Source organism: Mycobacterium sp. (genome assembly GCF_035633495.1).
Taxonomy (GTDB): domain Bacteria; phylum Actinomycetota; class Actinomycetes; order Mycobacteriales; family Mycobacteriaceae; genus Mycobacterium.
The window spans coordinates 56,364-97,765 of sequence record NZ_DASQEU010000122.1 but is presented as its reverse complement, the minus strand read 5'-3'; the positions used below and the strand labels follow the sequence as shown (position 1 = coordinate 97,765).

The 41,402-nt window shown below is 67.1% G+C and carries 41 protein-coding genes, 3 pseudogenes and 1 riboswitch (1 of these 45 only partly in view); of the genes and pseudogenes, 20 read left to right on the top strand and 24 right to left on the bottom strand.

Translation table 11 applies throughout. From position 1 onward, the window contains the following. The first annotated feature begins 147 nt into the window (after window positions 1–147). Both VET27_RS19085 and VET27_RS19080 read left to right on the top strand, forming a co-directional pair. A complete protein-coding gene (locus VET27_RS19085; protein WP_526520934.1) occupies window positions 148–753 on the top strand; it encodes a TetR/AcrR family transcriptional regulator in 606 nt (201 codons plus the stop codon). A 51-nt stretch (window positions 754–804) separates the two neighbouring features. Beyond that, window positions 805–2,367 (top strand): annotated as a pseudogene (locus VET27_RS19080) (phytoene desaturase family protein). Here VET27_RS19080 and VET27_RS19075 read toward each other — a convergent pair. Genes VET27_RS19075 through zwf form a run of 4 tightly spaced genes read right to left on the bottom strand, consistent with a single transcriptional unit; the run spans window position 2,364 to window position 5,333 of the window. After that, window positions 2,364–2,501, bottom strand: a complete 138-nt coding sequence (locus tag VET27_RS19075; protein ID WP_526520932.1) for a hypothetical protein — start codon at window positions 2,499–2,501, stop codon at window positions 2,364–2,366. The pseudogene VET27_RS19080 and the gene VET27_RS19075 sit on opposite strands and share 4 nt — an antisense overlap. Continuing rightward, window positions 2,498–3,442 (bottom strand): cation diffusion facilitator family transporter, encoded by a 945-nt coding sequence (locus VET27_RS19070; protein ID WP_526520930.1) that lies wholly within the window; start codon window positions 3,440–3,442, stop codon window positions 2,498–2,500. The genes VET27_RS19075 and VET27_RS19070 overlap by 4 nt, the downstream gene beginning before the upstream one ends. Window positions 3,443–3,448: 6 nt before the next feature. Further along, complete coding sequence (locus tag VET27_RS19065) at window positions 3,449–3,802, bottom strand: UBP-type zinc finger domain-containing protein (RefSeq protein WP_526520928.1); 354 nt, start codon at window positions 3,800–3,802, stop codon at window positions 3,449–3,451. A gap of 34 nt (window positions 3,803–3,836) precedes the next feature. Then, complete coding sequence (gene zwf, locus VET27_RS19060) at window positions 3,837–5,333, bottom strand: glucose-6-phosphate dehydrogenase (protein WP_526520926.1); 1,497 nt, start codon at window positions 5,331–5,333, stop codon at window positions 3,837–3,839. A 93-nt stretch (window positions 5,334–5,426) separates the two neighbouring features. On the opposite strand from zwf, the gene VET27_RS19055 reads away from it, so the two are divergent. The 4 genes from VET27_RS19055 (at window position 5,427) to VET27_RS19040 (ending at window position 11,516) form a co-directional block, all read left to right on the top strand. Next, window positions 5,427–5,873, top strand: a complete 447-nt coding sequence (locus VET27_RS19055) for an SRPBCC family protein (protein WP_526520924.1) — start codon at window positions 5,427–5,429, stop codon at window positions 5,871–5,873. A gap of 127 nt (window positions 5,874–6,000) precedes the next feature. Further along, entirely contained in the window at window positions 6,001–8,574 is a 2,574-nt protein-coding gene (locus VET27_RS19050; protein WP_526520948.1) for a LuxR C-terminal-related transcriptional regulator, read from the top strand. A 1,366-nt stretch (window positions 8,575–9,940) separates the two neighbouring features. Then, window positions 9,941–11,020 (top strand): CaiB/BaiF CoA transferase family protein, encoded by a 1,080-nt coding sequence (locus VET27_RS19045; RefSeq protein WP_526520922.1) that lies wholly within the window; start codon window positions 9,941–9,943, stop codon window positions 11,018–11,020. A 58-nt stretch (window positions 11,021–11,078) separates the two neighbouring features. Further along, a complete protein-coding gene (locus VET27_RS19040; RefSeq protein WP_526520920.1) occupies window positions 11,079–11,516 on the top strand; it encodes an SRPBCC family protein in 438 nt (145 codons plus the stop codon). A 285-nt stretch (window positions 11,517–11,801) separates the two neighbouring features. Here VET27_RS19040 and VET27_RS19035 read toward each other — a convergent pair whose 3' ends face one another. Genes VET27_RS19035 through VET27_RS19020 form a run of 4 tightly spaced genes read right to left on the bottom strand, consistent with a single transcriptional unit; the run spans window position 11,802 to window position 14,942 of the window. After that, the gene (locus tag VET27_RS19035) at window positions 11,802–13,007 is read right to left on the bottom strand and encodes an IS4 family transposase (protein ID WP_526520918.1); all 1,206 of its coding nucleotides are present in this window, start codon (window positions 13,005–13,007) and stop codon (window positions 11,802–11,804) included. A 45-nt stretch (window positions 13,008–13,052) separates the two neighbouring features. Next, window positions 13,053–14,252: a pyridoxal phosphate-dependent aminotransferase gene (locus VET27_RS19030; RefSeq protein ID WP_526520916.1), complete on the bottom strand. Its 1,200-nt coding sequence runs from the start codon at window positions 14,250–14,252 to the stop codon at window positions 13,053–13,055. Between the two features lie 31 nt (window positions 14,253–14,283). After that, complete coding sequence (locus VET27_RS19025) at window positions 14,284–14,586, bottom strand: DUF202 domain-containing protein (RefSeq protein WP_526520914.1); 303 nt, start codon at window positions 14,584–14,586, stop codon at window positions 14,284–14,286. 2 nt (window positions 14,587–14,588) lie between these two features. Beyond that, window positions 14,589–14,942 (bottom strand): DUF202 domain-containing protein, encoded by a 354-nt coding sequence (locus VET27_RS19020; protein WP_526520912.1) that lies wholly within the window; start codon window positions 14,940–14,942, stop codon window positions 14,589–14,591. Window positions 14,943–15,324: 382 nt separating this feature from the next. On the opposite strand from VET27_RS19020, the pseudogene VET27_RS19015 reads away from it, so the two are divergent. The 3 genes and pseudogenes from VET27_RS19015 to VET27_RS19005 form a co-directional block, all read left to right on the top strand. Next, window positions 15,325–16,365: pseudogene (locus VET27_RS19015) on the top strand (alkene reductase); the annotation flags it as partial. Between the two features lie 198 nt (window positions 16,366–16,563). Continuing rightward, window positions 16,564–17,775 (top strand): acetyl-CoA C-acetyltransferase, encoded by a 1,212-nt coding sequence (locus tag VET27_RS19010; protein WP_526520910.1) that lies wholly within the window; start codon window positions 16,564–16,566, stop codon window positions 17,773–17,775. A gap of 4 nt (window positions 17,776–17,779) precedes the next feature. Then, window positions 17,780–19,927 carry a 3-hydroxyacyl-CoA dehydrogenase NAD-binding domain-containing protein gene (locus tag VET27_RS19005; protein WP_526520908.1) on the top strand — a complete coding sequence of 716 codons (2,148 nt, stop codon included), beginning with the start codon at window positions 17,780–17,782 and terminating at the stop codon, window positions 19,925–19,927. A gap of 86 nt (window positions 19,928–20,013) precedes the next feature. Here the strand turns inward: VET27_RS19005 and VET27_RS19000 are convergent, their stop codons facing one another. The 4 genes from VET27_RS19000 to VET27_RS18985 form a co-directional block, all read right to left on the bottom strand. Continuing rightward, window positions 20,014–20,439, bottom strand: coding sequence for a pyridoxamine 5'-phosphate oxidase family protein (locus VET27_RS19000; RefSeq protein ID WP_526520906.1), 426 nt, complete (start codon window positions 20,437–20,439; stop codon window positions 20,014–20,016). A gap of 39 nt (window positions 20,440–20,478) precedes the next feature. After that, window positions 20,479–20,820 carry a histidine kinase gene (locus VET27_RS18995; RefSeq protein ID WP_526520904.1) on the bottom strand — a complete coding sequence of 114 codons (342 nt, stop codon included), beginning with the start codon at window positions 20,818–20,820 and terminating at the stop codon, window positions 20,479–20,481. Window positions 20,821–21,142: 322 nt separating this feature from the next. Further along, the gene (locus tag VET27_RS18990) at window positions 21,143–21,871 is read right to left on the bottom strand and encodes a GAF and ANTAR domain-containing protein (protein WP_526520902.1); all 729 of its coding nucleotides are present in this window, start codon (window positions 21,869–21,871) and stop codon (window positions 21,143–21,145) included. A 67-nt stretch (window positions 21,872–21,938) separates the two neighbouring features. Continuing rightward, window positions 21,939–22,685: a GAF and ANTAR domain-containing protein gene (locus tag VET27_RS18985; protein ID WP_526520900.1), complete on the bottom strand. Its 747-nt coding sequence runs from the start codon at window positions 22,683–22,685 to the stop codon at window positions 21,939–21,941. A 124-nt stretch (window positions 22,686–22,809) separates the two neighbouring features. On the opposite strand from VET27_RS18985, the gene VET27_RS18980 reads away from it, so the two are divergent. Beyond that, window positions 22,810–23,799: an LLM class F420-dependent oxidoreductase gene (locus tag VET27_RS18980; protein WP_526520898.1), complete on the top strand. Its 990-nt coding sequence runs from the start codon at window positions 22,810–22,812 to the stop codon at window positions 23,797–23,799. On the opposite strand, the gene VET27_RS18975 is transcribed toward VET27_RS18980, so the two are convergent. From VET27_RS18975 to VET27_RS18960, 4 genes and pseudogenes are all read right to left on the bottom strand, one after another. Beyond that, the gene (locus tag VET27_RS18975; protein WP_526520896.1) at window positions 23,792–24,622 is read right to left on the bottom strand and encodes an NAD(P)H-binding protein; all 831 of its coding nucleotides are present in this window, start codon (window positions 24,620–24,622) and stop codon (window positions 23,792–23,794) included. The genes VET27_RS18980 and VET27_RS18975 overlap by 8 nt on opposite strands. Before the next feature lie 74 nt (window positions 24,623–24,696). Further along, window positions 24,697–25,021 (bottom strand): annotated as a pseudogene (locus VET27_RS18970) (VOC family protein). Next, the gene (locus tag VET27_RS18965; protein WP_526520894.1) at window positions 25,018–26,667 is read right to left on the bottom strand and encodes a DNA repair helicase XPB; all 1,650 of its coding nucleotides are present in this window, start codon (window positions 26,665–26,667) and stop codon (window positions 25,018–25,020) included. Before VET27_RS18965 ends, VET27_RS18970 begins: the two are co-directional and overlap by 4 nt. A gap of 33 nt (window positions 26,668–26,700) precedes the next feature. Next, window positions 26,701–28,968: a helicase-associated domain-containing protein gene (locus VET27_RS18960; protein ID WP_526520892.1), complete on the bottom strand. Its 2,268-nt coding sequence runs from the start codon at window positions 28,966–28,968 to the stop codon at window positions 26,701–26,703. Between the two features lie 88 nt (window positions 28,969–29,056). Between VET27_RS18960 and VET27_RS18955 the strand changes: the two genes are divergently transcribed. Genes VET27_RS18955 through VET27_RS18940 form a run of 4 tightly spaced genes read left to right on the top strand, consistent with a single transcriptional unit; the run spans window position 29,057 to window position 30,634 of the window. After that, a complete protein-coding gene (locus VET27_RS18955) occupies window positions 29,057–29,248 on the top strand; it encodes a hypothetical protein (RefSeq protein ID WP_526520890.1) in 192 nt (63 codons plus the stop codon). Between the two features lie 2 nt (window positions 29,249–29,250). Then, window positions 29,251–29,733, top strand: coding sequence for a cyclic pyranopterin monophosphate synthase MoaC (gene moaC, locus VET27_RS18950; protein ID WP_526520888.1), 483 nt, complete (start codon window positions 29,251–29,253; stop codon window positions 29,731–29,733). Then, on the top strand, window positions 29,730–30,209 hold the full coding sequence (locus VET27_RS18945; protein ID WP_526520886.1) for a MogA/MoaB family molybdenum cofactor biosynthesis protein: 480 nt from the start codon (window positions 29,730–29,732) through the stop codon (window positions 30,207–30,209). The genes moaC and VET27_RS18945 overlap by 4 nt, the downstream gene beginning before the upstream one ends. Beyond that, window positions 30,206–30,634: a molybdenum cofactor biosynthesis protein MoaE gene (locus VET27_RS18940; RefSeq protein WP_526520884.1), complete on the top strand. Its 429-nt coding sequence runs from the start codon at window positions 30,206–30,208 to the stop codon at window positions 30,632–30,634. Before VET27_RS18945 ends, VET27_RS18940 begins: the two co-directional genes overlap by 4 nt. Here VET27_RS18940 and VET27_RS18935 read toward each other — a convergent pair. The 4 genes from VET27_RS18935 to VET27_RS18920 all read right to left on the bottom strand — a co-directional run bounded on the left by VET27_RS18935 (window position 30,631) and on the right by VET27_RS18920 (window position 34,145). After that, window positions 30,631–31,998, bottom strand: a complete 1,368-nt coding sequence (locus VET27_RS18935; RefSeq protein ID WP_526520882.1) for a transglycosylase family protein — start codon at window positions 31,996–31,998, stop codon at window positions 30,631–30,633. The genes VET27_RS18940 and VET27_RS18935 overlap by 4 nt on opposite strands. A gap of 9 nt (window positions 31,999–32,007) precedes the next feature. Beyond that, window positions 32,008–32,184: riboswitch (cyclic di-AMP (ydaO/yuaA leader) on the bottom strand. Between the two features lie 246 nt (window positions 32,185–32,430). Further along, the gene (locus tag VET27_RS18930; RefSeq protein ID WP_526520880.1) at window positions 32,431–32,694 is read right to left on the bottom strand and encodes a MoaD/ThiS family protein; all 264 of its coding nucleotides are present in this window, start codon (window positions 32,692–32,694) and stop codon (window positions 32,431–32,433) included. Between the two features lie 3 nt (window positions 32,695–32,697). Beyond that, complete coding sequence (gene moaA / locus VET27_RS18925) at window positions 32,698–33,759, bottom strand: GTP 3',8-cyclase MoaA (protein WP_526520878.1); 1,062 nt, start codon at window positions 33,757–33,759, stop codon at window positions 32,698–32,700. Further along, on the bottom strand, window positions 33,756–34,145 hold the full coding sequence (locus VET27_RS18920; protein WP_526520876.1) for a YccF domain-containing protein: 390 nt from the start codon (window positions 34,143–34,145) through the stop codon (window positions 33,756–33,758). Before VET27_RS18920 ends, moaA begins: the two co-directional genes overlap by 4 nt. Before the next feature lie 150 nt (window positions 34,146–34,295). On the opposite strand from VET27_RS18920, the gene VET27_RS18915 reads away from it, so the two are divergent. Together VET27_RS18915 and VET27_RS18910 are read left to right on the top strand one after the other, a co-directional pair. After that, window positions 34,296–34,706, top strand: a complete 411-nt coding sequence (locus tag VET27_RS18915; protein WP_526520874.1) for a cold-shock protein — start codon at window positions 34,296–34,298, stop codon at window positions 34,704–34,706. 350 nt (window positions 34,707–35,056) lie between these two features. Further along, window positions 35,057–36,064: a glutathione S-transferase family protein gene (locus VET27_RS18910; protein ID WP_526520872.1), complete on the top strand. Its 1,008-nt coding sequence runs from the start codon at window positions 35,057–35,059 to the stop codon at window positions 36,062–36,064. Here VET27_RS18910 and VET27_RS18905 read toward each other — a convergent pair. Together VET27_RS18905 and VET27_RS18900 are read right to left on the bottom strand one after the other, a co-directional pair. Further along, the gene (locus tag VET27_RS18905) at window positions 36,061–36,546 is read right to left on the bottom strand and encodes a DUF2771 family protein (protein WP_526520870.1); all 486 of its coding nucleotides are present in this window, start codon (window positions 36,544–36,546) and stop codon (window positions 36,061–36,063) included. The genes VET27_RS18910 and VET27_RS18905 overlap by 4 nt on opposite strands. Continuing rightward, window positions 36,543–38,087 carry an MFS transporter gene (locus VET27_RS18900; protein ID WP_526520868.1) on the bottom strand — a complete coding sequence of 515 codons (1,545 nt, stop codon included), beginning with the start codon at window positions 38,085–38,087 and terminating at the stop codon, window positions 36,543–36,545. Before VET27_RS18900 ends, VET27_RS18905 begins: the two co-directional genes overlap by 4 nt. 194 nt (window positions 38,088–38,281) lie before the next feature. Between VET27_RS18900 and VET27_RS18895 the strand changes: the two genes are divergently transcribed. Next, on the top strand, window positions 38,282–39,091 hold the full coding sequence (locus VET27_RS18895) for a DUF3027 domain-containing protein (RefSeq protein WP_526520866.1): 810 nt from the start codon (window positions 38,282–38,284) through the stop codon (window positions 39,089–39,091). Here VET27_RS18895 and VET27_RS18890 read toward each other — a convergent pair. Then, on the bottom strand, window positions 39,088–39,540 hold the full coding sequence (locus VET27_RS18890) for an SRPBCC family protein (RefSeq protein WP_526520864.1): 453 nt from the start codon (window positions 39,538–39,540) through the stop codon (window positions 39,088–39,090). The genes VET27_RS18895 and VET27_RS18890 overlap by 4 nt on opposite strands. Window positions 39,541–39,555: 15 nt before the next feature. Beyond that, complete coding sequence (locus VET27_RS18885) at window positions 39,556–39,825, bottom strand: DUF2530 domain-containing protein (protein WP_526520862.1); 270 nt, start codon at window positions 39,823–39,825, stop codon at window positions 39,556–39,558. 50 nt (window positions 39,826–39,875) lie between these two features. Here VET27_RS18885 and VET27_RS18880 point away from each other — a divergent pair, with 50 nt between their 5' ends. The 3 genes in view from VET27_RS18880 to VET27_RS18870 are tightly spaced (at most 16 nt apart) and all read left to right on the top strand, a layout consistent with a single transcriptional unit that may run on beyond the window. Beyond that, a complete protein-coding gene (locus VET27_RS18880; RefSeq protein ID WP_526520861.1) occupies window positions 39,876–40,307 on the top strand; it encodes an Rv0880 family HTH-type transcriptional regulator in 432 nt (143 codons plus the stop codon). Between the two features lie 16 nt (window positions 40,308–40,323). Beyond that, on the top strand, window positions 40,324–41,139 hold the full coding sequence (locus tag VET27_RS18875) for a TrmH family RNA methyltransferase (RefSeq protein ID WP_526520859.1): 816 nt from the start codon (window positions 40,324–40,326) through the stop codon (window positions 41,137–41,139). Continuing rightward, window positions 41,136–41,402: the 5' portion of a DUF2537 domain-containing protein gene (locus VET27_RS18870; RefSeq protein WP_526520857.1), read on the top strand. The gene runs 15 nt beyond the window's last position; 267 of the gene's 282 nt are visible here — the first part of the coding sequence; its start codon is at window positions 41,136–41,138; the stop codon falls past the right edge of the window. Before VET27_RS18875 ends, VET27_RS18870 begins: the two co-directional genes overlap by 4 nt.

Genomic DNA, 41,402 nt, shown 5'->3' with positions numbered 1-41,402 from the left:
CAAACGTCACCCGAAGTGCTCGACAAGGTTCCGGTGCGTCTGGTTCTCGTCACCTGTCTGCTCGGACCCGACAACACGGCGACCGACCAGAACTTCGTCGTGCAAGCGCAACTCGTCGCCGCGGCGCAGGCGGGGTAGCTTGTCGGCATGGTCCGGCCTGCGCAGACGGCGCGTAGCGAACGCACTCGCGACGCGCTGCGCCAAGCCGCCCTGGTGAGGTTTCTCGCTCAGGGGGTCGAGGACACCTCCGCCGAACAGATCGCCTCGGACGCCGGAGTCTCGCTGCGGACCTTCTACCGACACTTCACGTCGAAACACGACCTCTTGTTCGCGGATTACGACGCGGGTCTCGAGTGGTTTTGCACGGCACTCGCCGTCAGATCGCCCAACGAATCGCTCATCGACTCGGTGCACTCGGCGATCCTCGCGGCGCCGTACGACGCCGAGGCAGTGCCGAAGATCGCCGAACTGCGGTCCAAGGAACTCGACGCAGGACGGATCGTGCGCCACATCCGCCAGGTCGAGGCTGACTTCGCGGAGGCGGTCGAGGAGTACCTGACCCGCGACGTTCCGCCCGCTTCCGGCGCCGAGGGTCGGTTGCGCGTGACGGTGACGGCCCGCTGCATCGCGGCAGCGGTCTTCGGCGCGATGGAGGTCTGGATGTTGAGCGACGAGCGGTCGCTCCCCGAATTGGCGGGGCTGTGCCGCACGGCGCTGGAGACGGTGGCGGCAGGCATCACCGACCAGGGGTGACCAAGTTTCGTCATTATTGACAAAACTTCGACGTCGTGCCAGCCTCGGACGATGGCGGACTTCGACGCGGTTGTGATCGGTGCGGGCCACAACGGGCTTGCCGCGGCAGCCCTTCTGCAGAAGGCGGGCGTCCGCACGCTGTGTCTCGACTCCAAGCTGTACGCCGGCGGAATGGCTTCCACCGTAGAGTTTTTCGACGGGTACAGGTTCGAGATTGCGGGGTCGCTACAGTTCCCGACGTCCGCGAACGTCAGCGACGAGCTCGGCCTCGACGACCTGCCGACCGTCGACCTCGACGTCATGTCGGTGTCGCTGCGGGGCATCGGTGACGAGCCCGTCGTCTACTACACGGATCCGATGAAGCTGCTCACCCACCTCAACGACGTGCATGGCGCCGAGGCCGTCAACGGCATGGCGGGCCTGATGGCCTGGAGTCAAGGCCCGACGCGGGCGCTGGGCCGGTTCGACGCGGGCACGCCGCCCAAGACCCTCGACGAGATGTATGCCTGCGCGCAGAACGCATTCGAACGGTCTGCGATCACCGACATGCTGTTCGGGTCCGTCACCGACGTCCTCGACCGGTATCTCCCCGACGCCGAGAAGCACGGAGCGCTTCGGGGGATGTTGTCCTTCCTCGCCATCAACACGACCTACCGCGGGCCGGCTACGCCGGGCAGTGCGGCCGCGCTGGCGTTTGGCCTGGCGATGCCCGACGAGAACGCCAAGCTGATGAATTAGCTGCGCGGCGGGATTGGTTCTCTGACGGCACATCTCGTCGAAATGCTAGCGGCCAACGGCGGTGAGCTCCGGCTGCGCACCAAGGTCGAGGAGATCATGGTGGCCGACGGTCGGGTGACCGGTGTCCGACTGGAGGACGGCTCGACGATCGACGCGGCCATCGTGGTCTCGGGGTTGGCGCCCGACCTCACCGTCACCAAGATGATCGACCCCGTCGTGGTGCCATCCGAGGTCCGCGAACGGTTCTCCCGCGTCGATCACCGCGGAAGCTACCTTCAGATGCACTTCGCGCTCGGCGGGATGCCGACCTTCGCCGAACCCTACGAGATGCTCAACGGCCCCGAGATGCAGTCGGCCATCGGTCTTTTCAGCACGCCCGAGGAGCTGCAACGGCAGTGGGAGGACAGCCGCCGTGGGATCATGCCCGCCGATCCCGCGATCGCGATGCAGTTTCCGTCGGTCCACGACCGGGAGTTGGCGCCCGAAGGCAAGCACGCGATGTCGGCGTTCTCGATGTGGTTTCCCCTCGACTACGAAGATGCGTCATACGGCGACCTCAAGGTCCAGATGGGCCGCCGGGTCATCCAGAAGATCACTCGCGTCGCACCCGACTTCGAGTCGAAGATCATCCGGCACACCACGTTCACGCCACGCCACATGGGCACCATGTTCGGCGCCGCCGGCGGTGACTACTGCCACGGCCTGATTCATCCCGAACAGATGGGACCGAACCGGCCGGGACCCCGAGGATTAACCGATCAGCCCATCCCGATCGACGGGCTGTACCTCGGCAGCGCAGGATGTCACGGTGGTCCGGACATTACGTTCATCCACGGCTACAACGCGGCCGTGCAGGCGCTCGCCGACGCGCGTTAGTGGTCGTCGGGCGTCGCGCCGCCCTCGTCGGACCAGTCCGACCTGTCACCGGCGCCCTTTGCCGGGTCGCTCTGGACGTCTTCGCCGCCCGCGGGGCCGGCGTCCGACTCGGTGGTCTTGGGTTCTGTGCTCACGAAGGGCCATTACCCGGTTCGTCGGGCTCGGAAACGGTGAGTACGGCCTCTACGATGTAGGGCACCTCGTCTTCGAACCTGTGCTCGAGATCGCGGAGTGTCCGCGCGATCGACGACTCAACGGCGTCACCCACCAGATCGACGCTTGCGATCACGAAAATCTGCTTGGGACCGATGAATTCGGGACGAAGGAAGCGCACGGTAGCCACTTCGGGGAAGCTGGCGAGCGATTCGATGAGCGCGTCGTGGATTCGCGGCGGCCCCGGCTCGCCGGTGAGGAACACCCGGTTCCGGTTGATCAACAGGACGGCTACCAAGGCGAGCAGGACCCCGACGAGAATGGAGCCCGCGGCGTCCCACGCCACTTCACCGGTGAGCTGATGCAGCAGGATGCCGAGGAACGCGATGGCGATGCCGATCAGCGCTGCGGCGTCCTCCGCGAAGACGGCACGCACCGTCGGGTCCGACGTCTCGAAGGCGTATTCGAGAACGTCACTGTCGAATCTGCTTGCGTCACGACGGAGTTGACGAAATGCCTGGGTGAACGACGTACCCTCCAGGACGAAGGCGATCGCGAGGACGACGTAGGCCAGTCGGTAGTCCTCTGCACCGTCCGCGCCATGGAGTAGTTCGGTGACTCCTCGCCAGATCGAGACGGCCGCACCGACGACGAACAGACCGACCGCGGCAAGCAGCGACCAGACGTAGGCCTCGCGCCCGTAGCCGAGGGGTCGCCGCTCATCGCCTCCGCGGCCACTGCGTCGGTTGGCGATCAGCAGGAACACCTCGTTGCCGGTGTCAGCCCAGGAATGCGCCGCTTCTGCGGTCATGGACGCCGAGCCGGACACTATCGCGGCGAAGGTCTTCGCAAGCGCGACCACCAGGTTGGCAGCGAACGCGACGACCACGGTGACGGTGCTGTCGCCGCCGGCTTTCACCACTTCGGGTCAGTCGCCCCGACGCTGCAGCTGAGCCATCCAGTCCTTCGGCACGCGCTCGCGCGGACCCGGCGCACTCTGGTCGACCGGATGGCATTCCGGTGGAGCGAGTTCCGGGCCGTCGTAGTACTGGTTGGTGTCGTAGTTCCAGAACCAGTCCTCGCCCGGCTCGAACGAGCGGATGATCGGGTGCCCCATCTCGCGCCAATGCGCCGACGCGTGCCGGGCCAGCGAGTCGTCGCAGCAGCCGATGTGCCCGCACGCGGCGCAGCGGCGCAGATGGACCCACCACCCGTCGACTGCGGTGCATTCGACGCAACCGGTTCCGCTGGGAGGAATGGTGGGATTCACCGCATCGGTCATGAGCTGAGCCTACTGGCGTGAACGGTGTCGACTCCTACTTCCTGTCACGCCAAGCTCGCTCGAAGGGCAGTCGCCATGCGTTCGGCGCCACCAGTTGATGGATGGCGTTCGGTCCCCAGGTCCCTGGCTGGTAGGACTTCACCGGCGGCGGGTCCTCCAACAGTTGAGCCGAACGCTCCCAAAGCGATTCGATGCCCTCGGCCGTGGTGAACAACGTGTGGTCGCCCCGCATCGCGTCGAGGATCAGCCGTTCATAGGCCTCCAGCACGTGGCCCAGGGATTCGGTCTCCTGGGTGGAGAACTGCATGGACATCTTGTCCAGCTTCATGCCCGGGCCCGGTCTCTTGCCGTAGAACGACAGCGACACCTTGGACGCGTCGGCGAGGTCGAACGTCAGGTGATCGGGCCCCTGCGAGCCCACACCGGAGCCGGCCGGGAACATGGTGCGCGGCGCCTCCTTGAAGGCGATCGAGATGATCCGCATGCCCTCGGCCATCTTCTTTCCCGTGCGCAGGTAGATCGGTACTCCGGCCCAGCGCCAGTTGTCGATGCCGACCTTCAGCGCGATGAACGTCTCGGTATCGGAATCTCGCGCCACGCCCTGTTCGGCGCGGTAGCCGGCGTACTGGCCTCGGACCACGTGATCGATGTCGACGTCCATCATGGAGCGGAAGACCTTCTTCTTCTCCTCGCTGATGGCCCGCGGCTCCAGCGCCGTCGGCGGCTCCATCACCACGAAGGCCATCACCTGCAGGAGATGTGTGACGACCATGTCCTTGTAGGCGCCGGTGCTCTCGTAGAAGTTGGCCCGCTGGTCGAGGCCGAGCGTCTCGGGGATGTCGATCTGAATGTGGTCGATGAAGTTGCGGTTCCAGATCGGCTCGAACAGACCGTTGGCGAAGCGGAACGCCAGGATGTTCTGGGCCGCTTCCTTGCCGAGGAAGTGGTCGATGCGGAAGATCTGCCGCTCGCGGAACGTCTCGTGCACGAAGTCGTTGAGTTCGATGGCGCTGGCCAGGTCGGTGCCGAACGGCTTCTCCATCACCACCCGCGACCGGTCGACGAGGTTCGCGTCCTTGAGCATCGTGATGACGGCGCGCGCAGCCTTCGGCGGCACCGAAAGATAGTGCAGCCGATGGGCTTCCGGTCCGAGATCGCTCTCCGCGGCCGCCACCGCCGCGGCCAACGCCGCAGGGCCGGCGCCCTGCGGGACGTAGGAGATGCGGCTCGCGAAGTGCGCCCACTGCTCGTCGGTGAGCTTGTGCGTGCCGAACGCATCGACGGCCTGTCTCGTCAACGCCCGGAACTCGTCGTCGGTGAGGTCCTCCAACGACGTCCCGACGACCCGGATCTTGGGCGCCAACGATGACTGGACGAGGTACGCCATGCCCGGCAGCAATTTGCGCTTGGCGAGGTCGCCCGTCGCGCCGAACAGGATGATGACGTGTGGTGCGAGCGCTTCCTCGTCGTGGCGGCTCGGGCGAGCGCCCGCAGCGGGATAGGCGATGGTCTGCGTTTCGTTGGTGGCCACGGAGGAGATGTTTCCACCCGGAGGTAAATGGCGCAGGACACTGCGATGGGTGAAAGCGCTCGACGTCCGCCGCCCGATGGCTAAGGTCGCGACATGGCAACCAGTGATTCTCGCGAAGTGGTCATCGACGCAACCCCCGAGGAGATCCTCGACGTCATCGCCGACGTCAAGACCGCACCCGAGTGGTCGTCACAGCATCAAGGTGCCGAGATCCTCGAGACCGACGAGAACGGCAGGCCCAGCCGGGTCAAGCTGAAGCTCAAGACGATGGGAATCTCCGACGAGCAGGTCGTGCGATACAGCTGGACCGACACCAGTGCCAGCTGGAAGCTGATCAGTTCGGGCCAGCTGAAGACACAGGATGCCAGTTACACCCTGACCCCCGACGGCACCAAGACCAGGGTCAGGTTCGAGATCACCGTCGACCCCTCGGTGCCCATCCCCGGGTTCGTGCTGAAGCGGGCCATGAAGGGCGGGCTCGAGGCTGCCACCGATGGGCTGCGCAACCAAGTCCTCAAGGTCAAGAAGGGCTCCGCGTAGGTTCGGCGGCGCCCGCAAGCGCACCGGGCGCGAAGTCGCCGTATTGGCCGCATGGCGCCATCGGGGCTTCTAGGCTCTCCGGGTGCGGTTGTCGTCGTCGTGGCCGTTGATCGGCCGCGCAGAGGAGATGCGGAACATCGAGGCCGACCTGTCGGCGTCGGACGTTTCCGGCGTCCTCATCTGCGGCGCCGCGGGTGTGGGAAAGAGCCGGATCGCCCGCGAGGCCTTGGCCGTTGCCGCGTCACGGGGATGGGAAACCCGCTGGACGGTCGGCACCTCCTCGGCTCAGGCCATTCCGCTGGGGCCCTTCACTGCCTGGTCGCCTTCAGGTGTGGCCGACACCGGTCAGTTGCTGCGCGGGGTCATCGAATCGCTGACTGCCTCGTCCTGCGGTGCCAAGGTGGTCCTCTGTGTCGATGACGTAAATCTGCTCGATGACCTATCGACTTTCGTCGTGCATCAGATCGTGCAGCGCGATGCGGCGAAGGTGATAGTCACCGCAAGAGACGTCGAACCGCTTCCCGCAGCGATACGGGAGATATGGAAGGTCGGCCAATTCGACCGCATCGATCTACGACAACTTTCGCTCGACGAAACCACCACGCTGCTGTCCGCGTTCTTGCAGGGCCCAATGGATCCGGATGCCGCCGTGCGGTTGTGGCGGCTGTCGGGCGGCAATGCGCTGTACTTGCAGAACATCGTGGAGCAAGAGGTTGCCGACGCGCGAATCGTGGAACGACAAGGGTTCTGGCGGTGGATCGGTGATCCGGTCATGCCGCCGGGCCTGATCGAGATGATCGAATCCCGGATCGGGGCCCTCCCCCCACCGGTCAGCGACGTGATCGACGTACTGGCCGTCGGGGAGCCGATCGACCTTGCCGCTCTCACGCGGATCACCGGCGCTGCCGCCGTCGAGGAGGCCGATGTCCGCGGTCTCATCACACTCGAGCCCGCGGGCAATGGCATCGAGGTGCGAGTTGCCCACCCGCTGTACGGACACATACGTCTGAGGCGCACGGCCAAGACCCGGCTACGACGACTGCGCGGGCTGGTCGCAGGAGAACTCGCCGCATCCAGTGATCGCGACGAGATCCGCGTCGTCGTCCGCCGTGCAACGTTGAGTCTCGACTCGGACCTCACACCCGACGCCGATCTGCTCGTCGTGGCGGCATACGGAGCCGTCTGGCTTGCCGACCTGCCACTCGCGGATCGACTCGCGCAAGCGGCAATTCGCGCCGGAGCGGGACCGGAACCCAGCTTCGTCCGCGCGCACGCATTGTCGTGGCTCGGTCGCGGCGAGGAGGCCGAGGCGGTGCTCGCCGACGTCCCCACCGACCAGTTGACCGATCAGGACCAAGCCAGATTCGCGTATCTGCGATCCAGCAACATGCTGTGGGCGCTTGCCGACCCCCTGTGCGCCAAGGAACTCATCGACGAGGCAGCCCAGGTCGCACCCGCTGGTGCTCGCGCCTACATCGACGCCTTCCTCACGGTGTACTGGTTTGCGATGGACCAGCCGATTGCGGCATTGGAGGCTTCCGAACGCCTCCACATCGAGGACCTTCCAGTGGTGGGCGCAGAAATAGCGTGGGCTCTCACACAGATTCGCGCGGATGCGGGCCGCTTGACGGAAGCCTTGGCCATCGCGGATTCGGGGTACGCCGGCGCAACGCGCTCTCTGGACGCGCCGCACATGAGGTTCAACATCGCCGACGCAGAAGTCAGCGCACTGCTGCTATCCGGCCAGGTGGCAGAGGCGCTTGACGTGGCTGAACGGATGCGGCGACAGGCAGCCGATCTGCCGGGGGCGGCTCAACTGCTTGGTGACGCGGTGGCAGGTCGGGCGGCGCTCGCCGCCGGCGATCTGCGCAGTGCGTGCCCGCTCCTCGATCGGGCCGCAAAGGGGTTGTCCGCATCCCATGCCACCGGCTGGGGTTACCGCTACCAGATACCACGTCTGGCTGCACTCGCCATGCAGGGTTCATCCGACGAAGCGTCGACCGTGATCGCCACTCTCGAAGGGGTGCGACGGGTATTCCGCTTGCTGGATCACGAGCTCAGCCTCGCCCGAGCGTGGGTCGCCGCGGGCCAGGGCGCAGTGAGCGAGGCGATCGCCGATCTGCTTTCGGCGGCGGAAAGGGCTAGGGAGACAGGGCGGTTTGCGGCCGAGGTTCTCTGTCTGCAGACCGCCACCCAGTTCGGTGATCGCACCACCGCGCCCCGCTTGCGCGAACTCGAATCGATCGTCGAAGGTCCACGGGTCGCGTTGGCAGCGCGGTTCGCCGCTGCCCTTCAAGAGGGCGACGCGGCCGAGTTATTAGCTGTATCAGAGGGTTTCGAGCAGATGAAAGACTTGATTGCTGCCATCGATTCGGCTGCACACGCCGCCCTCGCGCATCGACGTAAAGACAGAAGGGGATCGGCGCTGAGATGCTCGACCCGTGCGGACGAATTGGCGGAGCAGTGCGGCGCATCTACGCCCGCCCTTCGCCAGGCCACCGAAAGCTTGCCTCTGACCGACCGGGAGGCAGAAATCGTGATGCTGATCGGTGAGAGATTTTCCAACCGCGTAATTGCGGAGCGCCTGACGCTTTCGGTACGAACCATCGAAAGCCATGTCTACCGGGCCATGATGAAGACCGGCACGACCACACGTGATGAACTCGCCGCGCTGCTACCGCATAGGACGCACACGAAGTGACCGTCGCACCACTGGCCTTGCCGCACCGCATCCGAGCGACGATCCCAGTGGGGAGCGTGACGCCGGAATCCGGTGGTGTCGTTCGCCAGAACAAGGGGATGAACGAATGATGGGTGACGAAGGGACATTGGGCGCGTTGGGGCATTGCACGAGGGGTTTCTCCAAGCACCCGTCTGTTTCACCGTCACCTCACCACTGGCGGCGGATTCCAATGGCGTGAGAAGGTCGTGCGGTCCAGCTCGCAGCCTTCGCACTTTTCCCGCCGCCACCTCTGGGTGCGCTGGACGAACTCATCGGCAATCAAGCCCAGACCTGCGTACGCGTCACCAAGGTGGCCGCCAGGCGGCGCCACGGACACTCCTGCCGCGGGCGTGACGACTCAGCTCGAATTCGACTGGGTGAACGACCCGGCGATGAACAATCAAAAGGTGGAGGCCGCCGCCGTGGCGACGCCCACCGCGGCCGCTGGGATTCTGGATCCGGTGTTAGCGATCGTGAGCCCAATATTGGGGTTGCTGAGCAGTCCTGGTGCTCTTCTCTTGTTCGGACCCTTGATCGTGCTCGTCGTGCTCGCATGTCCCACGTGCGCGCTCTTCAGTTTCGTCGCGGGTCTGATTCAGAGTGTCTTCATCGACCTCGCGCCGCTGTCGGCCGTCGCTGGGACAGTCACCGCGACTGCCGACGCGAACGTGGCCACCGCCTCCGCCCTCGCGAGTGACCTTCCGTTGAGCAGTTCCACGCCTCTGCCCGCAGCAAAGGCGGCACCAGCTGAACCGGCACCGGTTGGCGAACCAAGGAAGGCAGTTGTCTCTGCGCCGGAAACGTTGGTGGACATGGGAACCCGCCCCGAGCAGGAGGCGTTGACAGATGTCCGGCTGCACTCGAGCAGCTGCCGAAGGACACCGCGACGTCGACGACCGAGGAGGCTGAGAGCACCAACGCGGTGGAATCCTCGACTCAAGGGACGGCGGGCCAAGCTCCTGCACCTTCGGCGAGTGCGTCCTACCCGGTGAAGTCAACCGAGCCGCAAGCAAAGCCCCGACCCTCCTCGGTTGCCTCATCTCACGCTGCGCTCCCGACGGGCAACGACTCCTCAGGCGGAGGCCGACGGTGCCTAGATGCTTCGACGCCAGGGCAGGTCGGCCAAGAGTTCGCTTGACTATTTCGCGCCCTCGATCATCGCTACGGCCCGCCGGCACTACCGACTCCTCCGCCGATCCACCGGCCCCTACTGGATGTGCAATTCGCTGAGCCTATTGCTTCCTGCCGCCGCCGATGACGAGATCTCACAATATTGACATCCGCGACATTAAGGGCTGCTCAGAGGCGTTTCGGGAGGTCAGCCGCCGCCAGTAGGCTTCGTCGGATGACGAACACGGGGCCCCTGTCCGGGGTGAGGGTGATCGAGTTGGGCGGCATCGGTCCAGGCCCGCACGCGGCGATGATGCTGGCCGACCTGGGTGCGGACGTGGTCCGCGTCCGTCGGCCCGGCGGGCTACAGATGCCCGCCGAGGACGTCGACCTTCTGCACCGCGGCAAGCGCGTCGTCGACCTCGACGCGAAGAAGGAACCCGGGACGCTGCTGGAGTTGGCCGCCAAGGCCGACGTTCTGCTCGACTGCTTCCGCCCCGGAACGTGTGAGCGGCTGGGCATCGGCCCCGACGACTGTGCCGCGATCAACCCACGGCTGATCTTCGCGCGCATCACCGGATGGGGTCAGGACGGTCCGCTGGCGACGACGGCGGGCCACGACATCAACTACCTGTCGCAAACCGGTGCGCTGAGCGCCATCGGCTACCGCGACCGGCCGCCCGTGGCGCCGCTTAACCTGGTCGCCGATTTCGGCGGCGGGTCCATGTTCGCGTTGGTCGGCATCATCGCCGCGCTCTACGAACGGGAGCGGTCCGGCGAGGGGCAGGTGATCGACGCCGCGATGGTCGACGGCGTCAGCGTGCTCGCCCAGATGATGTGGACGATGAAGGCGACGGGGTCGCTGAAGGATCAACGGGAGTCGTTCCTCCTCGACGGCGGGGCGCCCTTCTACCGGGTCTACGAATGCTCAGACGGCAAGCACGTGGCGGTTGGCTCAATCGAGCCGCAGTTCTTCGCGCAACTGCTCGCCGGGCTCGGCCTCGGGCCCGACGAGGTGCCCAACCAGTTCGACCTCGGCCGTTACGACGAGATGCGGGCGATCTTCACCGAGCGTTTCGCCAGGAGGACCCGTGACGAGTGGTCCGCGGTGTTCGCAGGCAGCGACGCGTGCGTGACACCGGTCCTGACGTGGACGGAGGCGTCCGACAACGAGCATCTCGCGGTCCGGTCCACCATCGTCACGAAGGACGGCGTCGACCAGGCTGCGCCCGCCCCGCGGTTCTCCCGGACCCCGTCCGGCCCGGTGGGAAGCCCGCCGAAGGGCACCACGGCGATGGGCGACGTCGGATGGTGATGGGGAGTTAGCCAACCGAACCACTGCGCTGGGCGGGGCCATTGATTACCATTTGCTCATGGCCGTGCGTGCCACACGGGAAATCGTGTTCGACGCCTCGCCCGAGGCGATCCTCGATGCCCTCGCCGACATCGAGGAGGTTTCGTCGTGGTCGACTCTGCACCGGCATACCGAAGTGCTCGACCGGCACCCCGACGGTCGCCCGCACCACGTCAAGGCCACGCTGAAGATCATGGGCGTCACCGACGAGGAGATCCTCGAATATCACTGGGGCCCCGACTGGGTGGTCTGGGACGCCACGGACACGTTCCCGCAGCGGGGGCAGCACGGCGAGTACAACCTCACCAGAATCGGGGATCAGACGATGGTGAGGTTCGACATCATCGTCGACATTGCGGCACCCATCCCGGAGTTCCTGGTCAAGCGCGCCAAGAAGATGGTGCTCGACGTGGCGATCGAACGGCTCCGCTGCCGGGTGACCCGCAACCACGGCTGACGGGCACCGCGAGTGGCCACTTGTCGCACGCTCGTGGCCTCGACCCGCGCGATAGGTGGCCACTCGCGCCTAGTCCCAATACCGTTCAGTTAGGGTGGGTGGATGGTGTAGTCAGCGCGGTGTTCGGGTTGGGACCAGTGCGCGTGGTGTGAGCGTTTGACATGCCACTTCGACATTTTGCGTTTGATGACCCGCGGTGCCGATCGTTGGCGTCGGACCGGATTGAGTCGGTCGAGGAGTCGTCGCAGGAATTCCCGCCAGTGCCGGTCGGCGGTGTCGGGGTGCTCAGGGGGGAAAAGCGCCCTGCTGGGCGATCGATTGGCGCGTGATGCGCAGTGCGGCAACGAAACTCACGCGGTCGGGATCGTGACCGCGGTGGGCGGCGGCGTCGGTCATCAACGATCGGATGGCGTAGTGGCAGCACAGGTGGCCCCAGATCTCTTGGAGCACCAGGTCCGGGGACTTGGATCGCAGCACGACGCGTGGTCCGCGTTGGTGGGTCTTGAGTTCGTCGAAGGCGGTTTCGATCTCCCAGCGTTGGGCGTAGGCCGCGGCCAAGTTGGTGGCGGGCGCCTCGATCGGGTCGAGCAGGGTGGTGAGCAGCCGGTAGGTCGTGGGGTTGGGGCGGCCGTCGTCGACGGTGTAGTCGATGACGCGGGCCAGCATCGGCTCGCCGTGGGGTTTCTGACTGGAGCGCAGGTGGGCAAGCCAGGAGCCGTCGGGAAGGTCCTCGACGTGAGCCGGCGCGGGCCCGTTGGCGTCGGTGCGCACCCGCCACAACAGATCGGCTCCGGTGCCCGAGGCCTTGCGCCACAACGTATGGGAGAAGAATCCGCGATCGGCCAGCAGCAACGTGTCGGCGCCCAGGTGCGCAAGCAATCGCTCGGCCAGCGTGGTCTCCCCATTGCGATAGGCGCCGACGTCGGCGGCGAAGATCGCGTGCGTGGCGCATTCGGCCAGCGCCACCAGTCGCGCCTGGGGGAACGCGGCCTTCTCGCCCTTGTTGACCCCGGGCCGGCCGAAGAACTCCTCGTTGGCCGCGGTGTCGGCCACGTCCAGGCAGGTCCCATCGATGGCCACCAGTCGCCGACCGGCAAGCCATGCCCCCGGGGTATCCGGCCCCGCCAGCGGCCGGGCCACCCGCGCGAACAAACCGGCCAGCGGTGCCGACCCCAACCGTTCCCTGGCCTGAAAGATCGCCGACTTACTCGGCAACGGGTAGGACTCTCGCCACCCCGAAGCCCAGGCCAGGCCATCGGTCAACTGAGTCAGCACGTCCTCGTAGGAGCCCTCCGAGTACAGGCCCATCCCGATCGCGAAGTAGGCCATCACCCGCGCCGGAAGTGATCGGTGCCGCTGCTGAGTCCGGCCCGCCTCGGCGATCACCTCATCGACCAACGCCTCGGGAAACACCCGCGTCAGCACCCCCACCGACACCAAATCCGACAACCGACGATCCGACTCAGGCTTGCGCCAACCCGCACGAGGCATGCCTACAAACTACACCCATGTAGTCTTAACTGAACGGTATTGCGCCTAGTCCCGCAATACCTGCAGGCGCCTGATGGCTTCCTCCATGGTGTCGTCGCGCTTGCAGAAGGCGAAGCGCACCAAGTGATTCCAGTCGCCGATGTGTGCGGAGTCGGGGTCGCAGAACGCCGACATCGGGATCGCCGCGACTCCGGCCCGCTCGGGTAGCTCGGCGCAGAACGTGGTGCTGTCGATGTAGCCGAGCGGCCGCGGGTCGGCGCACAGGAAGTAGGTGCCGAAGCTGTCGAGCACGTCGAACCCGATGTCGGAGAGGGCGCCCGCGAGTCGATTTCGTCTGGTCTGGAACGATTCTCGTAGCGCCGCCGTCCAGGCGTCCTCCTTGTCGAGAGCTTCGGCGACGGCGGGCTGGAACGGCGCCCCGCCGACGTACGTGAGGAACTGCTTGGCCGCCCGCACCCCGGCGATCAGGTCGGCAGGTCCGCAGGCCCACCCGATCTTCCAGCCGGTCACGTTGAACATCTTTGCCGCGCTCGAGATCGTGATCGTTCGCTCGGCCATGCCCGGGTAGCCGGCGAGGGGGAGGTGTTGCCGCCCATCGAACACCAATTGCTCGTACACCTCGTCGGTGATCACCAACAGGTCGTGTTCCACCGCGAGCCGGGCGATCGCCGACAGTTCCGCGTCCGTCGCGACCATGCCCGTCGGGTTGTGGGGCGAGTTGACGATCAGTGCGCGGGTGCGGGGCGTGATCGCGTTTCGTAGCGCATCGACGTCGATGGCGAACCCGCGTCCATCGGTGACGAGTGGCACGGCCACCCGGTGACAGCCTGCCATCGCGATGACGGGGGAGTAGGAGTCGTAGAACGGCTCGATCAGCAGCACCTCGGAGCCGGGCTCCACCAGGCCGATGACGGACGCCGCGATCGCCTCGGTGGCGCCCACGGTGACCAAGACCTCGGTGTCGGGGTCGTAGGTGATGCCGAAGTGGCGCTGTCGCTGCGCCGCGATCGCTTGGCGCAACGGCGCGATGCCCGGCCCGGGTGGGTACTGGTTGACGCCCCCGGCGATCGCATTCTCCGCGGTCTTCAACATCGCCGCCGGGCCGTCCTCGTCGGGGAAGCCCTGCCCGAGGTTCACCGCGCCGATGCGTGCCGCCAGCGCCGACATCTCGGCGAAGATCGTCACGGCGTAGGGCTGGAGCCTGGAGACCGGGCCCGGCCGCCCGGCAGCATTGAACTTCGTCACGACGGTCCAGCTTATGCGCCAGGAGCGAGGGTCAACCGAACCACAACAGCATCCCCACGATGATGATCGCCAGCGTCACCGTGCCGAGGCCGACCAGCAGCACCGCCTTCTGCGGGTCGACCATCATCCGGCGACCACGCGACCGGGCGATGCCGAACACCGCGATTGCGATCAGCAGTGAGGCCGCCGCGACGATGAGCCGGCCTTCGGCGAGCGGCCCGTTGTGGCGGAACAACACGATGGCCCCGACGGCCATGAAGCCGACAGCCGTGCGTTCCCAAGACAACTGGGTTCGCTCGGCCTGCAGGCCCGGAACGCCCTGCGGTCCCGACATCGTCACCTACCTGCTGAGGGTGCGACGAAGAGCACCACCAGCAGGACGACCGTCACCGCCAGGAGTGCGGCGCCGAGAACGGCGGGCAATCGGCTGGGCGGAAGGGCGGCGTTGCGTCGCATCGCCGTTTGGACTCGTTGCCAGCGTCGCACCGCGAGTCCTGCGATCAGGCCACCGGCGGTGACGAGAAGGACGCTGAGCCCGTGCCGCACTCCGGTGATTCCGAAACTCGGCACCAGTTGGACGAGTGCGACGCCGCCCGCGATGAGGGCGAGAGCGGTGCGGATCCAGGCGAGGAACGTGCGCTCGTTGGCGAGGGTGAAGCGGTAGTCGGGTTCCACTTCGGCGGGTTCCATCAAGCCCCTTCGTCCGAGACGCGTACGGGGTGCACCAGCACTGATGCGTGCAGGTATCCCAGTTCACTCCACGGCGTGGACACAGACTGCACGTCGCTCCGATCATCGGTGGCGCGCACCCGCAGCACGTGTTCGCCCGCTTCAGCGTTGCACGAGAACCGCCAACGGGCCCATACGTCAGGCGATGACGCGGACGAACCGTCCCTGCATTTCTGCCTCACTTCTGTCGGCTCTACTGGAGCATGCTGCCATGGGACCGGGGCCGCATCAGTCAACCGACTGAGCCGCGCCGGATCACTCGGGCCAGGCAACCCGTCCGGGGCCGGCTGCGCTACGGACGCAGCCGACAATGAATACCGTGGCCGCAGTGCTTAGAGCGGACATGCCCTACACGCTCGTTGCCGACGCTGCTCTGCTTCACCCCGCTCGGATCGGCGACATGGCGCCCTTGACGCGCTCCAGAGCGCAAGCGGACGGCATACCGTCTGACCTCGCCGCGCAGTACTACTCACAGCGTGCGGCGGCCGGTCTGATCGTCACCGAGGCCACCGCCGTGTCGAAGGCCGCCAACGGTGCCTACGTCAACACCCCGGGCAACTACACGGACCGGCACAAGGAGAAGTGGGCGGAGGTCGGGCGAGCGGTCCACGCGGCGGGCGGGCGCATTCACGCAGTTGTGGCACGTCGGGCGGATGGCTCACCCGGAGATCAGCGGCGTCGAATCCGTTGCGCCGTCGGCCATCGCAGCGGACATGGCGGCCCACACCCCGTCGGGCAAGAAGCCGCTCCCGGTGCCACGCGCCTTGGCCACCGACGAGATCTCCCCGATCGTCGAACAGTTCCGCGCAGCGGCTCGCCGCGCCATCGACGCGGGCCTCGACGGTGTCGAGATCCACGGGGCCAACGGCTATCTGCTGCATCAGTTTCAGTCCGACGTGACCAACCAACGGACGGATGCCTATGGCGGCTCGCCGGAGAACCGGGCACGGTTGACCGCCGAGACCGTCGAGGCCGTCGCTGCCGAGATCGGACCAGGCCGCGTGGGTCTGCGCATCTCGCCCGGGAACACCGCCGGTGACATACGGGGGCCGATCAGGTCAGCGTGTACGAGGCGCTGCTGACCCGGATCGCCCCGCTGGACATCGTTTACCTGCACGTGCTGATCAATCCGGACGCTCCCGCCTTCGGTGCCGTTCGCGGGCTGTGGTTCGGGCCGCTGATGCTGAACACCGGCAGGGATACCGAGACCAGCTTCTGCCACCTGGAACAACTCGCCGAGTGGGGCGTGATCAGCGCGGCTGCAGTCGGCAGATCCTTCCTGGCCAAACCCGATCTCATCGATCGACTCCGCCTCGGTGCGGAACTGAACGAACCGGATGTCGCCACGTTCTATGCGCCCGGACCGGTTGGCTACGTGGACTACCGACACTCGAGGAACACGTTCGTCTCGAATCGGCCTGACGAGGCACGGGCCCAGGGGCACGGTGCTGGGCGGCCGCCCAACCAACGGGTTGGGCGAGGCTGATAGGCTCGCCAGCGCGAGGACTATCGTCCACGTTGGCACGCTCCTGCGTGGCCGAGTTTCTACCCCCAACCTCACACAGGACCTGGAGAGTCAGACATGTCCGAAGAAGCCCTCATCTATGAGGCGATCCGCACTCCGCGCGGCAAGCAGCGCAACGGATCGCTCAACGAGGTCAAGCCCGTCAACCTGGTGGTCGGCCTGATCGACGAGTTGCGTACCCGCAACCCCGACCTGGACGAGAACCTGATCAGCGACGTCATCCTCGGCGTCGTCTCGCCGGTCGGTGACCAGGGCGGCGACATCGCCCGCACCGCCGCGCTGGTGGCCAAGCTGCCCGAGACCACCGCTGGATTTCAGCTCAACCGCTTCTGCGCCTCCGGCCTCGAGGCCGTCAACACCGCCGCCCAGAAGATCCGCTCCGGCTGGGATGACCTGGTCATCGCCGGCGGTGTCGAGTCGATGAGCCGCGTCCCGATGGGCTCCGACGGCGGCGCATGGGCGCTGGATCCGGAGACCAACTACCGCATCGGCTTCGTCCCGCAGGGCATCGGCGCCGACCTTATCGCCACCATCGAGGGATTCTCCCGCGAGGACGTCGACGCCTACGCCGCCCGCTCGCAGGAGAAGGCCGCCGCCGCATGGTCGGGCGGTTACTTCGCCAAGTCCGTCGTCCCAGTCAAGGACCAGAACGGTCTGGTCATCCTCGACCACGACGAGCACATGCGCCCCGGCTCGACGGTCGAGAGCCTCGGCAAGCTGAAGACCGCGTTCGACGGCATCGGCGCGATGGGCGGCTTCGACGACGTGGCGCTGCAGAAGTATCACTCGATCGAGAAGATCAACCACGTCCACACCGGCGGCAACAGTTCCGGGATCGTCGACGGCGCCGCGCTGGTGCTCGTCGGCTCGGAGGCCGCGGGCAAGTCTCAGGGTCTGACCCCGCGCGCCCGCATCGTGGCCACCGCCACAAGTGGCGCCGACCCCGTCATCATGCTGACCGGCCCCACGCCTGCCACGCGCAAGGTGCTGGACCGGGCCGGCCTTACGGTCGACGACATCGACCTGTTCGAGCTGAACGAGGCGTTCGCCTCGGTGGTGTTGAAGTTCCAGAAGGACCTGAACATCCCCGACGAGAAGCTCAACGTCAACGGTGGCGCCATCGCGATGGGCCACCCGCTGGGCGCCACCGGCGCCATGATCACCGGAACCATGGTCGACGAGCTCGAGCGCCGCGGCGCCAAGCGTGCGCTCGTCACGCTGTGCATCGGCGGCGGCATGGGCGTCGCGACCATCATCGAGAGGGTTTAAGACCATGGCAGAGAACACCATTCAGTGGGACAAGGATGCCGACGGCATCGTCACCCTGACCTTGGACGACCCGACCGGTTCGGCCAATGTGATGAACGAGCACTACCAGCAGTCCATGGAGAAGGCGGTCGAACGCCTTGTCGCAGAGGTGGATTCAGTCACAGGCGTCGTCATCACCAGCGCGAAGAAGACCTTCTTCGCCGGTGGTGACCTCAAGGGCATGATCAACCTCGGACCCGAGAACGCCGGCGAGGCCTTCGACATGGTCGAGGCCGTCAAGCGTGACCTGCGCAAGCTCGAGACCCTCGGCAAGCCGGTCGTCGCCGCCATCAACGGAGCCGCACTCGGCGGTGGGCTGGAGATCGCGCTTGCGTGTCACCACCGGATCATCGTGGACGTACCAGGCGCAGTGGTCGGCTTCCCCGAGGTCACTCTTGGCCTGTTGCCCGGCGGCGGTGGCGTCACCCGCACCGTCCGGATGTTCGGCATCCAGAAGGCCTTCATGGAGATCCTGAGCCAGGGCACCCGCTTCAAGCCGGCCAAGGCCAAGGAGACCGGCCTGGTCGACGAGCTTGTCGGCGCCGTCGACGAGCTGGTGCCCGCCGCCAAGGCGTGGATCAAGGCCAACCCCGACAGCCACACTCAGCCGTGGGATGCCAAGGGCTACAAGATGCCTGGCGGCACCCCGAGCAGCCCCGGCCTGGCGGGCATCCTGCCGTCGTTCCCGGCGCTGCTGCGCAAGCAGCTCAAGGGTGCGCCGATGCCCGCGCCGCGCGCCATCCTGGACGCGGCCGTCGAAGGCGCGCAGGTGGACTTCGACACCGCCAGCCGCATCGAGAGCCGCTACTTCACCCAGCTCGTCACCGGCCAGGTCGCCAAGAACATGATCCAGGCGTTCTTCCTGGATCTGCAGTTCATCAACTCCGGCGGCTCACGGCCCGAGGGCATCGGCAAGGTCCCGATCACCAAGATCGGCGTGCTCGGCGCAGGCATGATGGGCGCGGGCATCGCTTACGTCTCGGCCAAGGCCGGTTTCGACGTCGTGCTCAAGGACGTCGAGCTCGAGGCGGCGCAACGGGGCAAGGGTTACTCCGAGAAGCTGGAGGCCAAGGCGCTCGAGCGTGGCAAGACGACCGAAGAGAAGTCGAAGGCGCTGCTGGATCGCATCACTCCGACGGCCGACGCCGCGGACTTCAAGGGTGTCGACTTCGTCGTCGAGGCCGTGTTCGAGTCGGTCGAGCTCAAGCACAAGGTATTTCAGGAGATCGAGGACGTCGTCGAGCCCAACGCGCTGCTCGGATCGAACACCTCGACGCTGCCCATCACCGGTCTCGCGGCCGGCGTGAAGCGGCAAGAGGACTTCATCGGAATCCACTTCTTCTCGCCGGTCGACAAGATGCCGCTGGTGGAGATCATCAAGGGCGAGAAGACTTCTGACGAGGCGCTGGCCCGGGTATTCGACTACACGTTGGCGATCGGCAAGACGCCGATCGTGGTCAACGACAGTCGCGGCTTCTTCACCAGCCGCGTGATCGGCACGTTCGTCAACGAGGCGTTGGCGATGTTGGGCGAGGGCGTCGTGCCCGCCAGCATCGAGCAGGCGGGCAGCCAGGCCGGCTACCCGGCGCCGCCGTTGCAGCTGTCCGACGAGCTCAACCTCGAGCTGATGCACAAGATCGCCGTCGCATCGCGCAAGGGCATCGAGGACGCCGGCGGCACCTACGAACCGCATCCCGCCGAGGCGGTCGTCGAGAAGATGATCGAGATCGGTCGCCCGTCGCGTCTCAAGGGCGCCGGCTTCTACGAGTACGCCGACGGCAAGCGCGTCGGACTGTGGTCGGGTCTGAAGGAGACCTTCAACTCCGGCTCCACCGATATTCCGTTGCAGGACATGATCGACCGCATGCTGTTCGCCGAGGCGCTCGAGACCCAGAAGTGCATCGACGAGGGGGTGCTGATGACCACCGCCGACGCCAACATCGGCTCGATCATGGGCATCGGCTTCCCGCCGTGGACCGGTGGCTCGGCGCAGTACATCGTCGGCTACCAGGGGCCGGCGGGGACGGGCAAGGAGGCCTTCGTGGCCCGGGCCAAGGAGCTGGCCGCCAAGTACGGCGAACGCTTCGAACCGCCCGCTTCGCTCACGTCGTAGTCGTTCAGACTGCACTCAGGGCTGTGATTCCACGAGTTTCACAGCCCTGAGTGCATTCTCGACGGCAAGGAGTCCAAGGCGATTGCTCAGAAGGAGCCCATGTCGGCGGACAGCCAGTGCTCCGGCTTCATGGAGATGACCACGTGCTCGCCGAGTTCATTGCGGGCGAACTCCAAGTACTTGTCGGCCGCGTCACCACTGAGGTAACGGCGGGTCATCTCCTCGAGATGCGCGTCGGTGCCGGGCTCGATGCTGCTGACTGCCCCGTCGACCGCGACGTAGCGGGTCGTCGGGTACACCCGTTCCACCATGAGCGAGAAGAAGCCGTTCGCCTCGATGAGGCGCGCCTTGCGCGAGGCGGGCGCGGAGAGGATCCACGGTTCGCCGCCCGGGACGTACTGATACCAGATCGGCACCGTGAGCGGTCCGCGCGCATCGCCTGCGTACGCCGACAATGCCGCGATGTGGGGCTCGGCCAGAAACTGTTCGCGTTCGTCGCGTGTAAGCGCCATGACCGCAGGCTAGCCGCGGCTGACGACGGGTAAACCTGGCTACCCGTCGTGGGTCCAGAGTGCTTCTGTCATGTCGTCGAAGGTCGCTAGCGCCACCTCGTCGTCGCCAAGCATCAGCGCCTCATCGACCCTGGCCCGCACGGTCGACCCGTCGAGATGAATCAGATCGATGACGAGGTCGGCGTGCGCCTGTATGACGGCCATGGGGGAGTCACCTCCCGGGGCGCCTTCGAAGATCTGCGGGCAACGGAGCACCCGCACCATGTCCGGGGTGTAGCCGATCATGTAGGCGAACGCCCAGTTCGAGAACACGACCGATCCGTCCCTCGCCATGGCGAGCATCGGAACGTCGATCCACTCGAGGACCGTCAGTCCGTTCAATGCCTTCAGCAGCGTCAGCGCGGACTGACCGGGTCGATCCCCTCTCCGCTGGTCGACGCGCGCTGATGATGCGGCAACGGAAATGGCGAGCTAGGCATGTCGATGTGGGACTTTCCCGAATTCGGTTGTGTTGCAAAAGTTTGCAACACAAGGATGCTGCGAGGAGTCTCGTCCGAGAGTGTTGCCCCCTCTCGGTCGCCATCGGACTGGCGAGTCGATCGACCAAGCGTCGATTTGACTTCAGCCAACGGGGGCTGGGGAAGCGTCGGCGTCAAGTATGGATGGGTCTGGGTGACCCATTGGGCATTCGGATCGGTAGCCGCTAGTCGGACTGCGTGCCGATGATGTCCGTCGTGTCGGCACCGTCGACCACGTCGCGGGCAAGCTCGGCGAGGCGACGGTTGGTCCTGCGGGCGTGCCCACGGAGCAGGTTGAAGGCACGGTCCATGTCGATGGCGCCTCGTTCGGCGAGCACGCCCTTGGCCTGCTCAATGATCAAGCGCGTGTTCAACGCTGTCTGCAGCTGCTGGTTGACCAGCTCCGACCGGGTCAGAAGCCGTTGGTGCAGAATCCCGATCGTCGTCACGTCGGCCAGGGCCCGCCCGACCGCTACGTCGGCGGCGGTCATCGGACCCGTTCCCTCTGAGAAGAGGTTCAGCGCGCCCACGCGCTCGGTGCGCAACCGAAGGGGCAGTGCCACCACCGATCGGAAGTCGTACTCCGCGGCGCGTTTGGCAAACGCCGGCCACCGCGCTGCGTCGGCGGCGAGGTCCTCGACGAGGACCGGCTGCCCGGTGCGGTAGGCCTCGAGGCACGGGCCGACGTCGGCCTCCACCTGCAGGAGTTCCAACAATCTGCTCTGCTCGCTGCTGGACGCGAATACGTGCAGTTCACCGCTGGGGTCACCGAGCAGAAAGCCTGCCGCGGCGATCGGCAAGAGCGCCATGGTGCTGTCTATTAGCTGCTGCGCCAGTTCGATGACGTCGTAGTCCGCGACCAGCGTGTCCGCCAATCCCACGAACGCGTTCGCTAGACGCTCGTAGCGATCCATCGCATTTCCTTCCTTCCGGCCAAGTTCTTCCACGGCATGCCACTGGGATCGATGTTCTTCTGCACTCTCACAATCGATCTGCCACCTCTTCCGGGTCCGCGTCGGAATCGGGGCCGAACCGCAGTCGGCGGTGAACGACCGCGTGCGCGACTTCACTGAGCATTCGCCCGCGCGCGTACGCGAACGCCTGCATCCGCACGTAGGCGTCGGGGGCGGTGACGCCGAGTTGAGCCAAGATCATGCCGGTCGCCTGATGCACTTCCCTGGTACTCAGCGGTTGGTCCCACCACGGCCCCAACGATTCGGTGATCCGTCCGGTCCGTCCCGCGGTCAAGAGGATCGCGGTCACCAGATCGGCCACGGCCATGGCGTCGGCGAAGTCCTTCGCTTCCAACGTTCCCGGGGTGTCGCGGTAGAGGTCCAGTACGCCCACCCGGATCGCGCCGACCTGCAACGGCAGCGCATACAGCGCGGCGACTCCACAGTTGACGGCCTCGGCGGCGAAGGTCGGCCACGGCCCGCCCGGGTCGGCGAGATCGGCCACCATCATTGGTCCGCCGGCAGCGACCGCGTCCACCCCCGGGCCTTCGCCGAGGGTGATCTGCGCCCATTCGACCTGTTCGGCGACGCGGTCGCTGGCACAGAGCACCTCGAGGCCCGCGCCGTCGACGTGCACCGCTACCGCGGCTCGCTGCACGGGGAGGGCTTCCACGCACGCTTGACACAGGTGTGCGGGTGCGTCCTGTTCGGACTCGAGCCTGCTGACCGCGGCGAGGAACCGGGCCCGTGCGCCTTGCGGATCGGTGGCGTCCATGCCGAACACCACCACCTCACCTGGTCGGGTGAGGTGTCTCGCCCGACCGCGCACACGCGCCCCGCTGTCGACACTACGGCGAAGTCGGACTCGAAGACAGCACGAGGTCGCCTAAAGTCGGATCATGCGCTTCGGACTCTTCATCCCGCAGGGTTGGCGACTCGATCTGGTGGACATTCCCGTCGCACGTCACTGGGAGGTGATGCGCGACCTCGCCACGTATGCCGATGGCGGGGAGTGGGATTCACTCTGGGTGTACGACCACTTCCACACGGTGCCGGTGCCGACCGATGAGGCGACGCACGAAGCGTGGTCGTTGATGTCGGCGTATGCGGCGACGACGACGCGGATCAAACTCGGCCAGATGTGCACGGCGATGAGCTACCGCAACCCGGTGTATCTCGCGAAGGTCGCTGCCACCGCGGACATCATCTCCGGTGGCCGAGTGCAGATGGGTATCGGCGGCGGTTGGTATGAACACGAATGGCGCGCTTACGGCTACGGGTTTCCCTCGGCCGGAGTGCGGTTGGCCCGCCTCGACGAGGGCGTGCAGATCATGCGCGATGCCTGGCGTGACGGCAGGGTGAGCTTCGACGGCAGGCACTACCAAGTGGACGGGGCGATCGTTGCGCCGAAGCCGTTGCAGGAGAACGGTATTCCACTCTGGATCGCAGGCGGCGGCGAGAAGGTGACGCTGAAGATCGCCGCAAAGTACGCGCAGTACACCAACTTCACCGCCGAACCCGAGGGTTTCGTGCACAAGTCGAAGGTGTTGGAGGAGCACTGCGTCGACGTCGGTACCGATTACGGAGCCATCGTGCGATCGGCGAACTTCAACGCGGTCGTCGGGTCATCGGACGCGGAAGTATCGGAGCGCGTCGAGCGGATCCGGGCGCGGCAGATCGGGAAGGCCAACCCAGAGGCGGTGGAGGCCATGCTGGCGAACGCCACGTCGCCGGATTCGGCCACGGGCACGCCCGAGCAGATCATCGAGCGGTTGAGCCGGATGCGCGACCTTGGTTGTGAGTACGCCATCATGTACTTCCCCGAGGCCGCCTATGACCGTTCGGGCGTCGAGTTGTTCGAGCGCGAGGTCATTCCGGCGCTCAGCTGATCGCCCAGACGCCGCTCGTCGCCGCATTGCGCGCGAACACCGCGAAGTCCTTGGGCTCGCGGCCGAGTGCCCGCTGCACGCCGTCACCCAGTGACGCGTTGCGGCCGTCGAGCACCGTGGTGAACAAGTAGCGCAGCAAGCCGATCACCTCGGGAGGCACCCGATGGTCGGACAGGGCGGCCGCGTAGGCGTCGATCGGCACTGAGGTGAACTGCACGACTCTGCCAGTGGCCGAGGCGATTTCGGCGACCGCATCGGCGAAGGTGAGCAGCCGCGGTCCGGTCAGTTCGTAGGTCTGGCCGACGTGGCGATCGTCGGTCAGGGCGGCGACGGCAACGTCGGCGATGTCGTCGGCGTCGACGAAGGGTTCCAGGATGTCGCCGACGGGCAGGGCGACCAGGCCTGCGTTCACGTCGTCGGCGAAGTTGCCTTCGCTGAAGTTCTGCGCGAACCAGGTGGCGCGGATGACGGTCCACTGCAGATCCGCGCCGCGCACGACGGCTTCGGCGCGTTCGGCTTCCTCTTCGCCGCGACCGGACAACAGGACCAACCGCTTGAGTCCGGCGGCGCGGGCGAGTCGGACGAGTTCGGTGATCGCCTCGACCGACCCCGGCGCAGCCAGATCGGGGCTGTAGGTAACGTACGCCGCCGTGACTCCAAGCACGGCAGGCGCCCAGGTGGCCGGCTGCTCCCAATCGAAGGGCGTTGCAGAGGAACGAGATCCGTGTCGGACATCGCTGCCGAGTTCAGTGAGGCGGGTGGCGACGCGCTTGCCGGTCTTGCCGGTGCTACCGATGACGAGAGTCGTGTGAGTGTTGTTCATGCGCCTATTCAACGGCAAACGATCGAGACGATCCATTGTCAATTAGCTCAATGGCATACGCGATCATCTTGGGCTCAGTCCCAATGACTCAGCACGTTGACGACATTGCCCGACGGGTCCTCGAAGAAGAACCGCCGCACCCACCACTTCTCATCGGTCAACGGGTGCACGATGCGCAGACCTGCAGACGTCGTCGACCTCCACCGACACGTCAGGATTGACTGGCGCGGTGAGATCCCTTGTCATCAAACTGATCTGGTGACCGCGGTCGGCGTCGGCGAGCGTCAGGATCCAGCCGTGGTTCATCACCTAGGCCAAGCCCAACGTGGCGGCGTAGGCGTCGCGGGCACTGTTCAGCTCGGCGACGGTGAGGTTCGGCACCACCCGTCGCACCGTCATATCGCCGGGCCCAGCAGGTCGTCGGCGTCCTTGATCACGTACCCATAGCCCTGCTCGGCGAGGAACCGCTGCCGGTGTGCGGCGTATTCGGCGTCCAGGCTGTCGCGTGACACCACCGAGTAGAAGATCGCACCACCACCGTCGGCCTTGGGACGAAGAAGCCTGCCCAGGCGCTGCGCCTCTTCTTGGCGTGAGCCGAAAGTTCCCGAAACCTGCACCGCCACACTGGCTTCCGGTAGGTCGATGGAGAAGTTGGCGACCTTGGACACTACCAACCTCTGGATTTCACCCGTCCGGAACGCCTCGTACAGCGTCTCGCGTTCCGCGGTCTTCGTCGATCCCTGAATCACCGGGGCGTCGAGTTCGCGTCCCAGTTCGTCCAACTGGTCGAGGTAGGCGCCGATCACCAGCGTCGGCTCGCCGGGGTGGCGGGCCAGAATCGACTTCACCACTGCGACCTTGGTGTGCGCCGTCGAACACAGCTTGTAGCGCTCCTCGGGCTCCGCCGTCGCGTAGATCATCCGTTCGTTCTCGGTCATCGTGACGCGCACCTCGATGCACTCGGCGGGGGCGATCCAGCCCTGCGCCTCGATGTCCTTCCACGGCGCGTCGTAGCGCTTGGGCCCGATCAGGCTGAACACGTCACCCTCACGGCCGTCTTCGCGGATCAGGGTCGCCGTCAGCCCGAGCCGCCGTCGGGATTGCAGGTCGGCCGTCATGCGGAAGACGGGGGCGGGCAGCAGATGCACCTCGTCGTAGATGATCAGCCCCCAGTCGCGGCTGTCGAACAACTCCAGGTGCTTGTACTCACCCTTGGTACGACGCGTGATCACCTGGTAGGTCGCGATCGTGACCGGTCGGACCTCCTTGCGTTCGCCGGAGTACTCGCCGATCTCGTCTTCGGTGAGCGAGGTGCGGGCGATCAGCTCGCGCTTCCACTGCCTGCCGGCCACGGTGTTGGTGACCAGAATCAGCGTCGTCGCACCCGCCTTGGCCATCGCCGCCGCGCCCACGATGGTCTTGCCCGCCCCGCAGGGCAGCACGACCACGCCCGAGCCGCCCGCCCAGAACGAGTCGGCAGCCATCTCCTGGTAATCGCGCAGCTCCCAACCGTCCTGCGTCAAGGCGATGGGATGCGCCTCGCCGTCGACGTACCCGGCCAGGTCCTCCGCGGGCCAGCCGATCTTGAGCAGCATCTGCTTGATGTGCCCGCGCTCGCTGGCATGCACGATGATCGTGTCGTCGTCGATGCGGGCGCCCAGCATCGGCGCGATCTTCTTGTTCCGCAGCACCTCTTCGAGTACCGCGCGGTCCAGGCTCACCAACACCAGACCGTGCACCGGGCTCTTCACCAGTTGCAGGCGGCCGTAGCGGGCCATCGTGTCGACGATGTCGACCAGCAGCGGCTGAGGCACCGAGTAGCGCGAGAACGACACCAGCGCGTCCACCACCTGCTCGGCGTCATGGCCCGCCGCGCGCGCGTTCCACAGCGCCAAGGGCGTGATGCGGTAGGTGTGAATGTGTTCGGGTGCGCGCTCCAGCTCGGCGAACGGGGCGATCGCCGCCCGCGCCGCACCGGCCAGCTCGTGGTCGACCTCGAGCAGCACCGTCTTGTCGGACTGCACGATCAGGGGGCCGTCAGTCATGCGCGATCCCGCTCCGCTTCCCGCTGCTAGAACTCATTCCGTCCATTCTCCCGGATCGGCGGACACGACCGACGTCACGCGGTGGATCGCGAAGTCCCGCACCCTGCCGGCGGCCGGATCGTAGGCGGTGAGCTGGCCGCCGCGGACGTTGATGGGTGCGACGACGCGCTGGGTGGCGACGCCCGCGGGGTCGACGTAGCCGATCACCACCGACTCCTGGCGGTGGGCCGCGCCGTGCAGCTGAGCCATCGCCTCGGCGGGATCGAGTCGGGTCCCGTCGTTCGGGGTGGCGGCCACCTTGCGCAGCACGGCGACGATGGCGCCAAGCGTCTGCAACGTCGGTCCCTGTGGCGGCCGGTAGCCCCGCCGACGACCAGGAGTGGGCACCCGTGCACCGCGCGACCGGATGTCGACGATCGCTCCCGACGAGTCCTCGGCGGCCGGCGCGAAGCCCGCGGTCCGCAATGCGGCGAGCACCTCGTTGATCGGCGACATCGATACGGCGACGGTCGGCGCGAGCGCCCGCACGTCCAGTCGTTCTAGCGCCGGCGCCGCGATCGCCTGCGTCAGCAGGGCGGGATCCTCGCAACGGACGAACGACGCGGCCATGCCCACTCGCAGCTGGCCGTGGCGGCGTGCGACGTCGTCGATCATGTAGCTCAAGCCTTGCGGCACCGGCGTTTTCGAGTGTCGAGTGAACAGTGTGTGCAGTTCGCTTGCGGTGAGGCCGGTGTCGAGGGCGCGGCGGATCGACTGCTCACTGATGCGGTATACCATCGCCGCGCCGGCCGACTCGACCGTAGCGACCGCCGACAGCTGTTCGGCCAGTCCACGATCCAGCGGCCCAGGGACCACGACCGTCAGGTCGGCCTGCAGCAGGAAGTGGTCGATCGGCGCGGGCAGCACCTTGTTCATCGCCGCGACGACGGTGTCCTCGGGTTCGTCCGCCAGTAACCGCCGGCTCGCGGTGGCGATCGCACCTCGGCCGATCACGCCCACTGCGTGCGCCTCGGCAAGAAGGTCGGCGACGGGTTTGAGCTGAAGCCGTGCCACCCAGCGCGGCCGCCGCCACGTCATCGCACTCGAGGCACCCGGGGCATCGACGCCCGAACCGGGAGAAAGGTCGGCAAGCATCGTCAGCAGCAGTCGGCGGTCCAGCGGCGCCGCCGTCGAGTACAGCGAATCCGACAGTGCCGCATAGGGTTTGCCGTCGGGCCCCCGCTCCCCGATGAGGCCGGGCCTGGCGGGCAGGTCCAGCCACGCCGACGCGATCAGATACCAACGCGCCGCAGTGGGGGATTCGATGAACCGATCGGCGGCCAGCGTCGGCGCCCAGTAGGCCCCGGCGCCATCCAGCGGATCGGGTTCGGGCACGCCCGCCGCGATCAACCCCGCCGTGGAGGCCAGTTCCAGGATGAGGCCCAGCCGGTTCTCGTCCACCCCGGTGCTCTTGGTCAGACGCTTCAGTTCGCGGACCCCGAGGCCACCGCTGCGGAGTTCGGGAATCGGCGAGTTGGAGAGGGTTTCCAGTACCAGGTCGACTTCGCGGAGCAGGTCCATGGCCGACCCGGCCGCGGCCGCGTCGACATCGGAGACGGAGGTCGAGGTCACCCCCGGGTCGGGCGGCGCCAGCCCGACGGGGCCCGGCGACTCATCACGCAACACCTGCCCGACGAGGCGCGGCAGGATCACGGTGTCCTCGTCGACCTGACGCAACAGCCCCGTCGCCAGCAGGCGCTGCACCGGCCTGTCGGGGGGCGTGCCCGTCGCCGCGTCGCGGGTGCGTCCGATGGGTGACCCGTCGACCAGTCGCTCGAGCAGTTCGCGCTGGGGTTCGTCGACCCCGTCCAATAATTCGACGATGCGGTCGGCGTCCAGGCCGTCGGCCTCGAGGGTGACCTGGCCGGGGTGCCAGGGCAGGCCCGCCGCGGCTTCCGGTGCCAACCGCACCGCCGTATCCCCCCAGGCGAGGGCGCGGGCCCTCAGGTCCTCGAGGGCGGCGTTCAGGTCGTCCTGAGTCGCCCGATCGCCGATCAGCGCGAACAGTTTGGCCACGGGCACGCCGCCGCCGTCGGCCCGCAGCACCAGCAATGCGTCCAGCACCACCAGGTCCAGGAAGTCGAGTCCGTCCGTCGCAGCCTTGACCGACTGCCGAGACTGCGCCCTGGCGGCCAGCGCCGAAATCGACCCCGGCGGCGGTTGGGCCAGATCGGGTCGCAGTTCCAGCAGGCGTACGAGCTGATCGTCGGTCAGCTCCGCCAACCAGGCGCCCAACGGCGCTATGGAAGCTGATTCGGACATTGGGTACCAGCCTAAGCCAGGTCACCGAATCCAACCCGCGCCAGCGCCGCTCTCGCCAGCACACGCCGCGCCTGCCACAATGTGAGGCGTGGCTGACAAGAAACCGCAGAAGAATCACTACGTCGACAACGGCTGGCCCGCCAGTGGCGATGACGATCACGCAGTCAGCGAGCTCGCCGCCGACCGCACCGGCGCCCTGTCCCCGTTCGGTGACCTGACATTTCCGTTGCCTGCCGAGGATCTGCCCTACACGCACCCGGTCACCGTCATCAACAAGTAGCCGTGACGGCACGCCCCGATCGGCTGTCGCACCTGGACGAATCGGGCGCGGCGCACATGGTCGACGTGACGGCCAAGGACGCCACCCGGCGTACGGCCGTCGCGACTGGACTTCTGCGGACCCGAGCCGACGTCGTCGAGCTGATCGCGACGGGCGGACTGCCCAAGGGCGACGCACTGGCGACGGCCAGAGTCGCAGGCATCCTCGCCGCCAAGCGCACCAGTGATCTGATCCCGCTGTGCCACCAGCTGGCACTGACGGGCGTCGACGTCGAATTCGTTATTGGCACAACGGATGTGACAATTACGGCGACGGTCCGGACGACGGATCGCACGGGCGTCGAGATGGAGGCGCTGACCGCCGTCAGCGTCGCCGCCCTGACGCTCTACGACATGCTGAAGGCCGTCGACCCGGCTGCGACCATCGACGGCATCGCGGTGCTGCGCAAGGACGGCGGCAAGACGGGGACGTGGCAACGGTCATGACCAGAACGGCCCGGGTGATCATCGCGTCCACGCGCGCGGCCAACGGCGTGTACGAGGACCGCACGGGTCCGGTGATCGTCGACTGGTTGACCCAGCGCGGCTACGACGTGACCCCTCCGATTGTGGTGGCCGACGGCCTCGCGGTCAGCCGCGCGCTGTTTGCGGCACTCGATGAGACGGTCGACCTGATCATGACTTCGGGGGGCACCGGCATCTCGGCAACGGACGGGACCGCCGACGCGACGGCCGACATCGTCGACTACCAGATCCCCGGCCTGGCCGACGCGATCCGGCGTTCGGGACTGCCGCACGTGCCCACTTCGGTGCTGTCACGCGGGGTGTGCGGTGTCCGCGACGGCACCCTGATCATCAATCTGCCCGGATCGCCCGGCGGCGTGAAGGACGGTCTCGGGGTGGTGGCCGACGTGCTCGAGCACGCCCTGGACCAACTCGGCGGAGGAGACCACAACCGATGAGCGCGACCGTTCTGCGTGCCGAGCTCAGCGAGCGGGTGATCGAACTCGCCGAGCACGAGGCTCTGGTCCTGCACCGCGCGGCGGGCGCAGTAGTCGGCTTCGTGGGGATGGTCCGCGACCACGACGGAGGCCGGTCCGTGACGCGACTCGAGTACTCCGCTCACCCCACGGCGCAGCAGACGCTGGCCGAGGTGGCAGCGGAGATCGCCCGGGATTGTCAGGGCGTGCGCGCGATAGCCGTCAGCCACCGCATCGGCACCTTGAACATCGGTGACGCCGCCTTGGTCGCAGCCGTCGCCGCAGATCACCGCAAGGCGGCCTTCGACACGTGCGCACTGCTCGTGGACACGGTGAAGGCGCGCCTACCCGTATGGAAGCACCAACTCTTCGTCGATGGATCCGACGAATGGGTGGGCTCGGCCTAGTTCGTCGGGGCCGGCGGCACGAGGAGTGCCGGATCGGCGGGAGCCGGCGGCATCGGTGCCGCGTCACCCGGACTGACCGGCACGTTCGGGCCCGGCGCCTGCTCCGGCATCGGCGTGTTCATGCCGCGCTGGGACAGTCCCATCACGAGGGCTTCCTTGCCGCTGATGTCGTGGCTCTGAACCGCTTGCCAGAGGTCCTTGAGATAACTGGTGTTGGGGCCGTCGTCGCCTGCCGCGGTGGGGTCCATCGTCGATCCGGGGGGCGGAGCATCCGGGCTGGCGAGGTGCGGGATGCCGTTCGGCGGGACCGCGAGTCCGTCGGTCACCACCTGGTTGGCCGCGTCGAAGGCGGGCGCTGGGATGTTCACGGCGTTCAGGGGTGCCAGCGGGTCGGGTGCGGGCGCAGCGATCGGGGCGGGCGCTGCGGGGTCCGGCGTCGGGACCGGGAGCACCGGGTCCAGCGGGAGCTCGCCGGCGCGCAGGGCCCAGGCCTGCGGCTGATCGACGGGCGCCGGGCCGCTGGGGACGACGTCCCAGTCCGCGATGGAAACCGCGGGCATCGGGGCATCGGGTGCAGATTGCAACTTCAGGGGTCCGAGTCCCGGTGGCAGCTCGGGTGCCGGCGGAGGGGGCAGCGCGGCGTCCATCGGTGCTGCTGCCTGCTCTGGCGGCGGGAGCATCGGGTCCTCCGCCGGTGGCGGGGGCAGCAGGGCGTCGAGGGGCATGACCTCGTCGGCCGGCGGCGGCGGAAGGACCTCTGCCGGTGGCGGAGGCATCGGCGCGTCCAAGGCGACCGTCACGACGTCGCCCGGAGGCGGAAGCATCGGGTCGACGGGTGGCGGCGGGGGAAGTGGCGCGTCGAGAGCGACTTCGGGTGCCGGGTCGGCGGGCGGGGGAGGAAGCGGTGCGTCAAGCGGGACGGCGTCGACCGGCGGCGGAACGTCTCCGCCCAGGTCGGGATTGTCGAGCGGAGCGGCGTCGGCGAGGACGTTGCGAGGTGTCGCGCTGCCGAGGCCGCGACCACACGTGGGCCACGCTCCGCGGCCCTGAGTGGCCAGCACGCGCTCCGCGACCGCGATCTGCTCGTCCTTGGAGGCGAGGTGGGCGGCGGGTGCATACTCGCCACCGCCGTGTCCGGACCAGGTGCCGGGGGAGAACTGCAGCCCTCCCTGGTATCCGTTGCCGGTGTTGATGGCCCAGTTGCCGCCGGATTCACACCCGGCGACCCGATCCCATTCGCCGTCGGTCGCTGCGCCCGCCTGTGCCGCGAAGGCGAGGCTGCCACTACCGATCACGGCGCCTGTGAAGGCGATCTTGGCGACGCTGACTGCCGATGTAGTGGTCTTGCGATGCCGTCCACTCATGAGTACAGAAGGTCCTCTCGTCCACGCCTGCGAGGTCAGCTGTCGGGTTCGGGCTTGAGAGGTCGCCCGGCCTCCACCTTTCGGCTTCGGCTTCACCCCAAGGAATCACGTTCGATTCCTGGTCCTTCGATGTCGGTGGACCGGTGGGTCCCCCGCCTCCATCCCTGAGGTAGGTCTTGACCATGTCCAACGGATGGAGCTAGGCGTTACTGGGCATGGCGGGCCACTGATTAGGGTCGAGCGGCTTGGGATTGGACGGTAACGGGTAGATGCCCTCACGTCACCTTCAGCAGGTGTCGGCGTTTCCGCGCTCAGCAAATCTTGAGAGAACGTTAAAAGGGCAGCACGGCACGACGTTTACGCAGGGAATCTCAACGGTGAACAGCGCGTGTGACACTTTGTGACCGTTTCGTTATGTGACGCATCTCACTCTTATCCGCCCGCGAAGGGCGGTAACACATCCACGGTTTGGTTCGTCTCGAGCGGCTTGCGCACGTCCCGCACCGCGATGCCGTCGCACAGGAATGAGCACCGGTCGAGCATGATGGCCAGTTTCTCGCCGCGCGTTCTCAGGGTCGCGAGAAGGTCGGTGACCGTCCCTCCCGGCGCCACGGAGACGGTCTCGCTCTCGACCCCCGCGGCCGCCCGTGCCGCGGCGAAATAGCGCACGTGGACGTCGATCGTCGCCGCCGTCAAGGGTCAACCACCGATGGCGCTCATCGGACGCACCGGTTGTTCGAATCCGGGGTCGTTGATCCCGTGCCCGGCCGGTTTGGCCCACATCGCCCCCCGCCAGGCCGCTTCGATGGCGTCGTCGTCGGCACCGCGGCGCAATAGGAGTCGCAAGTCGGTCTCCTCCCGGGAGAAGAGGCAACTGCGGACCTGTCCGTCGGCGGTGAGCCGCGTCCGGTCGCACGCGCCGCAGAAGGCCTGGGAGACCGAGGCGATCACGCCGACCGTGTCCGGTCCACCGTCGACCCGCCACAGCTGGGCGGGCGCCGACCCCCTTGGCGCGGTGTCAGGCGTCAGGTCGAAGTGACGGCGTAGCGCGGTCAGGATCCGTTCCGCGTCGATCGCCTGATCGCGTCGCCACCGATGCCCGGCGTCCAGTGGCATCTGCTCGATGATGCGCAGCTGATAGCCGTGGTCGAGACAGAACCGGAGAAGCGCCACCGCGTCGTCGAGGCCCGTCTCGGGGTCGAGAACGGCGTTGACCTTGACCGGCTTGAGTCCGGCAGCCGTCGCGGCGGCCAGGCCCTCGAGGACGTCGCCGAGGCGGTCGCGACGGGTGATGCGCGCGAAGTGTTCGGCGTCCACGGTGTCCAGTGAGACGTTCACCCTGTCCAGGCCAGCGGCCTTGAGCCCGGCGGCGCGACGTGCGAGTCCGATCCCGTTGGTGGTGACCGCCGTCTGCGGTCGCGGCCGCAGCGCCGTCGCCGACGCGATGGCGCCCTCGAGATTTCGCGAGACCAGAGGCTCGCCACCGGTGAAGCGGACGTTCGTGACGCCGAGGCGGGTCACGGCGATCGCGAGGAGTCGTGCGAGCTCGTCGGGGCGCAACAACTCGTCGCCGGGTAACCAGTCGAGACCCTCGGCGGGCATGCAGTAGCTGCAGCGCAGGTTGCATCGATCGGTCAGCGACACCCGCAGATCGGTGGCGACGCGGCCGTACGTGTCGAGCAGCGGACCGTCGGCGGGCGCGCCGACGGGCGACGATGTCACCGCTCGCACCGACGGCACGCCCAGGGCGGTCACGGTCACGGGAAGGAGCCCTGGGTCGTCGGCACGATCTCCTTGCCCAAGGGGAACAGCGACACCGGGATCATCTTGAGGTTGGCCACTGCGAGGGGGATGCCGATGATCGTGATCGCCATGGCGATCGCGCTGACGACGTGGCCGATCGCCAGCCAGATGCCGAACAGAATCACCCAGATCACGTTGCCGATCATCGCGCCGGCGCGCGGACCTGGCTTCTCGACGACCGTGTAGCCGAACGGCCACAGCGCGTACATCCCGATCCGGAAGGCAGCGAAGCCGAACGGGATCGTCACGATGAGGACGAAGCAGATGATGCCGGCGAGAAAGTACCCGAGCGCCAGCCACAGGCCGCCGAAGATCAACCAGACGACGTTCAGTATTAGGCGCATGTCTCCTCCAGCGGTGGTTCCCAGACTACCGACCGTCGGTCGGCCGGGCGTTGATCAGGTACTGGCTGCGGGCAGCGTCCTTGTAGGATCATCGCATTCGCGTCCTGCATCGGCGGGACGCGTTCATTGCGAGACGAGCGGGTGAGACCAGTGCCGACCGGCAAGGTGAAGTGGTATAGCGCCGAGAAGGGCTTCGGCTTCGTGTCCCAGGAGGAAGGCGAGGACGTCTACGTGGGCTCCTCGGCTCTCCCGGCGGGAGTTCACGAGCTCAAGGCCGGTCAGAAGGTGGAGTTCGGCATCGCCGCGGGACGTCGCGGACCGCAGGCGTTGAGCCTCAAGGTGATCGAACCGCCGCCGAGCGTTGTGCGGACGCGCCGCGAAGCCGCTGCGCCCGAGCACAAGCACACGCCCGACGAACTGCATGGCATGGTCGAGGACATGATCACCCTGCTCGAGGGGTCGGTGCAGCCCGAACTGCGCAAGGGCCGCTACCCCGACCGCAAGACCGCTCGCCGGATCTCCGATGTGGTCAAGGCGGTCGCGCAGGAACTCGACGCCTGACCGGGCAGCCGCCGCGCCGAGTGTGAACTCGTGCTCGAAGATTCACTGAAATCTCGCGCAAGAACTTCACGTTCGGCGGTCCGCGTCCGTCAGCCCCGGGCGCCTGCCCATGTCGAAAGCCGTCCGCGCCGGGGTCGTCGCTGTCATACCGCCGACGCTGCAGGTTTCACCGTCGGCCAACCGATCGCTGTCGGCACTATGCCGCTGGTGGCGTGACGACTGCTGTGGATCAGCTCCGTGCCGATCGGTACGTACACACGTTGCGGTGGACCGCGGCATAACGCGTCGACCCCGATTGACGCTGCCGGGGTGCTCGTCGGTTCCTTCCGGTCAGGGGGAACAATCGTGACGTGGCTTCCTACGTCGCCGAGAAGGGCGAATTCAACCGCGACACCAAGTACATCGAGACGCGCATCACGGCTGACGGCCGCGATGGGTACCCGGTCGAACCCGGCCGGTACCGGTTGTTGGTCGCGCGTGCCTGCCCATGGGCCAATCGGGCCATCATCGTGCGCCGGCTCCTAGGCCTGGAAGACGTTCTGTCCATTGGCTTCTGCGGGCCTACGCACGACGAGCGCAGCTGGACCTTCGACCTCGACCCCGGCGGCGTCGACCCCGTTCTGCAGATCCCCCGGCTGCAGGACGCCTACTTCAAGCGCTTCCCCGACTATCGGAAGGGCATCACGGTGCCCGCGATCGTCGACGTGCCGACGGGCGCGGTCGTCACCAACGACTTTCCGCAGATGACTCTCGATCTGTCCACCGAGTGGTCCGACTACCACCGCCCCGGCGCGCCGCAGCTCTACCCGGAGCCGCTGCGTGCCGAGATCGACGAGGTGGCCCAGCGCATCTACACCGAGGTGAACAACGGGGTGTACCGGTGTGGCTTCTCGGGCTCGCAGTCCGCCTACGACGCGGCCTACGACCGGTTGTTCACGGCGTTGGACTGGTTGTCGGAAAGGCTTGCAGCCCAGAGGTTCTTGGTGGGTGACACGATCACCGAGGCGGACGTCCGGCTGTTCACCACCTTGGCCCGCTTCGATCCCGTCTATCACGGGCACTTCAAGTGCAACCGGCAGAAGCTCGACGAGATGCCGGTGCTGTGGGCCTATGCACGCGACCTGTTCCAGACGCCCGGCTTCGGCGACACCATCGACTTCGTCCAGATCAAGAAGCACTACTACGTCGTGCACGCCGACATCAACCCGACCCAGGTGGTGCCGAAGGGGCCGGACCTGGCCAACTGGCTGACACCACACGGCCGGGAAGCGATGGGCGGCAAGCCGTTCGGCGACGGCACCCCGCCCAGGCCGACGCGCGACGGCGAGCAGGTGCCCGCAGGCCAATCAGCCGACTAGGGCCACACCGTCGCCACCGACCACTCGGCGTGCGGCCAGGGAAACTCGTTGTTCTGCTCATCGCGCACGAGCGTGGGCAGCTGCACCGCGATGCCCGTCAACCGGCCCCGACGGGCGTCGACCGTCGGGATGGTGACGGCGAGCTTGGATCCGGGCCTGAACTCGTCGATGACGGACCCGCCGCCTTCATAGGCGCGGATGAGAACCCACGGCGCCTTGGCGATGGCCGCCGGCACGGAGAGCTGCACCGGGTCCCGTGAGGTGACGGCTACTTCACCGATCGTTTCGGGGATGTCGCACTTCGTGATCTCGAAGACGTCGCAGTAGCGGTAGGGGCCGACCCTCACCAGTTGGCCGTGTGTGTACGCGCTGATCTCGGGGTGCGCCGGGGCGGGGGTGCGGGTGAGCCGCCAGATGAGGGCGCCGGTGCCGCCGGACGCGATGACCGCTACCACCAGGAGGGCCACGATGACGCGCTTCAATTGCGTACCGCCGACGCCGTGCCGCGGCTCTCCTGCTGGGCGAACACCGGCCGGTTGCCGCCGAGCCCGGGAATCAGCGAATCGCCGGCGTTGCTCACCAGGGTCTGTGCCAATCCGAGGATCAACACGGCGGTGATCGCCGTGAAGCCCACCCACAGGTCGGTGTAGATGAGCACGCCCATCGCGCCACCCGCGACCCACGCGAGTTGCAGCAGCGACTCCGACCGCCCGAAGGCCGATGCGCGGGACTGCTCGGGCAGGTCGTCCTGCAACGAGGCGTCGAGCGAGGCCTTCGCCACGGCACTGGCCCCCGAGGTGACCAGCGTGGCCAACGCGGCGACGTACAGGTTCCCGAAGACGGCGGTCGCCAGCGCCATCACCGTGACCGCGGTGGCGGCTCGCACCACCAGACGCGACGGGTTGCCGAGCTGGAGGCGGGCGGCGGTGAAGTTGCCGACGAAGTTGCCGATGCCCGCGGCGGCGCCGATCAGGCCGAGGATGCGAAGCTGTTCCCAGCCGCTCGCGTCGTGCGACTTGGCGACGAAGGCCGGATAGAGGAACAGGAAGCCGACCATCACCTTGATGGTGCAGTTGCCCCACAGCGAGGTGATGATGTAGCGGCCCAACGGTTGTCGGGTCTTGTCGGACGTCCCGGGGCCGAGTAGCCGGCTGAACTGCTCGGTGGCGCCGTGATAGCTCAGCGTGGTCGGCACCTCGCCCTCGGTGATTTCCACCCACTTGGGGATGCGCATCGACAGCACCGCGCCCACCACCGTGATCGCGACGGTGACGTACAACGCGCCGGGCAGTTGGAAGAGGCCGAACAGGTACTCGACGCCTGCGGCGATGGCGCCACCGAGGATGGTTCCGCCGAGCAGTCCGAACATGGTCAGGCGCGAGTTCACGCGGACGAGGTCGATGGTGGGTGGCAGCACGCGGGGCGTCATGGCGCTGCGTAGAACGCTGAACGACTTGGAGAGGACCATCATGCCGAGCGCGCACGGGTACAGCACCCACGGCGGAAAGCTGCCGGTAGCGGGGTCGTAGTTCGCAATGAGGACGACGGCCAGTCCGGTGCGCACGGCGAACGACATGGCCAGGGCCACGCGGCGGCCGTGTTGTAGTCGGTCGAGCGCAGGGCCGATCAGCGGGGCGATGACGGCGAACGGCGCGATCGTGATGAACAAGTACAGCGCGACCTTGCCCTTGCTCTCGCCGGAGGCGGCCGCGAAGAACAATGTGTTGGCCAGTGCGACGGCCATCGCGGAGTCGGCCGCGAAATTCGCCATCACCGGATACGTCAGCGCCGTCAGTCCCGACTTGTCGGCGCCGTCGGCGGTGGCGGCCTTCTGGAAGAGCCCGTACATCTTCGAGCCCATTTCGCGGCCGCGCCCCGCGGCGCCCCTCGGCCTGCCCGCGGATTGCCCGACACCACCGCGGTAGGGGTCGCCCGGGTCGGTGCGATCGCCCGGGCCATGGGTCTTGTCGATCGGCGGCAGCCATCGGTTGGCGCTGGACGGGCTGCTCGGGTAGTTCGCCATGCCGGGATGCTCGCCGCGATGACCGCCCGGTGGACGCGGCGGATGGTAGCGGGGGTCTCGCGAGTCATCGGGCCCCGCAGAGGGGTCACGCCGCGAACCGGTCATGTCGTCGATTGTTCCCCATGCGACGAACCGTCGCCCGCAGGGCGGCCGGTGTGGCTTTGCTCTTAGGTCGTCAGGCAGTATTGACGGCGATGGACAGCATGATCGAACCGGCCGAGCAAGCCGCCGAGGACCCCGTGACCGAACAACCGGAGCCGTCGGCAGATCTGACCGCGGTGCTGACGGGCGCGGTCGACGTGGCGCGCACGGCGATCATGGAGTTCAGTGGCGACGAGGTCGTCGGCGAGTACCTGGGCGTCAGTCTGGACGACCCGACCGCCGCGACCCACCGATTCTTGGCAGCCATGCCCGGATATCAGGGCTGGCAGTGGGCGGTGGTCGTCGCCGCGTATCCCGGTGCAGACCACGCCACGATCAGCGAGGTGGTCCTGGTACCCGGCCCCACGGCGCTGCTGGCCCCGCAATGGGTGCCGTGGCAGGACCGGGTCCAGCCGGGCGACCTGAGCCCGGGCGATCTGCTCGCCACTCCCGTCGACGACCCGCGGTTGGTGCCCGGTTACATGTCGTCCGGCGACGAGGAACTCGACGACCTGGCCTCCGAGGTGGGATTCGGCAAGAGTCAGGTGCTCAGCCAGTGGGGCCGGATCGAAACGGCGGAGCGCTGGTACGACGGCGATTACGGCCCGGGTTCGGCGATGGCGCGCGCCACCAAGAAGGTGTGCCGCGACTGCGCTTACTACCTGTCGCTCGCCGGCTCGCTCGGCAGACTCTTCGGGGTGTGCGCCAACGAGATGTCCGCCGACGGGCACGTCGTCGCCGGGGAGTACGGCTGCGGCGCCCATTCGGACACCCCGCAGCCCGCCACCATCGGGTCGCCGATGTTCGATCCCTTCGACGACGGCGTGGTTGACATGACCCAGCCCGACGTCAACCGGACCTAGCCTTCGGCGGCAGCCTTGATGCGGCTCAGGGATGCGTTCATCCCGTCGATCAGTTCGCGTTCGAAGCTGGGCACTCCGCCCAACACGGCGTTGACCAGAAGGTTGGACACCGCCTTCACGCCGTTCTCGGCATGGCGGCTCTCGATCAGGCGGGTGCCGGTCGCGGTCGGCTCCAGTTCGTAGGTCCAGATGGTGTTGTTCTCGTTCACGCGGAAGGCCAGTTTGCGCTCTGGAACGACCTCGGTGACCCGGCTGGTCGTCGGCCAGAACAAGAATTTGCGTCGATTGACGTTGACTGTCCGGGTGCCCGGACGCAGTGGACCGAACGCCTTCATGAGTCGGCACTGCGGACTCCACTGCGGCATCAGCCGGAAGTCGGACACCAGCGCCCAGACCTTCTCGGGCGGTGCGTCGATGTCGATCTGCGCCTGCAACAGGGCTTCCGCCATTACTCCTCCATCGGGTCAGTGAATACCGCGCTGCGCGCCACGGGAGCCGCGACGGACGGCGCTACGTTGCCACAGGAAGATCGACGTGCCCAACACGCCCACGCCGAGACCGGCCACCGTCGCCGGGCGCCAGTCGTGCAACCCGGGCACCGTGAAGGCCAGCACCACCGCGATCAGCCAGCCGGCCGCGATCACACAGATCACGGGCCACGGCGCAAGCAGGATGTCGGGTAGCGCCGGGGGTTCCGGCGGAGTGTCCCGTGGCGGCGGCGTCGTCGCGTCCATTGCGGACCAACCTAATGGATTCGCGTTCTGGTGTCGGTACTGTTTGCGTCGTGAACGACCCCGACGCCCGGCTGGCCAGCGATCTGTCGTTGGCCGTGGTGCGGCTGGCGCGACAGTTGCGCTTCCGTCGTCCGGATTCCCCGGTGTCGTTGTCTCAGCTGTCGGCGCTCGCGACGCTCGCCAAGGAGGGCCCGATCACGCCGGGTGCGCTGGCCATTCGCGAGCGGGTCCGGCCGCCGTCGATGACGCGGGTCATCGCGTCGTTGGCCGAGCTGGGATTCGTGGATCGCTGCGCGCACCCGGACGACGGCCGTCAGGTGCTGGTGTCGGTGTCCAAGTCCGGCCACGAGTTGATCGACGTCGAGCGCCGCGCCAGTCAGGAGTGGCTGCAGCAGCGTCTGGCGGAACTTCAACCGGAACAACGCAAGACGCTCCTGGCGGCTGCCGACCTGATGTTCGCGATCGTGGACGAAGGAACGTGAGCCGCGGAATCGGGACATGGCCGAAGTAGTCGAGGTCGACGACCCCACGGATACCCGGCTGGACGACTTCCGTGATCTGAACAGCATCGACCGCAGGCCGGACCTGCCCAGCGGCAAGGGGCTGGTCATCGCGGAGGGTGTGCTGGTGGTGCAGCGGATGCTGGCGTCGCGCTTCGCGCCGAGAGCGCTCCTCGGCACCGATCGCAGGCTGGGCGAGCTGATCGGCGACCTCGAGCGCACCGATGCGCCGTTCTACCGGGCGAGCGCCGAGGTGATGGCCGACGTCATCGGCTTTCACCTCAACCGCGGGGTGCTGGCCGCGGCGCCGCGCCCGCCTGAGTTGTCGATTCCGCAGGCGATCGACGGAGCGCGCACGATCGCGGTGCTCGAGGGAGTCAACGATCACGAGAATCTCGGCTCGGTGTTCCGCAATGCGGCGGGCCTCGGCGTGGATGCGATCGTCTTCGGCCTCGGGTGTGCCGACCCGCTGTATCGGCGGGCCGTGCGGGTGTCGATGGGGCATGCGCTACTGGTGCCCTATGCCTGGTCGGACGCTTGGCCCCTTGATCTGGAGGTGTTGCGCAACAGCGGGTTTCGAGTACTTGCGATGACGCCGAACCCCGCCGCGCAGACGCTGGCCGCCGCACTGGAGGCGCTGGCAGGCGACAAGGTGGCGATCCTCGTCGGCGCCGAGGGGCCCGGTCTCAGTGAACGGACGATGCGGGCCAGCGACGTGCGGGTGCGCATCCCGATGGCGCGAGGAACGGACTCGCTGAACGTGGCTACTGCTGCGGCGCTTGCGTTCTACGAGCGAGCTAGGGTCGAAACATGAACGAGGATGCAACGCCCTGGGGGACCGGGCTCACGGTGACCGCGTTCGTCGCTGCCGTGACGGCGGGCGCGATCATCGTCTTGAGCCTGGGCCTGACGCGGGTGCATCCACTGTTGGCGGTCGGGCTGAACCTGGTGGCCGTCGGCGGTCTCGCGCCGACCGTCTGGGGCTGGCGTACCCGGCCGGTATGGCGCTGGTTCGTGCTCGGCAGCGGGGTCGGGGTGGCCGCGGGATGGCTGGTGCTACTCGCCATGGCCGTCGGA

Bases quoted from the DNA above. Each gene is read 5' to 3' on its own strand.
- VET27_RS19005 (WP_526520908.1), top strand. From the start codon at position 17,780: ATGGCAGAGAACACCATTCAGTGGGACAAGGATGCCGACGGCATCGTC.
- VET27_RS18985 (WP_526520900.1), bottom strand. From the start codon at position 22,685: ATGGACGCCACCGATCCGCAAGGCGCACGGGCCCGGTTCCTCGCCGCG.
- VET27_RS18945 (WP_526520886.1), top strand. From the start codon at position 29,730: ATGACCAGAACGGCCCGGGTGATCATCGCGTCCACGCGCGCGGCCAAC.
- VET27_RS18900 (WP_526520868.1), bottom strand. From the start codon at position 38,087: ATGGCGAACTACCCGAGCAGCCCGTCCAGCGCCAACCGATGGCTGCCG.
- VET27_RS18960 (WP_526520892.1), bottom strand. From the start codon at position 28,968: ATGTCCGAATCAGCTTCCATAGCGCCGTTGGGCGCCTGGTTGGCGGAG.
- VET27_RS19020 (WP_526520912.1), bottom strand. From the start codon at position 14,942: ATGGAACCCGCCGAAGTGGAACCCGACTACCGCTTCACCCTCGCCAAC.
- VET27_RS18940 (WP_526520884.1), top strand. From the start codon at position 30,206: ATGAGCGCGACCGTTCTGCGTGCCGAGCTCAGCGAGCGGGTGATCGAA.
- VET27_RS18965 (WP_526520894.1), bottom strand. From the start codon at position 26,667: ATGACTGACGGCCCCCTGATCGTGCAGTCCGACAAGACGGTGCTGCTC.
- VET27_RS18975 (WP_526520896.1), bottom strand. From the start codon at position 24,622: ATGAACAACACTCACACGACTCTCGTCATCGGTAGCACCGGCAAGACC.
- VET27_RS19065 (WP_526520928.1), bottom strand. From the start codon at position 3,802: ATGACCGATGCGGTGAATCCCACCATTCCTCCCAGCGGAACCGGTTGC.
- VET27_RS19085 (WP_526520934.1), top strand. From the start codon at position 148: ATGGTCCGGCCTGCGCAGACGGCGCGTAGCGAACGCACTCGCGACGCG.
- VET27_RS18895 (WP_526520866.1), top strand. From the start codon at position 38,282: ATGGACAGCATGATCGAACCGGCCGAGCAAGCCGCCGAGGACCCCGTG.
- VET27_RS18875 (WP_526520859.1), top strand. From the start codon at position 40,324: ATGGCCGAAGTAGTCGAGGTCGACGACCCCACGGATACCCGGCTGGAC.
- VET27_RS18920 (WP_526520876.1), bottom strand. From the start codon at position 34,145: ATGCGCCTAATACTGAACGTCGTCTGGTTGATCTTCGGCGGCCTGTGG.
- VET27_RS18935 (WP_526520882.1), bottom strand. From the start codon at position 31,998: ATGAGTGGACGGCATCGCAAGACCACTACATCGGCAGTCAGCGTCGCC.
- VET27_RS18890 (WP_526520864.1), bottom strand. From the start codon at position 39,540: ATGGCGGAAGCCCTGTTGCAGGCGCAGATCGACATCGACGCACCGCCC.
- VET27_RS19055 (WP_526520924.1), top strand. From the start codon at position 5,427: ATGGCAACCAGTGATTCTCGCGAAGTGGTCATCGACGCAACCCCCGAG.
- VET27_RS19025 (WP_526520914.1), bottom strand. From the start codon at position 14,586: ATGTCGGGACCGCAGGGCGTTCCGGGCCTGCAGGCCGAGCGAACCCAG.
- VET27_RS19040 (WP_526520920.1), top strand. From the start codon at position 11,079: ATGGCCGTGCGTGCCACACGGGAAATCGTGTTCGACGCCTCGCCCGAG.
- VET27_RS19050 (WP_526520948.1), top strand. From the start codon at position 6,001: ATGCGGAACATCGAGGCCGACCTGTCGGCGTCGGACGTTTCCGGCGTC.
- VET27_RS19010 (WP_526520910.1), top strand. From the start codon at position 16,564: ATGTCCGAAGAAGCCCTCATCTATGAGGCGATCCGCACTCCGCGCGGC.
- VET27_RS19035 (WP_526520918.1), bottom strand. From the start codon at position 13,007: ATGCCTCGTGCGGGTTGGCGCAAGCCTGAGTCGGATCGTCGGTTGTCG.
- VET27_RS18980 (WP_526520898.1), top strand. From the start codon at position 22,810: ATGCGCTTCGGACTCTTCATCCCGCAGGGTTGGCGACTCGATCTGGTG.
- VET27_RS19000 (WP_526520906.1), bottom strand. From the start codon at position 20,439: ATGGCGCTTACACGCGACGAACGCGAACAGTTTCTGGCCGAGCCCCAC.
- VET27_RS18990 (WP_526520902.1), bottom strand. From the start codon at position 21,871: ATGGATCGCTACGAGCGTCTAGCGAACGCGTTCGTGGGATTGGCGGAC.
- VET27_RS19045 (WP_526520922.1), top strand. From the start codon at position 9,941: ATGACGAACACGGGGCCCCTGTCCGGGGTGAGGGTGATCGAGTTGGGC.
- VET27_RS18885 (WP_526520862.1), bottom strand. From the start codon at position 39,825: ATGGACGCGACGACGCCGCCGCCACGGGACACTCCGCCGGAACCCCCG.